The sequence below is a fragment of the Brucella thiophenivorans genome (genome assembly GCF_002252445.1).
GTDB lineage: Bacteria > Pseudomonadota > Alphaproteobacteria > Rhizobiales > Rhizobiaceae > Brucella > Brucella thiophenivorans.
The window spans coordinates 115,343-172,839 of record NZ_NNRJ01000051.1 but is presented as its reverse complement, the minus strand read 5'-3'; the positions used below and the strand labels follow the sequence as shown (position 1 = coordinate 172,839).

Sequence of the window (57,497 nt, the reverse complement as noted above, 5' to 3'; positions counted from 1 at the left end):
GGCTGCAAAAATAGACCTTGGCGATGCGGAACAGCGCGGCAATTTTCGCGAGGATCTTTATTATCGGCTGAATGTCGTAACCCTCACCATTCCACCTCTACGCGAGCGACGCGAAGATATTCCACTGCTGTTCGCGCATTTTCTCGCGCGCGCTACCCGACGTTTCAATCGGGATGCGCCTGATCTGGATGCAACGACATATCGTCATCTTATGAAGCATAACTGGCCGGGTAATGTGCGCGAACTTTTGCATTTTGCCGAACGATTTGCGCTTGGCGTCACAACGCACTCGCGTGCACCCGTTCGCCACGACGATCATGAACCTTTGCCGAAACGTCTGGAGCGTTTTGAAGCCTCACTGATCCGTGAAACGCTGGCAGCGCATAATGGTAATGTTCAAAATACGCTGGAAGCGCTGGGAATCCCGCGCAAGACGTTTTACGACAAAATGCAGCGGCATGGCATCAACAGGGCAGATTATAAGTCTGAAAGCTGAGTTAAAAAATTACGCAACACAACCGCCTGATTATGCTGCTCGTCTTTTGCGCCGTAGAGCAATGTAACATGATTGCTTGTGGTTTGCTGTAAAAGCACATTTACAGCCACTGAATTAGCCTTCAATTCAGCAATATATCTTTGTTGAAACTCCTGCCATTTGGCCGGATCATGCCCGAACCATTTGCGTAGCTCGGTTGTTGGCGCAATATTTTTATCCCAGAGATCAATCGCAGCCTTTTCCTTGGTCATACCACGCGGCCATACGCGATCAACAAGCACGCGAAAGCCGTCACTAGGTTCCGATGCGTCATAAACCCTCTTAATATTAATATCCACCATTCTCTCTTCCGCGCATGCTATGCAAATAAGATAGGCAATCAGAACATCGGAGTAACGTTAAGCGGATAGCATACCATCTATTGATGCAGATTGTGCTGTGTGAAGGCGCTTATAACGACCATCCTTTACGGAAAGCAGCTCTTGATGACTGCCGTGTTCTATGATCTCGCCACCTTCGACAACAAGAATACGATCGGAATTGATAATCGTTGCAAGCCGATGCGCGATCACAAGCGTCGTGCGCCCGATTGATAGATCAGCAAGAGATTGCTGGATAGCCCGTTCGGTTTCTGTGTCCAAGGCAGAAGTTGCTTCATCCAGAATAAGGATCGGCGGGTTCTTGAGGAAAATACGCGCAATCGCCAGACGTTGCTTTTGTCCACCAGACAGTTTCACGCCGCGCTCGCCAATGACCGTCTCGTAGCCATCGGGAAGATTTGCAATCACGCCATCAAGCCGCGCACGGCGCGCAGCATCAATAATCTCTTCATCGCTGGCATCAAGACGACCATAAGCAATGTTCTCGCGGATGGTGCCTGCAAAGAGAAATACGTCCTGACTGACGATACCTATATTTGAGCGCAGCGACTTCAATGTCATGTTGCGAATATCGATGCCATCAACGAGGATTTCACCCTTTGTAACATCGTAGAAACGCGGCAGCATGGAGCAGATAGTGGTCTTTCCTGCACCTGAAGAACCGACAAACGCGATTGTTTCACCGGCTTTGATAGACAAATTGAGGGAACTCAAAATCGGGCGGGCATCACTATAGCCAAAGCTCACATCGCGATATTCAATATCGCCCTTAAGTCGTTCGACTGATTTTGCGTCTGCACGATCTGCAATATCCGGTCGCGTATCGAGAAACTCACAATAGCGCTGAAAACCGGCGATACCCTTGGGGTACGTTTCAATGACCGAATTAATCTTATCGATGGGACGGAAGAAGACATTGACCAGCAAAAGGAAGCCAACAAAGCCGCCAGCCGTCAGTTCGCCATGCACGACAAACCATGCGCCGGCCAGCATGACCACAACCTGCACAAACCGCATCGACAGATACGAAAGCGACATGGAAGCAGCCATAATCTTATAAGCGGCAAGTTTGGTGTTGAGATATTTTTCGTTGCTTTCGGCAAACAGCTTGCGCTCATGATCTTCATTGGTGAAGGCCTGAACAACGCGAATACCACCGACATTTTCTTCAATACGCGCATTGAAGTCGCCAACGCGTCGATAAAGTGCATGCCAATTCGTCGTCATACGCCCACCATAACGCATGGTGACATAGGCACATAGCGGGACGATTAGTGCTGTAATCAGTGCCAATGGCACATGAACCCACATCATAAGCGCAAAAGCACCAATCAGCGTCATGATAGCGATGAATAAATCTTCGGGGCCGTGGTGAGCCACTTCTCCAATTTCTTCCAGATCCTTGGTCAGCCTTGCTACGAGGTGTCCGGTTTTCTGATTATCAAAGAAGCCGAAAGATAGTTTTTGAAGGTGGTCGAAAGCCTTGCGCCGCATCTCGGTTTCAATTTTGATACCGAGCATATGCCCCCAATAGGTCACAACAACCTGCAAAATTGCATTCAATACATAGATCGCTAACAAGCCGATGGCTGCAAATGAAATGATGCCAAGCTCCCCGGTTGGTAGGAGACGATCGATAAAAATCGTAACCGCAATCGGAAATGCAAGTTCTAGAAGTCCTGCTGCCACAGCGCTTGAAAAGTCCAGCATGAACAGGCGGCGATGCGGCCTGTAATAGCTCGAAAAACGTTTCAACAAGTCAGCCATGGCGCGGCTCCTTCAATAGCAATTTGTAGGGTGCCTAACTTATTATGCTCACAAGTGAAAGGATAAAGAGCCAATCTGTTTGAACAAAATCAGCGCTTTAAAACTCAGATATTTCGCTTTTTATTTAGCCAGCCATGAAGCCTGTAGCATCCTTGTGCCAATAGCCTGCAACGAGCGTTTCCTCCCGGCTTTTGCCGAGCGTTTGACGCCAATGCTGGCGGATGACTTTCGCCTGATCTGCCTCGCCGGCAAACCAGCCGAAGCTGTCGGGGCCTTCAGGCCATTCGGCTTCACATAAAACCTCTGTCAGCGTTTCAGCAGCTCGTTTCTGATCGGCATCAATAATCCAATCTACGGAAAACCCTTCCGGATGAACAAGTGGCTGCACATCCTTTTCGCTGTCGACCGCAATCACCACCCTGCCCGTCACGTCAGCCGAAAACTCTTCAAGCATCCGTCCGATTGCCGGCAGACCTGTTGCATCAGCCCCCATAAGATAGCGGCTTGCGTGGCGCAGAGGCCGACCGACTGGCCCCATCAAACCAACCTGATCACCGGGCTTAACGTCTTTTGCCCATTTACAGGCAAGCCCCTCGACTTCGTGAAGATAGAAATCGATCTCCAGCCAACCGACTTCAATATTGAGGTTGCGGATAGTATAAGCGCGGGATGCGGGTTTGCGTGTTTCATCCGGCCAGAATGGCAAGCCATTTGGCCCCATAATGGGCCAGACAGGCTGCGGTACTTGTTCGGTTGGCAAGAGCAGACGTATATGCATGGCACCGAACAGTGCAAAACGCTTGAGGTCTTCACCCGCAAGACGCAACCGCAACATGCGCGGCGTGAACATACTGGACGAAATCACCTGCATCAGACGGAACTGCGGAAGAACCTGCTCTCCTGCCCTGTCTCCCTGCCAAACAATTTCCGGTGCTTCTTCCTTTGTATAAAGTTTGATGGCGACGGCCGCGAGATCTTTAAGGCGATGCAAGCCTGTATCGTCGTCGGCGTGCAGCGCAACACGGTAGCCATGCGTTTTACTATCGATCTCGATACGTCCGAATGAAAAGTCAAATACATGATTGTCGCCGATCGTATCATATTGCGCTTGATAAGAGTTCAGACGATCAACGATGTTGGGTAGATAGATGTCGCCATTTTGCAGGCGAATGCTTGCGTGGCTCAACAATGCGCGGGAAGTTTCAGGAGATGGCTGTGACACGGGCTTTCTCGATCAGTTCTATTTAATTAGGGGATGAAAGCATTGCCGCCTTCATCCCGGAACATTAGCCGCCAATGCGACCAGTGATGGCGATCTTGAAGGTTCTCCCCTTCGCCTGATCAATATCGGCGCTCGTGGCCCAGCCGGTTTGCGCGTCTGTGTAGGCCTTGTCGAAAAGATTATCGACACCAAAATCAAGCTTCACATTATCGTTGACCTGCCAGTTGGCAAATACATTCACGAGGTCAACACGCGGATATACTTTCACGGCACCCGTCGTCAGTGCACGATTGACCTTGCCGACGCTTTCATATTCCACGCCATAGACCAGCTTTTCTTCAAAAGCTTTCAGACCCAGCGTAGCACTGAAATTGTCGAGGGGCGTATTGCTGAGACTATCCCCCTTATAGATGCCGTCCTTCATTTCGGCGTCCGTGTAAGACGCGGCAAGATTGACGTATCCCCACCAGTTGTCATAGGTGCCTTCAAATTCAACGCCGCGCAGACGTGCTGTACCGACATTTTCAGAAGTTGTTACATTGCCGTTTTTCACAGTATTGATATAATCTTTTACATCTGTGTGGAAGAAATTGAGCTTGGCTCGAACCTGATCGCCCGCATCCAGAATACCATCTTGGCTGAGATTCACACCTGCTTCAAACGAGGTGGCTACTTCCGGCTTCAGCAGAAGATTTGGCTCATATCCAGCATTATGTGCACCGTTCTGACGGAACATATCCTGCATATGCGGCACACGATAACCCTGCGAATACAGGCCGTAAAACTGTACGCCGTCCCATGGCGTTACACCGACGCTCAAGCGCGGCGAGACGCGATGGCCGTCAACATTGACGTCTTCCGAAGGCAATAGATTGGTTGCTTTTGTCGTTCCATCAAGCTGGTAGCCATCATAACGCAGTGCACCGATCAGTTCGAGCCACTTCTGGTAGTCGCCCTGCCATTGAAGCACGCCGCCATAGGCCTGCTGATCACCATTACCAAAGTTATCGGTGTCGGATTCGCCGCGCATCTTATAATAATCAAAACCATAAGTGATGGTATGGATCATCGCATCGGTTTCAATTCGCGAGCTATTATAAGCACGGAACCCAGCCGTTGAAACATCATAGAAACGGGTTTTGCCAATATTGGCTTTCGGCCAGATCTGATACTGGTCATTATCCGTATCAGTGTAATAAGCGTTGACAGACAGGTTCCAGAACGGGTTATCTTCCGGCTTATAGGTATAATTGCCCGTATAAGTGCTGACGATCGTATCGGCATCGTAACGCGACAAAGTGCTAGACGTTGAGCCACTGCTGCCTGTCATCACGTCGCTGTACTTCTGGCGCGAATAGCCAAACTTCAACTCATGACCTTCAGCGGGACGTATTGTCACTTTACCCAGACCACTGACGACGCGTTCACCGGTCCAGCGGACCACATCGCCGTCACCATTCTTATAGGCATCACTATCACGGTAATTGAGGTTGCCAATCACATCAAAATTTTCATGGAAGCGATAAGCGCCCACCGTGCTGGTCATCCAGCCTTTGCCGTTGCTTTCATAACGTAGCTTTTCGCTCAAAGCCCATGTTTCGCTGTCGCGTAGGAAATCGCCTGCGTCCTTGGTTTCAAATGCAACCAGACCGCCAATACCGCCGGAGCCATAAGCATTAGAAACAGGGCCACGAATGGCGGTTACCTGCTTAAGCATTTCAGGCTCGATATAGAACGAACCTGAGCCGTGGCCCACGCGCCAATAATCCTGACGCGCACCATCCAGCGTTACAGCGACGCGGCCATATTCCTGTAGACCGCGAATATTGATGGAGGTTGCCGGATCGTCACCATTCAAAGACGCGTGAACCCCGGGCGTCGCTCGAAATAGGTCGGCGGCAGTCGTTGCCTGAATGCGATCAATATCGCGCTGTGTAATGACACTCGTCGATGCCATAGCGTTGATGGCAGCCGCATTTTGGATCGTTGGTGAAATCGTAATCGTGTCGAGCTGTAACGTTTTCTCTTTGCGTTTCGCCTGTTCTTCCGTTTCTTGCGCGCTGACTGGCTGTGTAAGAGCGGAACTCGCTCCAAATAATGTCAAACCAACAATTCCGCCAAGAATTGTCGTCCCCATCAGATACCCCGTACGCCCATGTCTGAATAACATTCCAAACCCCATTCCGCAGTTTATGGCATAATTAAGACGACAAAAAGACTCATATTAATTGAGGCTATATTAATCTTGATATTAAGAGTCAACTTTATCGGCGTGGGGTTGAGGTGTTTTATAATTTTTTAACTCGTGTTTTAAGGGATAATAATCGATTTAAATCGAAGTATGATGCTAAGAAAAACGACGTGGAGTGTTCTTAAGCGACGTATTGGTTAACGCTATACCCGATCTCATCCAATAAATTGAATGCCTGATCATGGCCGCAACTTGCTTATCGCCTTATCACATACTGCTAATCCGACAACACCATCCAATAATTTCAGTAATTTCTGAAAGTTCACTGTAAACATTCGGGGGTTGCTTTTTAAAAATGACTGGTTATTTTCTGCTTCACTTGGAGGAGTGAAGAGCCGCCCCAGCGCGTTTATCGCTGCGGGGCGGTTTCTTTTTTAGCTATTCAAAAATGCATATCTGCATTGCAGCATAGCCTCTTGTAAGTGGAGGGCATCAAACCTATTTTCAAATTGTTCGGTTTCACTCCTCCTCCCAGAAACTGGACACCAAGCGCGGCACTCCTCCTCCCAGTCGCGCTTACCAGATCAGCCCGTTGCACACTCCTCCTCCCAGTGCAGCGGGCGTTCTTGTTTTTAACCCACGATTTTTTGCTTAATCGGTGATTTTGCCGGCAGTAAGCTGCTTGCTCTGTTCCTGAGCGAGAAGCGACCACGCTGCAATAAACATGGCAGCAATCATTGGGCCGACAACGAACCCATTGATTCCAACGAGAGAAATCCCGCCAATCGTTGAAATTAGCACAACGAAGTCTGGCATACGGGTGCCCTTGCCCACCAGTGGTGGACGCAGCAGATTATCAATCAATCCAATCACCAGAACGCCGACAAAAACCAGCGTAATGGTTTGAAGCCACATACCGTTTACGGCAAACCAGATTGCAGCGGGCCCCCAGACGAGAGACGCGCCGACAACGGGCAGCAGCGAAAAGATCGTCATTAGCACGCCCCAGAGCAATGCCGCTTCAATGCCAATCAACCAGAATGTGACGCCACCAATCGTGCCCTGAATAAGCGCAATGATAATATTGCCCTTCACTGTCGCCCGAATGACTGCAGCAAACTTTTCAACAAACTGATTCTTATAATCTTCGCTCAAAGGAATGGCCTGCCGAATCTTTTCGCCAAGTTCCTCGCCATCACGAAACAGGAAGAAAAGCAGATAAATCATAATGCCAAAGCTTATGATGAACTGAAGTGTATTCTGACCAAAGCTGAGCAGACGACTTGCAAAAATCTGACTGCCTTGCAAGATCCCTCCGGTAATACGCGCACGCCATTCGGCAAAAGTCCCCAACTCAAAGCGGATCATCCATTCTTCCAGCGTATCGGGCAAAGCCGCGAGAATGCGGGTAAGATAGTTGTTGAGATCGAATTCGCGCGTGATTAGACGCTGATAGAGCGTATTCCCTTCCTGTGCGAGCAATCCAAAAATGAACAGCGCTGGTAAGATGACCAAACAGAGGCACATCAGCACTGAAAGGAAAGCAGCAAGGTTTTTACGTCCACCCAATAAACGTACGAGTCGTTGCTGGACTGGATAAAAAATCAACGCAAGAATGATGCCCCAGAGTACTGCCGAATAGTACGGTATCAACAGCCAGGCAAAGGCAACCGTCACCAGTGCCAATAGAATATAGAAACTTGCGCGCTGGACAGACATGATCGCTCATCGGTTATTGCAACAGCTGAAAGCTGCCCTGATTTTCGTTGAATTTCAATAGCTCAAGGACACTCTCTCATCAAGCATACAGCATCGGCATGTCATTAATTCACTGGTCGATAAATTAACTCATCCATGATTGTTTACCAAAAAATTAATATTGTTGACAATCCGAGGTATCTGGCGTTCTATCCTTGCACGCTTCTCCCCACAAAACGAGGGAGTGGTGACGAAACAAGGGGAATAGATATGTTTAACAGACGCGCAGTTATCAAGACTGCGGCGCTCGGCGCCGTTTCACTTTTCGCGCTTATTTCCGCAAATGCCTCCCAAGCTGCTGACAAAGAACTCAAGATCGGATTTGTCGGTGTTACGAGTGGTCCAGCGGCTGCATGGGGCACATCAAATGTTCGTTCTATGCAGGTTCGTGCCGACTGGCTTAATGAACTTGGCGGCGTAAAAATTGGCGACGACAATTACAAGATCAAAGTCGTAACCTTCGATGATCAGAAAGATCCCAAGCGCGCCATTGCGGGTATGGAAAAGATGGCTCAGGAAGGCGTCCACTATGTCGTGGGGCCTAATGTGGATGACGGTGCGGCAGCCGTGCGTCCAGTCGCAGAAGCCAAAGGGATCATCTATTTCCCTTATTCCTTCCCAAAAGAGCTTTACACCCCACCCGCATCCAATGCCATTCTTGGCATGATTGCCAATTATCAGTCGGGTCCGGCAATCTATAAATATCTGAAAGAAAACAAGGGCGTTAAAACCGTTGCCTTCGTTGCGGCCAATGAATCCGACCCGTTGAGCCAGCGTGATAGCGGCATCGAAGCTGCTAAGGCGCTTGGCCTTGAAGTGGTTTCCACGAGCGATGCTTATCAGAACGATACGCGTGACTTCACTCCAGTTTTGACTCCAATCATTATGCAAAAGCCGGACCTTCTGGTTCTTTCAGGCGTTGCACCGGGCAATGCACCGCTTTTGATCCGTGCAGCACGTGAACTTGGTTATGAAGGCTTCATTTCCACCGAAACAGCTCAGGATGCCAAGGTTCTCGAAGAAGGCGCCGGAGAGCTCGCAAATGGCTTTATTTCTGTCGGCGGTGCATCCACGCCAGAGATCGCATCAGACGTTATGAAGGAGTTTGTCGATCGTTATACCAAGGCCTATGGCGAATATAATGATGAATCAAACACCAAGGTCTATGCTCTTGAGTACATTATCGAAACGCTGAAAGCTAATCCGGCTGCGGTTGATAATGTTGAAGAGTTCAAGAAGACCGTTGATACATTCTCAGCGCCCAACCCTTATGTGAAGGGCGACGATTCCAAGCTTACATATGTTGGCAACACGTCCTTCACACAGAAGCGCCAGCTTGGCATTCCTATGGTTGTTACTGAATATAAGGACGGCAAGTTCGAAACGCTGTTCGTCGGTCAGGTCGACTAAGCACGAAACTTTGAGAAGCGGGTGCGCGAAACGCCCGCTTCTTCCTCCCAATCGTCATATATCGCCACGGAGACTTTGGCAGGCGCCTCTCTCCGCAGGAGGGAGTTTGCCTTCATGGAACAAGTCATAGTCAACGGGCTGTATCTTGGGTCACAATATGCATTGATTGCGTTGGGTCTTACGCTGATCTTTGCACTCATGAACGTTCTTAATTTTGCGCATGGTCAGATGTATGTGCTCGGCGGATTTGTCACTTACACGATCTACGGCCAGCTTGGCCTGCCTTTTGTTGTCGCACTGTTTGCATCTGCGGCCACGTTGATGATCGTCGGCGCGCTCATTGAAAAGTTTTTATTCAGACCCGTTATCAAGCGAAGTTTGCGCGATGAGAGTACGATGCTGCTCGCAGCTGCGATCGCGTTCTTTCTCGATGCAGTGATTTTGTTGCTTTTTGGCGAAAAACAACGCGGTGTACCGAAGATCATCAATGGCGTCTTTGTCTCAGATTGGCTAATCATCCCTTATGATCGAATTCTGATCGGTGTATTGGCTGTTGTTTTCATTGCAGCTTTTGTTCTTTTCATGCAATTCACCAAACCCGGTCGCGCGATGCGAGCACTTGCGCAGGACCGCGTCGCGGCGCAGTTGATGGGTGTGAATGTTGACCGATATTCTATGATCGGCTTCGCAATGGGGGCGATGCTCGCAGGTTTGGTTGGCGGCTTGTTGGTTGCGATTACCGGAGTTAATTCCGGCATAGGCGGCGCAATCTCGATCAAGGCCTTCATGATGGTGATGATCGGCGGCGCAGGCGTTGTGAGCGGCGCGATAGCTGGCGGTTTCATTCTCGGAATGCTGGAATCTGTCGGTCTCACCGTGCTGCGGCCCTATGGTGACATCACCTACCTCGTAATCTTCGCTGGACTGATGGTCTTCTTAAGCCTGCGTCCGAATGGACTGATGGGTAAACCCTGGGGTTGATGGGAGCAATCATGACAAAGACAACAAAACTTCTCGGCGTCGTTGCTTTCCTCGCTCTGGTTTTCATCGGCATTCCATTGCTGATCAGCATAACAGGACGTAACGATCTCTATTACACACTGACTTCCGTCGCGTTGCTGTCTATCGTCAGTGCAGGCGTCTGGCTCACCTTCTATATAGGCCGCATCAATATCGGTCAGGGTGCTTACGCACTCATGGGCGGCTATGTGTCGGCCATTCTCATGGTCAAATATGGTGTGTCTTTCTGGCTGACATTGCCGCTGGCAGGACTGTTCTGTGCATTTGCCAGCGTTCTGATAGGGATACCAATCCTTCGCCTTCGCGGGGTCTATTTTGCGATGGTGACGCTGGTTCTGACAGAAGTCGCACGCCTGCTCGCTATGGCATTGCCGATCACCAATGGCGCGAAAGGCATGGTGAACATTCCTCCGCCGGGCGGAATTTCGATCTTCGGCCTCACTATTCTGCCGGATTTCGCCACCTTACAGAACCCACGCGCTGCATTCTATTTTGTCTCAGTCTTTCTGATGGTCCTGTGCTTTGCAGCGCTTTACAGGCTCATTCATTCACGCATCGGCGGTTTGTGCCAGTCGCTGCAACAAAATGAAGAACTCGCCTCCTCCATAGGTGTGAACATCACAAATCTGCGTGTTCTTGCCTATGCGATTTCCTCCTTCCTTGGAGGACTGGGCGGCGCGATGTTTGTAGCAATTTCGCAATCAATCTACCCATCGAGCTTCACCGTGACGGACTCCGTCAACTTCATGCTCAACTGCTTCCTTGGCGGCCTTGGTTATGTTTTCGGCCCTATCATCGGCACGTTTGTTCTCTATTTTGGCTGGGACTTCTTGTTTCAAACCGGCAAATTTCAGCTTCTCATTTTCTCGAGCCTGCTGATCATCCTGATGCTGTTCCTGCCTAATGGTCTGCTCAGCCTGCGACTGACAAACAAGAAAGGAACGCGGTTATGAGTGCGCTTCTTGAAGTCAAAGGCGTCACCAAGCGCTTCGGCGGGTTGGTCGCAGTCAATGATGTCTCGTTTTCGGTCAAGGAAAAAGAAATCCTTTCAGTGATCGGCCCCAATGGTGCTGGAAAATCCACGTTGTTCAAACTGATTGCCTCTTTCCTTAATCCGACGACAGGTGAAGTCCTGTTCAACGGCGCGCGCATATCCGGCCTTGCTCCGCATATCGTAGCCCGCAAAGGTGTGGTCCGAACCTTCCAAGAAACGACGATCTTCAAAGGTATGACAGTGCGAGAAAATGTCATTGTCGCGCATCACCTGCGTGCAAAAGCAAGTTTTCTCGGTTGTTATATCGGTACGGGGCTTGCCCGGGAGGACCGGCAGGAATTTGAACGCTCGGCGGATGAAATCCTTGATTTTCTTGGTCTGGGGCCACAGCGAAATGAAATCGCACAAACTCTGCCACATGGTCACTTGCGTGCGCTTGGTATTGCCATTGGTCTGGCCACACAACCCAAGGTTCTTCTGCTGGATGAACCCTTCGCGGGTATGAACCATGACGAGACCGTTAAGGCAGTGGAGATGGTGCGCGCTGTTCGCGAACGCGGTATCACGGTGCTTTTGGTCGAACATGACATGCCTGCGGTGATGAATATTTCCGACCGGATCGTCGTGATTAATTTCGGCCAGAAAATCGCAGAAGGCACACCAAAGGAAATTCAGGAGAACGAAAAAGTCATCGAAGCCTATCTCGGCGCAGAAGATGAAACGATTGGATACTGAGATGACAGAGCTTCTGAAAGTTACCGATGCCGAACTCTATTATGATCACGTCTATGCGTTGAAGGGCGTATCGCTCAGCGTCAATCAAGGAGAAACCGTTGCGCTGATTGGGGCTAATGGTGCTGGCAAATCCTCGATTCTTCGGGCGATTACCGGCCTTAACAAATTGCGCAAGGGCGAAATCTATTTCGAGGGAAGCCGTCTGGACGGCACACGCTCTGATCGGATTGTCGAAATGGGCATTGCAATGGTGCCGGAAGGACGGCGGGTCTTTCCTTATATGAGCGTGCGCGATAATCTTTTGATGGGAGCATTCACGCGCTCGGCAAAGGCAGAAATCGCTAACACGCTGGAAATGGTTCTGGGGCGTTTTCCGCGCCTCAAAGAGCGCTATTCTCAGGCCGCAGGCACGATGAGCGGTGGCGAGCAACAGATGCTCGTCATTGGGCGCGCACTGATGGCAAAACCCAAGCTGCTTTTGCTTGATGAGCCGTCGCTTGGCGTGGCGCCAAAGCTTGTGCAGGACATTGCGCGCTCCATCGTTGCCATTAACCGCGATGAAAAGGTCAGCGTGCTTCTGGTCGAGCAAAATTCGCGCATGGCTCTGCGTATCTCGCAACGCGCCTATGCGCTGACAACGGGAAAGATCGTTCTTTCAGGGAATTCCGAGGAACTTGTTTCGGATGACCGTATCAAGAAGCTTTATCTCGGCGGAGAAATCTGATTTCAGGGCGCGCTCAAGTGCCCTGAATCATCCCACAACGATAAAAAACAATCGATGGTTTGAGGAAATGGACATACTTGTCATAAACCCGAATACAACCGCGTCCATGACGCTCAAAATTGGTGAAGCGGCGCGCAGCGTGGCGCTTGCCGAAACCAATATCATTGCCGTGAACCCCAAAGATGGACCACCAAGCATTGAAGGCTATTTCGATGAGGTTTTTGCAATTCCCGGCATGATCGGGCAAATGCAGAAACATCCCAGTGCAGATGCGTGTGTCATTGCCTGTTTTGACGACACTGGGCTGGACGCCGCACGATGCGCAAGCACCATGCCGGTAATCGGCATCGGCGAAGCGGCTTTTCATATGGCGAGCCTGATTGCGGGCAAATTCAGCGTAGTGACCACCCTCTCCCGTTCGGTTCCAGCCATTGAGCACAATCTTGCGCGTTATGGCTTGGCGACACGCTGTGCGCGCGTCAGAGCTAGTGATGTGGCGGTGCTTGATCTCGAAATTCCGGGTTCGGATGCGCGGCGTAGAATTTCAGAAGAAATAGCACGCGCCATGCGCGACGATCACGCCGAGGCAATCGTTTTGGGCTGCGCAGGTATGGCTGATCTTGCTTCATCCCTATCGAAGGAGCATGGCATTCCGGTCATCGACGGCGTGACTGCAGCAGTGAAGCTCTGCGAGAGTCTCGTTGCACTTGGCCTCAGAACCTCCAAACTCGGCGGTTATCAGGCACCGAGACTGAAAGAATTTCAGGGAATATTTGCACCTTTCTCACCAGCAGCTTGAACAATGCTCATCATAAGCTGATTGGTATTTCGTGAACCATACTGGCAATATTGTTGACAATGAACATTGACGCTTCGATATGTAGATGAGTTGAAACTCAAAAACATACGACACGGACATAACCCTGCATCGTTTGTATCTGGATGAAAATGAACTTTCTGGACACGCAAACAACTGACAACAACGAAAATGGTGGCAATAACGGGTCGATGCGCTGGCATCCCGTCTATGAGGGGCTGCGTGATGCAGTCGTGAGCCACCAATTGTTGCCTGGAACCAAATTACCCGAAGACGAACTGGCTTCGATCTATTCGGTTAGTCGCGCAGTTGTGCGCTCTGCATTGCAGGCGCTTGCGCATGATCGTCTGGTACGTTTGGAGCCGAACCGCGGCGCATTCGTGGCCGAGCCATCACAGGAAGAAGCACGCGAAGTCTTTGAAGCGCGGTTGCTAATTGAGCCGGAAGTAGCGGCACTCGCCGCAAAAGCGGCGAGTGCAGACGATGTTAGAAAACTTCGGGATCATCTGGATAAAGAGCATGAAGCCCTTCATGCCGGACGCGACAGCGAGGCCATTCGTTTGTCTGCACGCTTTCATCTTGAGCTTGCAGGCATTGCGGGTCATTCAATTCTAGCAGGATTTGTCGCAGATCTTCTGCCGCGCTCCTCCTTAATTATCGCACTTTATTGGCGGCGTCGTGAAACCACCTGCGAAAGCCATGCGCACAACGCCCTGGTTGATGCCATTGAACAGCATAGGACCAGTGAAGCCGCAGAGCTGATGAAAACACATATTCTTGATCTGCTTGCCGGTCTTAATCTCAAGCGTGCCGAGAAAGAACAAAAGCGTCTCTCCGATATTTTGAAATAAAGAGGTCGATCAAAGATCGACCTCTTTATTAGTTTTAGCGCGGAAACCTTTGATTTTCTTCAAGAATGTTCAAATCCATGTGATTGCGCATATAACGTTCAGATGCTTTTTGTAGTGGCTGATAATCCCATGGGTAATAGGAGCCATTCCGCAATGCCGGATAAACGACATGGCGACGTGCCTGACTGGCCCGCACTTGCGCGTCATAGCGCTCAAGGTCCCAACGCTCACTCGCTTTTCGCACTAGCCCCTCCAGAGTCTGGCGGTACTCAGGCTTTGGGGCCAGATTGTCAAGTTCATCGGGATCAGTGGAAAGATTGAAAAGCTGCGGCGGATCGGCCCGGCAAAGATTAAGTTTCCAGTCCCCTTCACGCAATGAGACCATTGGCGCGATGGTACCCTCCGCCGAATACTCAATGGGAACCGCACCGCGGGACATGGCACCCGATACGACATCAATGAGCGACACACCATCTGTCCAGGGCATGATACCGTTGAGATCAATGCTTGCCAGATCAGACAATGTCGGGAGGACATCAAGTGTAGATACCGGCATATCCACACGGCCGACTTTGAGTTGTGGCGCTGCAATCATCAGCGGCACACGGGCGGAGCCTTCAAAGAAGTTCATCTTGAACCATAGTCCGCGTTCGCCCAGCATATCGCCATGATCTGAGGTGAACACAATCAGCGTATCGTCGCTCATACCGCAACGTTCAATTACGTCGAGGAGATTGCCGATCTTTTCATCCACGTAGGAAATATTGGCAAAATAAGCCTGTCGTGCGGTTCTGATTTGTTCATGCGTCAGATCATAATCTTCCGCCTTGGAGGCGCGTAAAAGACGCTCGCTATGCGGGTCAATCTCTTTTTCCGTCAAAGGACCGGTTTTGGGCTCCAGTTCCGGAACATCGGCATAGAGATCAAAGAAGCGTTTGCGGGCCACATAGGGGTCGTGCGGATGCGTAAAGCTAACTGTCAGGCACCATGGTCGCTCGTCATGTCCACGTGCCAGATCATAAAGCTTGGCTTCGGCCTGATAGGCGACCTCATCATCATATTCGAGCTGGTTTGTAATCTCCGCCGAGCCTGATCCAGTGATCGATCCAAGATTATGATACCACCAGTCAATGCGCTCGCCGGGCTTGCGATAATCAGGCGTCCATCCAAAATCAGCCGGATAAATATCTGTCGTAAGGCGCTGTTCAAAACCATGAAGCTGATCAGGACCGACAAAATGCATCTTTCCAGATAGTGCAGTGTAATAGCCAGCGTTGCGCAAATGATGCGCATAGGTCGGAATCTCAGACGAAAATTCCGCAGCATTGTCATAGACCCCGGTCCGCGATGGCAATTGCCCGGACATGAATGAGGCGCGCGCCGGTGCACACAGCGGGCTCGCGGTATAACAATTCGCAAAACGGGCTGAACGCTGAGCAAGTTTGCGAAGATGTGGAACATGCAAAAATTCGGCAGGACCATCCGGGAAGAACGTTCCATTCAACTGATCAACCATCAGGACGAGAATATTGGGCTTTTTCATTGGCTAAACCATCATGTCAGCAGACGCAAAGAAGCGGGCGTCAAAACGCCCGCCGAAAATGAATTCTCGTAATTTTAAAGTCCAAGCTTGGCTTTTACAGCGGCTGCACCTGGCTCTCCCTTGAATGTTGTAACGCCTTCAAGCCACTTATCAATTTGCTCCGGATTGGATTTAAGCCATTCGGCTGCAGCCGCTGGCCCCTCCACTCCATCATTGAGAATTTTACCCATCAAGGCATTTTCAATATCCACGGTGAAGACAAGGTTATTGAAGAATTTTGCAGCATTCGGGCATTCAGCAGACCATCCGGTGCGACCAAGCGTATAGACTTCCGCTGCACCAAAATTCGCTCCGAAGTAATCATCGCCGCCAGAGAGATACTGAATCTTGAGCTTGTTGTTCATTGGATGCGGCTCCCATGCGAGAAACACGACCCACTGCTTATCACGATTTCGGCGGTCAACCTGTGCAAGCATAGCCTGCTCACTCGATTCCACTAAACTCCATCCATCAAGCTTGAACTTTTGGTCGCCAATAATCTTTTCAATATTCTGATTGGCCGGTGCGCCAGGTTCAATACCATAAATTTCCTTGCCGAACTTATCGCCATGAGCGGCAAGGTCAGCGAAGCCCTTAACCCCTTCTGCAGCAACATAATCTGGAACAGCCAGTGTGAAGCGGATACCTTCAAGGTTTTTCACCAGTACTTCGGCGGCTTTTGCGCTATCCAAATCATCTCTGAATTTCTGCTGCGCTGGCATCCAGTTACCCAAAAATACATCCAGATTTCCAGTTTTAAGCGCTTCATAGCCAATCGGCACAGACATGGTTTTCACATCTGCTTTGTAACCAAGGCCATCAAGAAGCACGCTGGCGATTGAGTTCGTAGAGGTAATATCTGTCCAACCGGGATCCGAAAGCCGAATAGTTTCGCAAGCGGCGGGATCGGCAGCGGAAGCTACACCCGTAAGGCCTGTGAACGCCGCCAGTGCCAGTGTAGTAATCTTGATGGTACGCATTATTTTCCCCTGTTCGGCTTATAATGAAACGATTTTTTCAATCAAATTTCGTTATGACTTGCATTCGATGTTTAAAGAAAACATCTTTATCCATAAGGGAAAAGACATTCATTTTTTATCGAAGACATAAAGGTTGTTTATGGTTCCTCCGACATGGGATATTGGCAGTCTCGGCGTTTTTGAAGCAGTGGGTCGATTGGAAAATCTGACCCTTGCAGCCCGAGAACTCGGCATGACACAACCTGCGGTCAGCTATCAAATAAAGCGCATGGAGGACCGCCTCGGTGTTGCGTTGTTTGCCAGACGCGCGCGCGGCGTGGAAATTTTGCCGGAAGGGCGCATGCTTTATGAAGCTGTTCGACTAGGTCTTGATGGAATTGATGAAGCCATACAGCAAATCAGGCGCAAGCAACGAACACCAGGCCTTCGCATTACGACGGATTATGGCTTTGCCGCATTCTGGCTTATGCCACGTGTCGCTAAATTTCGCCCAAAACATCCTGACGTAGATGTACGCATTACCGCATCTTCTATGCTCCAGCCGCTGGATCAAAGAGAGGCTGATATTGCGATCCTGTTCGGATCGTGCGATGATTTTCCAAAAGACGCTGTCCGCTTTATTGGCGAGGCAGTCATGCCTGTTTGTTCGCCAGGGTTTCTTGAGCGTCACGGTCCTTTTCCTGATGGAAAAGACTTGGGTAAAGCGGCTTTGCTTCACCTCGATACGTTACAGGGGGATCGCTGGTTCACATGGCAGACATGGCTTGATCAAATCCATGAAGATATTGATGATCATAATTACGGGTTGGTGTTCAACACCTATAATCTGGTGCTTGAAGCAGCTATTGCAGACCAAGGCGTGGCATTGGGCTGGGCTGGGCTGGTCGATGGTGCATTGCAACGCGGACAGCTCGTGCGCGCGTGTGAGCTGACTTTTAAGAGCGACAAGGGTTATTGGCTGGTTTTCAACCCCGATATTTCAGAAACTGCGCGCGCGCTTGGCGCTGAACTGATTGGCTCAGAACCGAAATTATAGAAACTTGAAAGCAAGCCCCGAAATCAACGCCTTGACGTAACGCTGCTTCTGAAAATTTCCGTTCAAGGATATGCGTCTGATTGCGGTTGGATGCATCGCATCGTTGCAGTGCAATACGCCCGACCGTGTTGTAACAGCAACATCATAACCCGCCTCAATAACTGCATTTATTTCGCGAGGTCCAACCGCGGAACACCAGCCATAAGGATAAGAAAAGGATTTGGGCCGATAGCCGACATAACTCTCGATTGCTTCGGTGGAGCCTTCAATCTCGTGGCGTAATCGCTCATCGTCCACGCGGCGCAGATTTACATGACTCAGTGTATGCCCGCCAATGCGAACGAGTGGATCAGCGGCGAACGCGCGAAGCTCTGCTACGCTTAGAACTACCCGCTCTACAATTTCCGATGGATCGACGGCACATTGGCTGATGGCAAGTTTATCGATGCGCCGAACCGCCTCATCCTCATCGCAATGGCGCACATATTTGCCAAGCCGTTCGAAGGTTTCGTATTTCTCGGCAGCACTTGCTGTTTTGACTGTTTCAATTCCTCGGCCGAAATCAAACCTGATTTGCGCGGTGTTCTTGAGCAGTGCTTCAGCAGTCTCCCACCAGATCGTGCGGCTGCGATCAATAAAACCAATCGCCGGAAACACGGTAAATGGCACACCAAATCGTCGCAAAACCGGAGCCGCAAGCTGCGCATTGTTGCGATAGCCATCATCGAAGGTGAAAGCAACAAACTTTCGATTGTCCGATTTATCTGACAGCAGTTGCGGCAAATCATGCAAATGTACTGGCGTCAAACCAGCGTCCAGCACGGTCTCGATTGTCTGCTGTAAAAACTCAGGCGTTACAGACAAAATGGCATTAGGCTGAAAATCATCTGCCCGATCCGGCCCCACATGGTGCAACGTAAAAATCACCCCACGCCCGGCGGCTGATGGCAACAATCGGTTGAGACCCGAAAAAGCAATCGCATTCAATCCGACCCGAAAAGCCGAATATCGCAGATTCTTTCTGATGGAATTTAATCGTAACATATCCGCAAGGTCCCCGCGCATTGACATACGCTATGACGAGGCGAATGCAAGTCTTTGAGGACGATAAACAGTCATCACGGCCTTGCGGCACTCCAAAGCGGCGACACGATCTTCATCATGAAAAGCACAATTAGCGAGCCAAGCACAAAACCAAAAATACCATCTGCCAAGGCTGTGGCAGCCCAATCAATAAAACCTGAAAGATTTGTTGTCACCTGCCCTGCAATGCCAGCTGCGGTCTCTGTGATCCAGGCGAATGGCTGATGAACACCCAGCCCATGTAAACCATGAATGAAAATATTGCCACCAACCCACAACATTGCTGCGGTGCCCACGACCGTTAGTACCAGAAGCAGTTTTGGGACTGTGCGCACCGTCCATCGCCCCAATGTACGTGTTGCTGAGAGCCGACCTTTACGGGCCATCAACACACCAAAATCATCAAGCTTTACGATTACCGCTACAACGCCATATACAAGAACCGTGATCATGATCCCCACGACAGCAAGCGTTGCAATCTCGATCCAGATTGAATTGGTTTCAATCATTGAGAGCGCAAGCGTCATAATCTCGGCTGAGAGAATCAAATCCGTCTTGATGGCGCCAGCAACACGCTTTTCCTCAAGCGCAGTTGCATCCTTACCATTTTCAGTATCATCTTCAGCATGCTCTTCGGCTGGAAAGAGTTTGTGCCACACCTTCTCGGCACCTTCAAAGCAAAGATAGGCTCCACCAATCATCAACAATGCAGTGATTGCGACAGGCAAAAAATAATCAAGCACAAGTAGGGCAGGGATAAGCAGCGCCTTGTTTTTGAGACTGCCCATCGCGATTTTGCCAATCATCGGCAGTTCACGTGCAGCGGTAATACCGACAACATATTTCGGCGTGACGGCTGCATCGTCAATCAGCACGCCAATTGTCTTTGTTCCAGCTTTTGCGGCGTTGGCGGATATATCGTCCACTGACGCCGCAGCAATTTTGGCAATCGCCGCAACGTCATCGAGAAGTGCCAGAAAGCCACTCATGCATGAAACTCCGCTTTCAGCGCAAATACGAATTGTGACACATTGCAGATGTAAAGGGACATCGGCAAGCATTTCAAAGAGAAGCCGGCGTGAATAACCTCACACGCGCATAACAGGAAACGCAAAGATGATGCAAACAGCGAACTGTCTGCATCATTAAAAATTTCGAATAAACTAGTCTAGCTTTAACGAGCCGCCAGAATGCCTGCGATAAGGCCAGTTGCAGCTGTGATAAGCAGATACTGGTTATCGACCTTCACCCAATGTTGACCGCGACCGGGCTTACGAAGACCATAACGCTTGTAATCACGGATTTCCTGATGGCGACGCCAATCACCATAACGCTCTCCACGCTGCCAGCGCTTGTGATCGCGGTCACGACGGTCATGACGCTTAAAATCCTTGCCATATGAGGGACGCTGAGGCTCAGCATGACTATAGCCCTGCTTGCGCGGCTGATTATAGTTCTGCGCCTGAGCGAGAGGAGCACCAATAAACGACAGTGCAATGGCGGCGAGTACGGCTTTCTTAATCATGGGATACTCCTTTGTTCTGGCTTCAGCATATTGGAAAACAGGTGAACGCAATATGAATGAATCCGAAGCAAAACATTAAATAAAATCAATGTTATCACTTCATTTTTCTCTCAAGAAAGACCTTTAGCCACCTTATGAAATTAAATGAAATAATGTCATTCTAATCACACATAAAAAACGCCTGACTTCGAAAGAATATCAGGCGTTTCAAAAATGGGATCTGGCTCTGACGCTGACATGAAAAGCATTCTTCAACGACTTAACCAAGAAGCAGCATCAAAGGAATGACGACCAAAAATGCTGCCGTAACTAAGGTCTCAATTCGTGAGTATAAAAGCATTGTTGCCTCCGATCATGGTTAATGACCTGTAAACAACGCAGCTGAACAGATTTGGTTCACCATTTTTCTGGAATTGCTAAAATTCAAAGATTTTTAGAATGAGACAATAAATCAATTTACTCGCATTGCGCAGCGCCAGAGAAGCCAAACAAAACTTGCCGCAAACTTATTGGTGTCATTGTTCGTCAATCGAGTTGAGTGAATTGATCGCGAATTAGCCGACGACTACCACTTAACTATCGGGCAAATGGTCAAAATAATCTCCGAGCCAAGCGTTCGCGCGCGGCGCACTCGTTCAGGCAAAGCGATTTAATGGAGATAAGACGTAAGTTAAATAATTATTTAGTCTTCTGGAAAACATGCTATCTCAATCACTTAACGAAAAGAGATGGCTCCCCGGGCCGGATTCGAACCAGCGACCAACCGGTTAACAGCCGGTTGCTCTACCACTGAGCTACCGGGGAAGAGGTGCTCGTTGTGTCAGCGAGGTGGCGTATAGCAGGAGGATTTCTGATTTGCCAAGCCCTATTTTTATTTTTTTCCAACTTTTTGCATTCAGTTCACGAAACCCTATATTATCTGGTATATTTCTACGAACGAATTAGAGAACTCAAACACCGCGAGAATGACAGAGTGATCGAAGAAGACGGCCTGAAACCACCAAAACGCAAAATCGTGATTCTTGGGAAGCGAATCCCTATGCCCCAATCAATTGCAATGCGCAGAACGCTGGGTGGATCGCTCGTGGTTGGCGGCGCACTTGGTTTCTTGCCGATCCTTGGATTCTGGATGCTCCCGCTTGGCCTAATCGTTCTTTCAAACGATTCTCACCGCGTTAGGCGCTGGCGTCGCAAGAGTGAAGTTCACATCTGGCGCAAATGGCTTAAGCGCGGCTCTACACCGACAGCAACTTAGGGTTCGCCAAAATGAAGTGCATCAATGTTGCACTCCTCCAGAATCTCGTCGTTTCCCACGACGCCTCACCTCTCCTGGGGTTAGCTCACGATACTTTTTCAGTGCGGTGGTTAGATGACTCTGACTTGAGAATTTAAGGAGTGCCGCAATTTTGCTAATCGACATGTCGGTTTCCATAAGCCAGTTTTCCGCCTCATCTAACCGTAATCTTATCAAATACTGATACGGCGTCAGGCCAAAGCTTTCGCGAAAACACATCGAAAAATGTCCCGCCGACATATTAAGCATCGCAGCCATCTCCGGCACAGTTAACTGACTACGAAAATTCTCTTTCAGGTAACTCTCAATTTGTCGGCAAGCATAACTACTTAATCCAGCCTGCGCGCTACTGAAACTACGGGCTGACATTGCATTATGGGCGAACAAATAGAGAATTATAGAATAAAGCAATTTGAGATAGCGTTCACCCGCGCTTGCGTCCTCCTGCAACTCGTCAAAAATTAACTCACTGACATTTAGAAATTGCTTGCTCGAAAACATCAAAATTCCGCCCGCCACATCGCCGATCCGTGATGCGATTTCCAGTGCATCTTGCCCAAAATCTTCATCCTGACTGATTGATACTTTCAATATGTGAGACTCTTTCGGCCAAGTTATAATTGTCGTCTTAGATGCTGGCATTATTAAAACGGTTCCTGAAGCGCAGCTTAGCAATATTTCATCATGGCCATCCGTATTCCACCTTAGGTTGCGAATTGGATTAAGGAGGATTATAGCCAGTATATGCTTTGGAACGTAGGTACTCGCACCAATTCTGGTGCGTGTATAAGTGAAGGCATCTCTCGAAATTTCATAGCCCCCTCCCTGAATCTCGTATCTAATAACTCCAGATTTACTTCTATATCCTTGTTTTTCCTTATTTTCATTTTCACTCATTATTATTCCCCGTCATTAAATCAAAAGCAAAAAATGAATGCGAAAATCTATTGTCCCGCCATACGGTTAATTCTGTTTTTTGAATCGATTGCTGCCACCGGAAATGGTGAATGAGCCCAGTTCCTGCAGAACGAAAAGTTGCACAATAACAAAAATAATACAATTTATAAGTGTAATTTTAAAAAAATTATTCTGATAAAAATTGACAACTCTCGTTATTTGCAAATGATTTGCAAAAGCACTTGAAAATTAGTTTTAATTGCTTTATGCAAATGCATATTATTCGCATTAATGAAAATCCTCATAGCTATTCTGACGTTTAAAGATTTCTTTCGTAGGAGAAAGCAATGCATCGACCGATCAAACGTGGCTTGGTTGCAAGTCTGGCAGCTGTCTTTTTGATGTTAATTGCATCAGGCGACGCTTTTGCCGCTGATAAATTCAAGGCAGTCACGACATTTACAGTCATAGCCGATATTGCACGCAATGTTGCGGGAGATGCAGCAACAGTTGAATCGATTACCAAGCCGGGCGCTGAAATTCACGAATATCAGCCGACACCGGGCGATCTTATCAAGGCGCAGGGCGCGGACCTCATTCTCTGGAACGGTCTTGATCTGGAGCTGTGGTTTGAAAAATTCTTCTCGCGTCTTAAGAATGTTCCGAGTTCGGTGGTGAGCGACGGTGTTGAGCCGATGGGCATCACAGAGGGGCCATATAGTGGTAAACCCAATCCGCATGCATGGATGTCACCGACGTCCGCTCTTATCTATGTCGATAACATCCGCGATGCATTTGTCAAATATGACCCGAACAATGCAGAAACCTACAAAGCCAATGCTGAAAATTACAAAGCGAAGATAAAAGCGACCATTGATCCGATTAAGGCGGAATTCAAGATGATTCCGGCAGACAAGCGTTGGCTTGTAACCAGTGAAGGCGCATTCTCGTATCTTGCTCGCGACTTCGACCTCAAAGAGCTTTATCTCTGGCCTATCAATGCCGACCAGCAAGGAACACCTCAGCAAGTGCGCAAAGTGATTGATGCTGTGCGCGCGAATAATATTACTGCGGTGTTCTCGGAAAGCACCGTTTCGGCAGCGCCAGCTAAACAGGTGGCGCGGGAAACGGGCGCCAAATATGGTGGCATACTCTATGTCGATTCTCTCTCAGAGGCAGATGGTCCGGTTCCGACCTATATCGACCTACTGAAAGTCACATCGGGTACGATTGCCAAAGGCCTCAAACAATGAATGTTCCGATAGATCATCATCATTATGCAAAGGCCGCGCTTGAACAAAGCGCGGCTGACGGCTTGAGAGTCAAAGATGCAACCGTCACCTATCGCAACGGTCATACGGCGCTTCGCAATGCGAATTTCGAAATTCCAACCGGCACGATTACAGCGCTTGTCGGTGTGAACGGCTCTGGTAAGTCCACGCTATTCAAGGCGATTATGGGATTTGTGCGGCTGGCTAGAGGCGAGATTTCCATTCTCGGCCAGCCTGTAAAACAGGCGCTGAAACAGAACCTCGTTGCATATGTGCCGCAAAGCGAAGAAGTCGACTGGAACTTCCCGGTTCTGGTCGAAGATGTGGTGATGATGGGCCGCTATGGTCATATGGGTATGATGCGTATTCCGCGTCGTGCCGATCATGAGGCGGTAGAAAACGCATTGAACCGCGTCAACATGCTCGAATTCCGCAAGCGGCAAATCGGAGAACTCTCCGGTGGTCAGAAAAAGCGTGTGTTTCTTGCGCGTGCGCTTGCGCAGGACGCAAAGGTTATTCTTCTCGATGAGCCATTTACCGGCGTCGATGTAAAAACCGAGGAAGCAATTGTAACGCTTCTGCGCGGGCTTCGCGATGAAGGTAGTGTGATGCTGGTATCCACGCATAATCTTGGTAGTGTTCCGGAATTCTGCGATCGAACGGTTCTCGTCAAGAACACGGTTCTCGCCTACGGACCGACGGAAGAAATCTTTACGCAGGCCAACCTTGAAAAGACTTTTGGCGGCGTGCTGCGCCATCTCATTCTGGATGAAAAGACCAAACAAAACCGTTCAGCCATTGGTGTGATTACCGATGATGAACGGCCTTTTGTGCTATATGAAAACAAGCAGGAAACGCAGGAATGATGGCCCTGCTGCTTGAACCGTTCAGCTATGGTTATATGCTCAACGCCATGTGGGTTTCAGCCCTTGTCGGTGGTGTTTGCGCATTTCTATCCGCCTATCTGATGCTCAAAGGCTGGTCGTTGATTGGCGACGCTCTATCACACTCCATCGTTCCGGGCGTTGCAGGCGCCTATATGCTGGGCCTGCCCTTCTCTATCGGTGCATTCTTTTCCGGCGGACTTGCAGCGGCAGCGATGCTATTTCTCAATCAGCGCACAAAGCTTAAAGAAGATGCGATTATCGGGCTGATTTTCACGGCGTTTTTCGGCCTTGGTCTTTTCATGATTTCACTGAGACCGACTTCGATCAGTATCCAGACTATCGTACTTGGCAATATTCTGGCGATCACACCCGGCGATATTCTGCAGTTAGCGATCATCGGCTTCGTTTCGCTCGCTTTGCTTTTGTTGAAATGGAAAGACCTTATGGTCGTCTTTTTCGATGAAAGCCATGCACGCTCGATTGGTCTTAAAACAACTGCATTGAAAATCATGTTCTTTACGCTGCTTTCTGCATCCACAGTGGCCGCGATGCAGACTGTGGGCGCGTTTCTGGTGATCTGCATGGTCGTGACCCCGGGGGCGACCGCTTACCTCCTGACAGATCGCTTTTCACGGCTTTTATGGATTGCAGTGATCATTGGATCGCTCACCAGCTTTATCGGGGCTTATGTCAGCTATTTCATGGACGGCGCTACGGGCGGCATTATCGTTGTATTGCAAACGCTTGTGTTCCTCACGGTTTTCTTTCTGGCACCCAAGCACGGCATGTTAGCTGCGCGCAGACGAGCCGCTAAGGCATTGCAGGAGGTTGCGCCATGAGCTTTTTCGAGATGCTGCTGATGCCGTTTCAGTTCGATTTCATGGTCTATGCGCTAATCGCCTCGGTGCTGATCGCAATTCCAACCGCCCTTCTCTCCTGTTTTCTGGTGCTCAAGGGCTGGTCCTTGATGGGTGATGCCATCAGCCATGCCGTACTGCCCGGTGTTGTCATTGCCTATATGGTCGGCCTGCCATTCGGGATCGGCGCATTTATTGCAGGCATGGTCTGCGCTCTCGCCACCGGTTTTCTGAAAGAAAACAGCCGCATCAAGCAGGATACGGTGATGGGAATCGTATTCTCCGGTATGTTCGGGCTCGGATTGGTTCTCTATGTGTCAGTACGCGCCAATGTGCATCTCGATCATATCCTGTTTGGCGATATTCTGGGCATCAATACCAGCGATCTTATTGAAACTGCGATCATCGCCGCTGTGACTGCCGGTGTTCTAATCGTTAAATGGCGGGATTTTCTGCTCCATGCATTTGATCCGGCACAAGCGCGCGCAGTCGGATTACCCGTAAGGCTTCTGCATTATGGACTTTTATGCCTGATTTCACTGACCATCGTTGGGGTTCTAAAGGCAGTCGGCATTATTCTTGCCATAGCCCTGCTAATTGCTCCCGGTGCAATCGCGTTTCTGCTGACACGACGTTTCAGCAGCATGATGATAGTCGCGGTAATCGTCGCAGTTATTTCGTCGTTCTTGGGCGTTTATCTGTCCTTTTTCATCGACAGTGCACCAGCACCAACCATCGTTCTGCTGATGACCTTGATTTTCATTGGAGCTTTCTTGTTCTCATCATGGCGCACAGCCCGAACAGAAGCGCGCCATGAGACGGAAACAGCCTGAATGCATATCTTGTAAGCTGTCCTTTCATGTCGGAACAGCTTGCGTGCAGCGTGGACAGCTTTGCGAAGCTGTCCACGTTTTTTGCACAGCTGCGCAGAACCAGTCATATGACTGTTATAAATCCTCGTTAGATAGCCATATCAAAGAACAGTGCAAAAGCGTTGCTCACGATTTTCCAGCGTAATTAAATTTGCGGCTTGTCGAGGTAAAATAAAAATGCTTCAATCTCGATTGCACGGCTGTGCAGAAAAAATAATACCGGCCGTCAATCCTGGGGAGGATATACATATGCCTGCGTTTTTGGAGGTAGCGGATGCACGCGTCCGTTATGGCAATAATGAGATTCTTAAAGGCGTAGACCTATCGGTCAAAAAGGGTGAATTCGTAGCACTGCTCGGCTCATCTGGCTGCGGCAAGACCACTTTGCTGCGTTCAATAGCAGGCTTTAACACACCAACCAACGGCGCAATCCGCGTTGGCGGCAAAGATGTCACCCGCCTGCCACCCGATAAGCGCGGCATGGCTCTGGTGTTTCAGTCCTATGCACTCTGGCCACATATGACAGTTGCGCAGAACATCGGATACGGCTTGCGCATTCGCGGCACAGCCAAAGAAAAAGTCCGGCAGAAAGTTGAAGAAGTGGCGCGGCTTTTAGGTCTTGCAGCCCTTCTTGATCGTAAGCCAGCAGCCTTGTCAGGCGGCCAGCGCCAGCGTGTTGCACTAGGTCGTGCGCTGGCGATCGAGCCTGATATTCTGCTGCTTGACGAGCCGCTTTCCAATCTCGATGCACGCATTCGCTTATCAGTTCGTCACGAGATCAGCGCTTTGCAGCGTCGTCTTGGGATCACGGCGGTGCATGTAACGCATGATCGCGAGGAAGCCATGGTCATGGCCGACCGAATCGTGATTCTCAACAATGGCGAAGTGGCACAAGCAGGCGCTCCTGAAGAAGTCTATAATCATCCATCGTCCGATTTCGTCGCAGCCTTCATGGGCGCTGAAAACCTAATCGAACTTCCCGTTAGTGTCAGCGCTGATCGCATTGAGATCGCATCTGGTGCTCACAATAAGGCAAGTGTAATCCCGGCAAGCCGACGCAATCTATCAGACGGCATCGCTTCGACACGTTTTCGCAGCGAAGCAGCCTATCTGACAGCCCCCAACACTCCCGCCAAAAGCTCCACCCCCGAACTCGTCTTGTCTGGCATTGTGGATCAGACAAGCTATCCGGGCGGATTATGGCGTCACATGATCCATGTTGGCGACAGGCATATTCTGATCGATACACCTGAGAGCCATCAACCCGGCTCTCACGTTGAGATCCACATTCCCGAACAAGCGTTATTTCTGTTCGATAAGTAAATCCGGCACCTGAAATTAGGTGCACAGGTGTGCATACCGTAAGCGTTAAACAGCGGAATTACGGGATTTAAACTCTCCGCAGCAGCCCAACATTCCCGATCACAACTCACCGGATACTCAATATCCAACCGTCTCAATCATCCGCAAAGCGGATGCAGAAACAGGAACTATTCGATGAAAACGATCCTGAAAACCGTTCTGGCTTTAGGCATTACGGCGTCACCTGCGGCAGCGCAGGAACTGACAGTTCTGACTGCAGGCGACCAGAACATGGTCGACTACGTCAATGAATATCTCGGACCGTTGTTTGAGAAAGAAAATCCCGGCGCGAAAGTGCGTGTGGTCGGCACCGGTCCAGGCGATGCGGGTTCACAAAAAATTCTCGAACGCTTTGAAGCCCAGTCGAAGGCTGGCGTAGAAAAGTGGGACGCCGACGTTGCCGTCGTTCATGAGAAATTCGCTGGCCCTATGGTCGAAAAGAAGTTTCTCGAAAACTATCGCGGCAAGATCGACAGCGGTAAGCTCGTCACCCGCGACAATGCCAAGATGGCACTTGGTTCCAATGTTGACGGCTATGTCATGCCAATGTTCAACAGCCAGACAGCCCTCGCCTATAATCCCGCACTCGTTGCCAACCCGCCAAAGAGCTATGACGAACTGGTGACTTGGGCCAAGGAAAACCCAAAGCAGTTCGGCTACAACGGCATCAAGGGCGGCGCCTCGGGCGTGAGCTTCGTAATGGGCTGGATTTATGCCTATGGTGGTGGTGATGCAGAAAAGCTCATGAAAGGACCGTTTGAAGATGGCGAAGCCAAGAACTGGGACAAGGCTTTCACTTCGCTCAAAGACTTCACCACCAATGCAACGTTAACTCCCGGCAATGCTGGCACTCTTGACATGCTCAGCCGTGGCGAAATCGCCATTGGGCCTGTCTGGGTCGACATGTTCTATTCGTGGAAAGCCAATGGTCAGCTTCCGCCAGAAATGAAGCTTGTTCTGCCAGAGCCCGGCATGCCTGGCCAGCCAATGCATTACGTCATTCCTGAAAAGAGCGCCAATAAGGAACTGGCTGAAAAATTTGTTGCACTCGCAACCAGCCCGAAAGTTCAGGCCGAAGGCATTGTCGAGCGTTTCAACTGGTATCCGGGCATTGATGCCGATCACGTCAAAGCTGAACTTGATGCCGATACGTGGAACAAGCTTTTCACCGATATTTCGCCTGAAGACCTCGCCAAATACGGCAAGCCTTTCCCGATTGCCCCATACAACAAGGCAATTCTGGAAGCTTACGAGCGTCACGTCGCCAATTGATGAAAGCATAAGCCGGGCGAGTTAACGCGCGCCCGGTTCATACTTCACACGTTCGGGGAATCTCCATGTCACAGAGAATGACAGGTTTTTTGCTGGTAGCGCCAGCCCTTGCCATTGTGCTGTTCCTGTTTATCGTTCCGCTTTTCGGCGCGATTACAGGTGCATTTCATGTCGGCGAAGTCTGGGGCTTTGGCAATTTCACAAAAGCGTTTGAGCTTTACTCAAACGATATGCTTTTTACCTTTGTGATCGTCACTCTGTCCTCTGCGCTCATCGCTATACTTGCAATCGCGATTGGCGGCTATCTGACGCTCGGTTCCAATCAACGCGCGGTGACTGTGCTTCGCTGGCTCTATCGCTGGCCGCTGTTCATTCCGTTTATTGTTGTCGGCCAGATCTTGCGGACATTTCTCGCCAAAAATGGTCTGATGAACAGCTTGCTCATTGAAAGCGGAGTATTAACACCGTTACAAGCCATGAGCTTTCTCGATTGGCGCGGCATCGTCATCGCTTTTGTCTGGAAACAAACCCCATTCGTTACATTGCTGCTTGCAGGTGCCATGGCATCGATTGATCGCAGCACGATTGAATCTGCCCGCAATCTCGGTGCCGGACGCCTGCGTATTCTGATCGAAATCATATTGCCGCAAGTTCGCCCGACCTTGCTCGTCGGCCTGATTTTGAGCTTCGTCACCATGATGTCGGTGCTTTCCGTGCCATTGATGATCAACGCGCAATCGCCAACCATGATCACCGCCAATATGGCCTTCCGTATCAATGCCTATGGCGATTATGGCGTTGCCAATGCGCTTGGCACCATTTCGCTCCTGATGACCAGTCTGGTTGCCTGGATCTATCTGCGCCAAACCATGAAGGAGCATGGCTGATGAGCACCGCAATTGATTGGCGCTGGATACCGCGTGGCTTTTTGCTTGGCTTGCTGGCCTTGGCAATCTTCGGTCCGCTCGCAAATCTGCTTTTATGGGCTGTAGCAGAACGCTGGTATTTCCCGCATACTCTGCCGTTGCAATATGGCTTTTCTTTCTGGGCGAATGTATTTTCGGAACGCGGCAATGCGCTCTCATCGCTCACAACTAGCGTGATTATCGCTAGTTTGACAGTGGTGGTTTCCCTTGGACTGGCTATTCCGGCAGGCTATGCACTTGCGCGCCTCAAACTGCCGTTTCGCGGTCTGATCCTGCTCACATTGCTGATCCCGCAAGCTTTTCCGAACCTGCCTGTCTATGTGAATATCGCGCAGATGTTTTATTCATTGAGGCTTAACGGCACGATTACCGGGGTTGTCCTTGTACATGTCACGCATGGCCTCGTGTATGCGGTTTGGATTGCAACTGCGGCTTTTTCTGCCATTGACCGCGAGCTGGAAGAAGCGGCACGCTCCATGGGGGCATCCGCGCTAAAAACGTTCTTCCATATTACGCTGCCAATCGCCGCTCCCGGCCTGCTTGCCAGTGCGATCTTCGTTTTCCTTGAATCACTTGATGAATTCACGGGTACATATTTTGTGGGCGCGCCGGATATTACAACCTTGCCTCTGATGCTCTATACAGCAAGCTCAGGCGGCAATTATCAGATTGCATCAATCAGCGCATTGATCCTTCTGGTGCCGTCTATTGCGTTTATGTTTGTTGTCGAGCGCTTCTTGCGTGCAGACGTCCTCTCGAAAGTAGGTCGATAATTATGGCCGACAAAGATCGTTTTCAGGAAGAGCTTCCCGAAAACCAACCGCGCTTTATCAGCGCACATGAAGTCGCAGTCGAGGCTGGCGTATCTCGCTCGGCGGTCTCGCGCACCTTCACTCCCGGCGCGAGCGTTTCGCCCAACACCCGCGAAAAGGTGCTGAAAGCTGCGGAAAAGCTCGGCTATCAGGTTAATGATCTTGCGCGTGGATTGCTTGCGAAACGCAGTCATATTGTCGGCATGATTGCCGCAGATCCGGCAAGTCCATTTCGCTCGCGTCAGATCGCAGCGCTCTCGCGACGTTTGACTGCACGCGGCAGTGTGCCAGTGCTCATCCCGACAGGACAGCATGGCGAAAACCTCGCTGCTGCTCACCAGACGCTGCTACGCTATCGTGCAGAGGCAACGGTCGTACTTTCCGGCATGCCGTCATCGTCCTTTGTTGAACTTGCGCAACGTAACGGACATACGTTGATTGTTGTTGGTCGCAATGAAGACGGCCCCGATCATATCCGCATCAATAACCGACAAGCTGCCGAAACGGCTATTGATGTTTTTGCTGCACGCGGCATGAAAAGGCTCGGGCTTGTCACATCGAATGTCCGCAGTCCCAATCTTCTTGAACGCGAAGAAGCCTATATTGCGCGCGCCCAGAGCCTTGGTCTGGATGTCAGCATGCAACGCGGCGAACTTACCGATTACGATGGCGGATTTGCTGCGGCATCCCTTCTGCTTAGCGAGCGTGACCGGGTTGAAGCCGTATTCTGCGTCAATGACCTCATGGCTTTTGGCTTGATTGATTGCGCGCGTGAAGTCTTCAACCTGTCGATACCGGATGACCTGTCCGTCATCGGCTTCGACAATGTGACGGAAGCACGCTGGGGTGCCTATAGGCTTACAACTTTCGATCAGAATGCAGAACGCCTGTCAGCCGAAATTATACGCATGCTTGATGAGCGACAAAGCGTTCCCAATTCACCACCGCAAATGGTGATGATCGACACACCACTGATTTTGCGTGGCAGCGTGCGCGCGCTCTAAATACACCGCAACCGAAAGAAAATCGTGAATGTCTGATCATTCCATATGGCTGCGCCCTGCGCGCGATGATCTCGAATTTCTAAGTAAAATTGTTGCTGATTTAAGCCAATGTTTTGGCTCACCGGTGTTTGAACCGCATGCAACGCTCGTGCCGGATATGAAGCTTTCTGCGGAAGAACTTCTACCACAAGTGGCAAGCCTTGCAATCGGGCGCAAGCCGATCGAAGTTGCGATTAAAGATGTGGCAGCAAGCGAAGCTTATTTCCGCTCATTTTACGCAGAGCTCGAAAAAGTCCCGGAATTAATGCGTTTGAAGCGGGACTCGCTTGAGATTTCCGATGCAGCGAGCTTTGAAAGCTTTATGCCGCATGTCTCGCTCGCCTATGGCGTGGAGAATACGGAACGCAAACAGGTGGAGATAAAGCGTCTTGCCAATTCACTGATAGGACGCAAACTGCGCTTCGATCGACTGGTAATTGTCAGCTCCTCAAGTGACACGCCAATCGGTGACTGGCATGTCAAACATGAGATTTATTTCAAGGGATAGCTATATTTTAAATTGGACGCGGAAAAGTGCGGTAGGTCTTTTCAATATCTGCCAGCACTTGATCAGAAAGCTTAAGATCACTTGCCTCTATGTCGGTTTTGAGCTGCTCTACCGTTGTCGCACCGACAATAACAGATGTCATGAATGGGCGCGACAGCGAGAAAGCAATTCCCATCTGCGCAATATCAAGGCCATGTTTACGCGCAATATCGATATAAGCACGCACAACGGGTTCCGAATAGGAATTATCGCGCCACATGCCACCGTCCATGACTGACGCACGCGAACCGGCAGGCACATTGCCGTCAAGATATTTGCCCGTCAGCACACCGGCGGCAAGCGTGGAATAGGCTAACAAACCTACGTCTTCAAAAAGCGATACTTCGGCCATATCGAGGTCGAACTGGCGCTGTAAAAGGCCGTATTCGTTCTGGACAGAGGCCATGCGCGGCAGGCCATGATCTTCGGCAATTTTGAGCCATTGCATGGTGCCCCACGCAGTTTCGTTGGAAAGGCCGACGTGACGGATCTTTCCATCCCGCACCACATCTTCAAGTCCCAGCAAAACATCGTGGATTTGCTCACGCTCTGCCTTGGCTTCCGTCTTTGAAGGATCAAAATCCCACCCCTGACCGAAGTGATAATGCGAGCGCGAAGGCCAATGTATCTGGTAAAGATCGATATAATCGGTCTGAAGACGCTTCAGACTTGCTTCAACGGCTTCACGAACGCTGGCGCGATTTGGCTTATCGCCATTACGAATCCATTCCTGTCGACCACCACCTGCAATCTTGCTGGCGAGGATTACTCGGTCGCGTTTTCCGGATTTTTTGAACCAGCTACCAATGTAGCTTTCCGTCTTGCCGTAGGTTTTGGCGCTCATAGGAACAGCATAACCTTCGGCGGTGTCAATAAAATTGACACCTGCATCGACAGCGAAATCGAGCTGCTCATGCGCATCATTTTCGGTATTCTGAACGCCCCAAGTCATGGTTCCGAGGCAAATTTCAGTTACATTAAGGCCCGTACGGCCCAAAGGTTTCATTTTCACGAGATTTTCCGGATCGGTTTGGCCGCTGAACGCGGATTGAATGGGGGAGGAATTGATACCCCTGCTTGGCCGCGTCTGACAAGACCCTCACTAAATTTTGAGAAGCGTTACAAAAACCGTTTTGCTGAATAAGGAGCTGGGTCAGTGAATGTTTTCTCACCCGTCATCATTTCGCCAAGAAGGCGTCCACTCGCAGGACCGAGCGTCAAGCCATGATGTGCATGTCCGAAATCAAACCACAGACCTTTATGACGCGGTGCCGGTCCGATCACTGGACGCATATCAGGCAAACACGGACGCAGACCAAGCCACGGTTTGGTTTCAACTGCATTGCCCAGCTGCGGTAAAAGACGCCGTGCAACCTTCTCTGCGCGCTTAAGCTGAATAAAATTGGCTGGTGCATCAGGGGAAGCGAACTCTATGCCTGTTGAAAGCCGTACGCCTTGCACCATAGGGGCGAGCACATAGCCTGCTTCTTCATCGACAACCGTATGACCAAGCCGTGCGCCGTCCTGCATTTCGAAATGCATATGATGACCGCGCTTGATACCAAGCGGAATTGGATAGCCAAATTTGTGGAAAACCAAACCTGATTGCGGCCCGAGCGCCACAACAACCTCACGCGCGTTGATTACGCCAAGTTCAGTTGTCACTTGCCAGCTATCGCCGTTTTGAACCAGCGAAACAGCATCGCCCTTAAGAATAGTTCCGCCATTGTTGCTGAAGAGATCAGCATAAGCCTGCACAAGACCAGCGGGATTGACGACCGTTTTCGGATCAAGCCAGTGTACGCCACCAGCCACATCACCCAACGTCGTCTCGCGCTGCTTGAGCGCGTTCGCATCCAACACATCATGAGCAAGATTATAAGATTGTAACTTCTGTAGACGTTGAACAGCGGCTTCGAATGCTGGCACATTGCGAAAAACCTCAATCCAACCCTGTGAACGAACCAGTCTTTCACAACCAGCCTGCGCAATCAGCGCATCATGTTCTTGCACACTGGCTTCAATAAGCGGCAGCATCGCTTGGGTTGCAACCTTCAGGCGCTCTGGCGAAGATTCACGCCAATAATGAAACAGCCATCGTGCCATGCGCGAAACATAAAACGGATCATAACGCACATCTGAACGGCGATTTAAGCCATAGCGCAAAAGCGTGCCAAATCCTTGCGGAAACGAATATGGAATGACGCTTGATCGTTCAATAAGCCCGGCATTGCCAAAACTTGTGCCCTGCCCGGGTTCGCCGCGATCAACCAGCGCGACCGACCGTCCCCGCGCCTGTAGGTGGAGCGCAGCCGAAACACCGACAATACCCGCGCCCAGAACGATGACATCTTGTTGCTGCATGGTATCTCCGCCAGTTCATAAAATGAAGAGCGCGCCAACATTTTGCGAGCGCGCCCTTGCTTACATCAAAGAGTGAGGATTTTTACAAAAAACTTATCTACGCTCAATAAATATCGAAATCGAAGTATTTCTTCACGATGGTGGCATAAGTGCCATCGTCGCGGATTTTTTTGATTGCGACATTGAATTGCTCACGTAAATCATTGTCATCTGTGCGAACAGCAATAGCGGTGTCTGTCTGCGTCCCTGGCACATCGCCGATCAGCTTGCAGCAATCAGCACCATCGGCTTTGATCCAGTCAGAAATCGGAAACTTGTCGGAAACAACCGCATCAAGACGACCGCTTTTAAGATCAGCATTGGCCTCATCTGCGGTCGGGTAGAGTTTCACCTCTGCTCCAGACTTACCATAAACATCCTCGGCATATGTGCCTTGGGTGGTCGATCCCTGTGCCCCGACAGTCTTGCCTTTGAACGCCTCAGCATCAAGCGAAGTGATTGCGCTGTCTTTGGGAACAGCGACAGACAAAGGCGTAGAATAATATTTATCGGTGAAGGATACCTGCTTCTGGCGTTCTTCGGTCACGCTCATCGAAGCAATGACGGCATCAAACTTATTGGTCTGGAGACCAGGAATCATGCCATCCCAATCATTGGCAATAATCGTGCACTTGGCATCCATTGCTTTGCAAAGCGCGTTAGCAATATCAACATCAAGTCCCTGCAAAGAACCATCTGCAGCAACAAAATTGAATGGCGGATAAGCGCCTTCGGTCGCGATCTTGATTTCTTTCCATTCTTTGGCTTGCGCCGGGAGTGCCGCGATAATGGAGGCTACGCTCGCGAACAGAATAGCTTTCAACATGATATTCCCCTTGACCTTTGCTATGGTTCTGTTTTGCAGGTTTCCCGCCCGCAATATTATGCATTGAATGAAGCACTGAGCGCCGCCAGTTTCAAGTTAAACATTTGGCGGCGCTCATAAATTCTATCAATAAATATCGAAGTCGAAATATTTCTTGCGGATTGTCTCGTAAGTGCCGTTGTCACGGATCTTTTTAATCGCTGCATTGAACTGTTCACGCAGATCGTCATCGCCTTGACGCAGAGCAACCGAAATCTTGGTTTCAGAGCCAGGAATATCGCCCAAGAACTTGCAGCAATCTGCGCCCTGCTTGTTCAGCCAATCCGCTGCAAGAAACTTATCCGCAGCAATAGCGTCAAGACGTCCACTTTCAAGGTCGGCGTTGGCTTCGTCGGCAGTCGGATAAAGCCTCACATCGGCACCGGCCTTGCCATAAACATCATCGGCATAATTGCCCTGCGTTGTGCCTGCCTGTGCGCCAACGGTTTTGCCATCGAATGCCGAAGGCTCAAGCGAGCTAATCTCGGAATCCTTTGGAACCACAACAGCGAGCGGCGTAGTGTAATAACGTTCGGAGAAAGCGACCTGCTGCTCACGCTCCGGCGTAATCGCCATGGACGCGATGACGGCGTCAAACTTGTTGGCCTGAAGGCCGGGGATCATCCCATCCCAATCATTGGCAACGATTTCGCACTTGGCTTCCATCGCTTCACAGACAGCATTGGCAATATCAATATCGAAGCCGACGAGCTTGCCGTCTGGCGACATGTAGTTGAAAGGCGGATAAGCGCCTTCACTGGCGATGCGGATTTCTTTCCATTCCTTGGCCTGCACAGGCATTGCAAGAACGATGGAGGCCAGACCGGCCAGCAAAATTGTCTTAAACATTGCTTTCCCTATTTCACTTGTTCTTCTTGGGCTTATTAAATTTAAATCCGGTTTGCCCACAAGACCGAACAAACTCAGTTGAAACTTTGATGTCACTGACTGAACGCAAATAACCCGGCGCATGTTAACGCACCGGGTTAGCTCAATCGTTAGCGGTGCTTTCAGGCAACTAGACGCGTCGAATGATCATCCTGCGCATAGGCTTTGCCGAATCGGTTGGCGAGGAACGCATCAAGCGTAATGTCTTCCTGACGAACGAAACCCTTCTGTGCGATTTCGCCCTTGGCAAGCATGTCGAGGACTGCGCAAATCGCCGAAGCTGTCGTGATCTGGATGCCCGAACGAACGATCTTTCCAACCTGATTGGCATAAACCTTGTTCGCATAGGTTTCCTGAACCAGACGACCATTCTTGGTGCCGGAAACAGTAACAAAAATCACGATGACGTCCTGAAGCGTGCTTGGCAGGGCATTTTCAAAAATGTCCTTGAGTACTTCGCGGCGGTGACGCAGGCCAAGATCATTCAGCAGCGCCTTCATGAGCGCAACATGACCCGGATAACGGATCGTGCGGTAATTGAGCGTGCGAACCTTGCCTTCAAGCGTGTCGCAAAGTGTGCCGAGGCCGCCCGAAGTATTGAAGGCTTCATAGGTGACGCCATCAAGGGAGAACTCTTCGCGTTCTTCGAGTGCAGGAACCTTGGTCAGTAGACCGTTTACGATGGCTTCGCATGGTTCGATATACTCGTTGATCAGGCCATCGGTGCTCCAGGTCAGATTGTAGTTAAGAGCATTCGATGGGAATTCTGGCAGAGCGCCAACGCGCATACGCACATTTTCAAGCGTGTCGAAACGCTTTGCGAGATCATAGGCAACGATAGAAATAAAGCCCGGAGCCAGACCGCACTGTGGAATGAATGCGGTTTTTGCATCTTGCGCCAATTCCATGACGCGCTTGGTGCTGGCAACATCTTCGGTCAGGTCGAGATAGTGTACGCCGGTCTTGGCAGCAGCTTCTGCAATCAGCGTGGTCAACTGGAAAGGAGCAGCACTCAATACGGCGAATTTGCCAGCAAGAATGGCTTCAAGCGCCTTCGCATCGGCAATATCGAGCGCCTTCGTCTTGACTTCAGCGCCAGTGTCCAGCGCATCAAGCTGGTCCTGCGAACGGTCAATAACCGTTACAGCATAGTCACCGGTCGAAGCCAGAAGATCCGCAATGGTCGCGCCGATTTTGCCCGCGCCTACAACAACGATCTCTTTCATGTGGTTCCCCTTTGGGTAATGCAATTTCAATACTTAAAGAATCTCATAAATTTCGGCGAATAGAAGTATTTAAACTGACGATTTCACGTTGTTTGTTTGTGCAATTTGACGTATCTAATATGCATTATGACGACAAATGCCGATCTGACCCTCATTGCGCTGCTGCGCGAAAATGCCCGTGCCTCCACTGCCGACCTTGCAAGAAAGCTTGGCGTGTCGCGCACGACCGTGCAAAGCAGGCTGGAAAAGCTGGAAAAGCGCGGTGTCATTGAGGGCTATACGGTTCGAATCGCTCCGGAATTTGAACGTGATCTAGTGCGCGCGCATGTGCTGGTAACCGCCCTACCCAAGTTTGCACCAAAGGTTGAAACCGCATTGCGCAGCATCATGGCCGTTCGGACACTTCATTCCGTCAGCGGCCATTTCGATATGATTGTGGTGGTGGAAGCGCCTTCAATTCAGGAGTTGGACATTGTTCTCGACAAAATCGGTGCGCTCGAAGGCGTTGAGCGCACCATGTCTTCGATCATTCTCTCGACGCGGATTGATCGCTAACTCGGATTAGTTTCCGACAAACTCGAATTTATCGACATCGACCAAACCGCGATCTGTAATCTTAAGATGCGGAATAACCGGAAGCGCGACAAAAGCCAGTTGCAGGAATGGTTCTTCCAGAACCGATCCAAGTTGTTCCGCCGCATGACGCAAATCGCGCAATTGCTCACGAACAGTCTCATAAGGCTCAACGCTCATTAGTCCGGCAATGGGCAATGGCATTTCGGCCAGCACTTTGCCATCGCGCACCACGACAAAGCCACCCTCTATTTCGCCAAGGCGATTTGCAGCGGCTGCAATGTCTTCATCCGAAACACCGACCACGCAGATGTTGTGGCTGTCATGGCTTACTGTCGAAGCAATAGCTCCGGCTTTCAGACCAAAGCCATGCACAAAGCCGGTTGCGATATTGCCGTTTTTGCCGTGGCGCTCAACAACTGCGATTTTCACCACATCACGCTCAAGATCAGGCTCGACGCCATGCGGACCAACTTTGAGTTCAAACTCCAAGCTTTCGGTAATGATCTTGCCGGGGATAATGCCGATTGCCCGCGTCTTGCCGCTGTTGGATTGCGATCTGAAACTCGAAGCACTGACTTTCGGCGCTTTAACGCTGTTGCGGCCCACTTCCGCAACCGGTTTGCGGGTTGAGAACAATTCCTCGGAAACAACACGGCCCGCCGAAATCACGATTTCTGCATGGCAACCTTCCAAATTATCAACGATTACAAGATCGGCACGCTGGCCAGGCGCAACAAGACCACGATCAAACAAACCAAAGGCCCGCGCAGCGGAAATGCTTGCAGCACGATAGATCGCAAGCGGCTCCACCCCGCCCGCAATCGCTGTGCGGATGAGATAATCAAGATGGCCATGATCGGCAATATCGAGAGGATTACGGTCGTCCGTGCAAAGCGCCAGAAACTGCGAATGGCGCTCTGTGATAATCGGCATCAAAGCATGCAGGTCTTTGGAAACCGAGCCTTCGCGGACAAGCACATGCATGCCCTTGCGCATTTTTTCCAGCGCTTCCTCGGCACTTGTCGCCTCATGCTCGGTGCGGATACCGGCTGCAATATAGCCATTCAGTTCTAGCCCACGCAAAAGCGGCGCATGACCATCAATATGGCGTCCCTGAAAAGCTTTAAGCTTCGCCATACATTCGGGGTCTTTGGCAAGAACGCCGGGAAAATTCATGAACTCCGCCAGACCAATCACCTTCGGATGATCGGCAAATGGCAGAAGGTCGTCGATCAGAAGCTCGGCACCCGACGTTTCCATATGGGTTGCAGGCACGCAGCTTGAGAGCTGCACGCGAATATCCATAATGGTTTCAAGCGCACTGTCGAGAAAATATTGCAGACCTTCAACGCCAAGCACATTGGCGATCTCATGCGGATCACAAATGACGGTTGTTACACCTTGCGGCAGCACGCAGCGATCAAATTCATGCGGGGTCACATTGGAGGATTCAATATGCAGGTGCGTATCGATAAAACCCGGTACTACGATGCGACCGGAAATATCAATCTCCTGCTTTCCCTCATAGGTGCCGAACGTCCCAACAATACGATCACCACAGATCGCAATATCGCTTTCAACGAGTTCACCCGTTACGAGGTCGAAGAAGTGGCCATTTTTGAGCACAATATCAGCGGATTCACGACCGGCACCCTGATCTATCATTTGTTCAAGCAATGGCTCACTCCATTCAAATTATTTTCGGAATCAATATCAGAAAATAACACATTGGTGCGCGTTCAACGCTGATATTCAATCATGCGGCTGCGGTTTAAAACCAGTTCAACCCGGTTTTCACCGATCAAATGAACGCAGATGCGTTTGCTCCATGGTCCATCCCGCAACGTAAACAGCGCCCGTCCATCGCCCAAATCTTCCAATGGCATGAGCTGCCTTGTTGGCCCGACACCCATCACAATATGCCCATTATCAATGCTAAACGAAGCGCCATAAAGAGGCGCGCTCCACTGGCCGTCCAACTCGTGACCCGCAGGTCTTGCTAGAACGGGTTTGAACACACGCCTTACATAACCGACCTCGCCTTCCAGCATCTCACCCGTCCAGCGAAGCTTTATGGGAGATGAAGGCGAAAGAGACGAAGCCCAACCATCGCCAATATCATAGAGGCGGTCTTCGGCGCCGAGATAATTGGCAACGCCATCGCGCATTTCAATCCAAAACGGTCCGCTATGGGCTACATATAAGCCATCCGGAATGGTGGAACAGGTTTCGGGCAAGGAGAGCTGATAGAGTGCCGCCATGCCATCGCGGGCAATTATGTAAGTGTCGGCATCTTCGCGATTTGAAACGACAATCATGCCGGTTTTGCCTGCAGGATCGAGAAGAAAATAGCTTTTATATCCGGGATGTGATCCCCCGTGCCCGACGAGGCGCTTACCATCAATTTCGTTCCAGCGCAGACCAAGACCATAGCCAGTCGGTCGGCCATCGCTCAAAAAATGTTCGGCAGAGAGGGTGGAAAGCAATCCGCTAAATGCTCCCTCACCTGAAAGCAAAGCCTGCGCCCATCGGGTCAGCGCCATGCCGCTACCTGTCACACTTCCCGATGCGGATAGTTGCAGCCCAGCATGGCTCTGCTGCCATTTCTCGCCCGATTTCCAATAACCCGGTACAAGCCCTTTAACGGGGTCTGCCCACGCATCCGGCGCATCCATGTTGATCCCCAGCAGCTGGCTGATTTCCGAACGTATAAAGTCGCTGAAATGAAGACCCTTGCGTGCAAAAGCCTCTTCCACAAGCCGATAGCCCGTATTGGAATAGGAGATTTCGCTGCCCGACGCGAAATTCAATCGTGTCATGGATGACATAAACTCTATAAGATTTTCGGCACTTGTATGCGTATCAACTGACAGCCCTAACAATGTCAGACACTCGCGAACATCCGGCAAACCCGATGTCATATCCAATGCGCGCGAAATGGAAACATCGCTCAAGGGGCTTTGCAGTTCCGGAAGATGATCGCCCAGCCTGTCATTGAGACCAATCAAATCTGCATGGCGCAGAACCATGGCACAAAACATATGTTTTGTAATCGATGCGTAGCGGACAATGGTGTTTGCGGTAAATGGAACGCCTGTCGCGAGACTTTCCAGTCCTCCGGCATAGGCGAATTTAACGCCATTCGGGTCAAACCCGATAATGACACCGCCCGGCTCATTTTTGCCCCATGTTCTGGAATAAATCTTTGCAGACAAAGAGGCTGCATTCCAGTCAGCTTTGATGGACATAAAAACTCCGCCTGCGAATTCCGGGAACGCGAAACGTTCCAATGCACTTTTCATAAATCAGCGTGCATCTGCGCCGCTGCAATGCACATAATATGGGATAAAACTTACAAAATAATGCATAGATATTTAGCGCTATCTAAGGCACGAAGATTTCATCCTGAAGCCGCATAGACACCAAGGCACCATTGGCCAACAGCGAAAAAAGATGAATCTATCCACATCTTCTCCCCAATATTATCAATTCGTTTTCGTTTTTTTTCCTTTCAACAATTAAAATTTTCGGATTTATTCTGTTTCCGGGAGTTAAAAGTTGTTCAATGAAAATTGAAGTCATATAAGTGTAATAACGATAATGCAGGTTCCGGAACCATGAGGGCGGATCGAATCCGTTCTTGATGTTCACCAAACCTCATTTCCTGAGGAGGAAATATGTTTACCCGTTTGATTACGACTTCGGCGCTGACTGGCGCTCTTGCCCTCACCATTGGCTCGCAAGCTTTTGCCCAGACGGAACTGTCATGGTGGCATGGCATGACCGGTGCAAACAACGAAATGATCAATGAACTTACAAAAGAGTTCAATGAAAGCCAGAACGATTACAAGATCGTCCCAGTCTATAAGGGAAGCTACCCTGAAACGTTGAATGCAGGCATTGCTGCGTTTCGTTCCAAGCAGCCACCGGCAATCATTCAGGTTTTCGATGCTGGTAGCGGCGTGATGATGGCCGCTGAAGGCGCTATGGTTCCTGCCGCTGAAGTACTCGAAAAAGGCGGTTTCAAGTTCGATAAGTCGCAATATCTGCCAGGCATCGCAGCATATTATTCGAAGCCAGATGGCACTATGCTGTCCTTCCCGTATAATTCTTCTTCGCCGATCCTTTATTACAACAAGGACACTTTCAAAAAAGCTGGCCTCGACGAAAACAATCCTCCAAAGACCTGGCCTGAAGTTTTCGAAGCAGCCAAGAAAATCAAAGCCAGCGGCGCTTCGCCTTGCGGCTTCACATCGACATGGCTGACATGGATTCAAACCGAAAACTTTGCTGCATGGAACAATGTTTCCTATGGCACCAATGAAAATGGCCTCGGCGGCACCGACGTCGAACTGAAAATCAACGAGCCACTTTTCGTCGAACACTTCCAAGCCATTGCTGATCTCGCCAAGGATGGCACCTTCCGTTACGGTGGCCGCACCTCTGAAGCAAAGCAGCTCTTTACATCTGGCGAATGTGGGATCCTGACCGAATCGTCGGGTGGCCTCGGCGACATCGTTAAATCAGGCATGAATTACGGCATCGGTCAGTTGCCGTATTATGAAGGTCATGGCCCACAGAACACCATTCCAGGCGGCGCAAGCCTCTGGGTTTTCGCTGGAATGAGCGACGACCAGTACAAGGGCATCGCACAGTTCTTCAACTTCCTGTCAAAGACCGAAATTCAGCAGAAGCTGCATGAAAAGTCTGGCTATCTGCCTGTGACGATGGCTGCTTACGAAGCAACGAAGAACTCAGATTTCTATGAAAAGAATCCGGGCCGCGAAACGCCAATCCTTCAGATGATGGGCAAGGCACCAACGGAAAATTCCAAGGGTGTTCGTCTCGTAAACCTGCCGCAGGTTCGCGATATTCTCAATGAAGAATTCGAAGCTATGCTGGGTGGCAAGCAGGATGCGAAAACGGCTCTCGATAACGCAGTCAAACGCGGAAACGCAGCGATTGCAGCAGCACAATAATCTGATGAAATAGAGCATACCGCCATCCCAAAAGGGTTGGCGGTATTGCTATCCGCAAGGAAATTTCCCGTGCAAAATGTCACGTTTCCAAATAAAATCTTACCCTATTTGCTGCTGGCCCCGCAGATCATATTGACTGTGATCTTCTTTTTCTGGCCAGCAAGCCAAGCTATTTATCAGTCATTTATGCGTGAAGACGCATTCGGGTTGAAATCGACTTTTGTCGGGATGGCCAATTTCACAAATGTGCTATCCGATCCGAATTACCTACACTCCGTACAAGTGACAATCGTCTTTAATCTGCTGACCGCATTTGTTGCCATGGGCGCAGCCTTGTTGCTCGCAACGGCTGCCGACCGGGTCATTCGCGGCAAGACATTCTACCGTACTCTTCTGATCTGGCCTTATGCAGTAGCTCCCGCAGTTGCAGGTATGTTGTGGCTGTTCATGTTTAACCCTGCCATGGGAACGCTTGCTTATTTGCTACGCAGCGCGGGCTTTGCATGGGACCCGCTGCTTAATGGCAATCAGGCGATGGCCATGATTGTCGGCGCGGCAGCATGGAAGCAGATTTCCTATAATTTCCTTTTCTTTGTTGCAGGACTGCAGGCTATCCCGAAATCGCTGATTGAAGCGGCTGCCATTGATGGCGCGCGCGGCGTGCGCCGTTTTTGGTCAATCGTGTTCCCGCTTCTGGCACCGACCACATTCTTCCTGCTGGTGGTCAACACGGTTTACGCCTTCTTCGACACCTTTGGTATTATTCACGCCGTAACCGGCGGCGGTCCTGCCAAAGCAACCGAAACTCTGGTCTACAAGGTTTATAACGACGGCTTCGTCAATCTTAACCTTGGCTCTTCATCGGCGCAGTCAGTTATTCTGATGATCATCGTGATCGCCCTTACCGCATTCCAGTTCCGCTTCATTGAGAAGCGCGTGCATTATTCGTGAGTGAGGCGAACATGATTGAAAAACGCCCAGTCTCCAATCTGATTGGCCACCTGATCCTGATCATCGGGATTATCGTTGTTGCCTTTCCGATTTATTACACCTTCATCGCCTCAACGATGACATCCGGCCAAATTATTCGTCCGCCAATTCCACTCGTGCCCGGTGGGCATATGCTGGAAAACTACAACGAAGCCATTTTCGGCGGCGTCGAGCGTGTAGTCGGTGTCAGTCTTGAACGGCTTTTGTGGAATTCGTTCGTTGTTGCGATGCTTATTGCTGTCGGCAAGATCATCATTTCCTTCATGTCGGCTTTTGCGATTGTGTTCTTTCGCTTTCCGTTCCGCATGTTCTTCTTCTGGATGATCTTCGTCACACTGATGCTGCCAGTCGAAGTGCGTATCTTGCCGACCTATAAGGTCATCGTCGATCTTGGCATGATCGACACCTATGCAGGTCTGACACTACCACTTATGGCATCGGCGACAGCAACGTTCCTCTTCCGTCAGTTCTTCCTCACCATTCCCGGTGAGTTGGTTGAAGCTGCGCGCATTGATAATGCAGGACCGTTCCGCTTCATGCGTGACATTCTGCTGCCGCTGTCGAAGACGAATATTGCTGCACTCTTCGTCATTCTCTTCATTTATGGTTGGACCCAGTATCTGTGGCCGCTGCTCGTCACCAATGACGCGAAGATGAATACGATCATTATCGGTCTACGCCGTATGGTCGATTTCGCTGATGCTTCCACACCGTGGAACTATGTCATGGTTACGGCCATTCTGGCTATTATACCGCCGATCCTCGTTGTTGTTCTCATGCAGCGTTGGTTCGTCAAAGGTCTCGTGGAAACGGAAAAATAATGAGCAAGATAAATCTTGATAATGTCCGCAAGAGCTATGGCGGCGGTGTCGAAGTCATCAAAGGTGTTTCGCTTGACATTCAGGACGGCGAATTCGTCGTCCTCGTTGGTCCGTCGGGCTGCGGCAAGTCCACACTGCTACGTATGATTGCTGGACTTGAAGGCATTACAGGTGGCACGATTTCTATCGGTGACCGTGTTGTTAACGATGTGGAACCAGCCGAGCGCGACATCGCAATGGTGTTTCAGAACTATGCGCTTTATCCGCATATGTCCGTACGCGATAACCTCGCCTATGGTCTGAAAAACCGCAAAACACCAAAGGATGAAATCGAACGCCGTATCGCCAAAGCTGCGAAGGCGCTTGAAATCGAGCAGTTCCTTGATCGTAAGCCGCGCCAGCTTTCCGGTGGTCAGCGCCAGCGTGTTGCAATGGGTCGCGCGATTGTCCGTGAACCATCCGCATTCCTTTTCGATGAGCCGCTGTCGAACCTCGACGCAAAACTGCGCGTGCAGATGCGCGTTGAAATCAAACGCCTCCAGCGCTCACTTGGTACAACCAGCGTTTACGTGACACACGACCAGATGGAAGCCATGACCATGGCGGATCGCCTTGTGGTGTTGAATGCCGGTAATATCGAGCAAGTCGGCACACCAATCGAGCTTTACGAAAAGCCAGCTTCGACCTTCGTTGCGACCTTCATCGGCTCACCATCGATGAACTTGCTGGAAAGCGGAGAGAACAATGTCTGGCAGCCGGGCAAGGCTGTAACGCTTCCTTCGGACAAATATACCTTCGGTGTACGCCCAGAAGATATTCGCATCATCGAGAATGGCGAAGCAGAAGCTGATGGCTTCAATACTGAAGTGCGCATTGACGCGATCGAACTCGTTGGCGCTGAAAGCTATATCCATAGCTCGCTTACCGACGGCAAGCCGCTGATCTTCCGCGTTCAGGGTCGCTCGGAACACACAATTGATGAAGTTGTGAAGATTGGCGCGTCGGCAAAAGACGTTCATATTTTTGGTGCCGACGGTCGTCGCGCAAGCAATTAAATTTAAATTGGGGCGCTGGATGTTTCGTGCGCCCCAAGTGCAGATGCTCTGAAATTAATTTGATGTCTCTGCCGCAACCTTAATCCAGTGCAAGCTATCTGCGACGATTTTGCAAATCGGATCGGCTATATCGGCGCGAAAAACCAGTGGCTCACCCATAGGGCTTTCCAGCGTTGCAATCTGACTTTCCAGCATTGCGACCGGCATAAAATGTCCAGTACGCTGTTTCATGTGTGCATGCAGAACATCGAAGCTGCCATTGAGGAAAATGAACATCAACGGCTCATTAGAAGCTTTTCGAAGCCTCTCACGGTAGCTCTTCTTAAGAGCAGAGCAGGATATGACTACACCTTGTTCAGCGCCAGCAAGATGTTCTCCAATGAGATCAAGCCAAGGCCAGCGATCCACATCCTGCAAAGGAATACCAGATGCCATTTTATCGACACTGGCCTTTGGATGCAGACTGTCGCGTTCCAGAAAAGTTAAACCAAGCGCTTGCGCCAGTTTCTCCCCAACCGTCGATTTACCAGAGCCTGAAACACCCATAACGATTATACGCAAAGCAGACATGTTTAGAATGTCTCAAGCTCAAGATTAACGCGGCTTGCTGCACCCATGACATGGGTTCGCATGACCTCACGCGCCTTTAAAGGATCGCGGCGGGCAATAGAATCGCGGATCGCCCGATGTTCATGAATGGTGATTTCGACAATCTCCTCAAGAACCGCACGCGCGCGCGCAGCGCGGATAGCCTGACTGATACGCTCCGCAATAAAGCCGAGAACTAACGGAAAATACTCATTATGCGTGGCACTCGCCAATGCGCGATGAAAAGCAAGATCAGCATCTATGCCTTCATCCGCCCATTTCTCGTGGCCGCTCATCCCTGCCAAAGCTTCATCGATTTTGCGCATATCATCAGCATCATGATGCACCGCAGCCAACCCTGCCGCTTCAATCTCAAGCGCCATGCGCAGCTGAAACAAGCTGCGGAAATGATCGCGGTCAGCCAGCGTTTCCGGCTCGATGCGGATCGCGTGACGCCGGTCCGGTTCGGTGACGAATGCGCCAATCCCCTGCCGCGTTTCGATCAGGCCCTCATTACGCAATTGCGCGATGGCCTCGCGGATCACCGAACGGCTGACGCCGAAAATTTGGGCCAGACTATGCTCTGTCGGTAATTTATGCCCCGGCTGCCAACTTCCTTCGGTTATCTGGCGCACGATCTCCGACGCAATACGGGCGGGAAGCTGTTCGTTTCGTCTGATTTCTCCAAACAAGGTCACTTCCCCACGGACTTATGAAACTGAACTGGTATTCCAGTCATTGATATTGGACCTGCTATGGTTCTGCAATGTGAAAACATATTTCATTTTTGCAAAGCATTTGACGCAAAAAACTGTTTCCAAAGCCAAGATATAAAGTTATCAGACAACCAGACAATATCTCGGGAGGACTATCCGTGCAAGACAAGCAAATTCTGAAATCATCAACCATCCTGCCTGAAGACAGCGCTTCAGCCGTGCTCATCGGTCGGGTGTGGTCAAAGGCTGAAAATGGTCCTTGCCCCGTTCTTGTTGCCAATGGTCATGTGCATGATCTCTCGAGTCTTTCCGCAACCGTGTCCGGCTTGCTGGAACGTAGCGCACTGGTCGATGAACTCCAAGACATCAGCTGCTTTGCCGATCTTGGCACCCTTGATGACTATCTTTCCGGTGAAAAAGGCGAATTGCTGGCACCAATCGATTTGCAATCGATCAAAGCCGCAGGTGTGACCTTCGCCGACAGCATGCTTGAACGCGTGATTGAAGAACAGGCAAAAGGAGATCCGACACGCGCACGCGAAGTCCGCGAGCGTCTTGCACCTGTGATTGGCGACAGCTTGCGCGGAGTTGCCGCCGGTTCCGAGAAGGCCGCACAGGTCAAGGCACTGCTTCAGGAAATGGGCCTCTGGTCACAATATCTCGAAGTCGGCATTGGTCCTGACGCGGAAATCTTCACCAAATCGCAGCCAATGTCTGCGGTTGGCTGTGGTGCCACCGTTGGCATCCTTCCGATCTCGCAATGGAATAATCCTGAACCGGAAGTGGTTCTGGCGGTGGCTTCCGATGGACGCATCGTCGGCGCAACGCTTGGTAATGACGTCAATCTGCGTGATGTGGAAGGTCGCTCGGCACTCCTTCTCGGCAAAGCCAAGGACAACAATGCATCCTGTGCAATTGGACCGTTCATTCGTCTTTTCGATGGCAATTTCACGATGGACGTACTTCGCAAGCTCAAGCTTTCGTTGAAAGTAAACGGCACTGATGGCTTTGAAATGACCGGCGAAAGTCCAATGGAAGCGATCAGCCGCGACCCGGAAAATCTTGCCGGACAAATGTTGAACCGCAATCATCAATATCCAGATGGTGCTGTTCTTTTCCTTGGAACCATGTTTGCACCTGTCAAAGATCGTCGTGGCGCTGGTCAGGGCTTCACGCACGAAATCGGCGACAAGGTGGAGATTTCCACACCTAAGCTCGGACGTCTGGTCAATTGGGTCGACCGTACCGATAATTGCGACGAATGGACATTTGGCATTCGCGCCCTGATCCACAACCTTCAGAAGCGCAATCTGCTTGATAAGATTTAAGACATTAAAGGCCGCATATCAGCTCTGATATGCGGCCTTTGAATTAGCTTAGAGGAATGGCATTTCCGTCTTTTGATGACTGGTATTGGCCAGACATTTGGTCATATTTTGCGCGAATGGCATCAAGCCGCTTTTCAAACCGTGAACGATCCGGCTCCGGCAATGAAGCCACCATTTTGGGGATCGAATGGCTGTGCCAGAAGCTGTTATCGCGATTATAGCCGCCCGGCTCCAGTGTGAAGACTTCCTTGAGAATTTTCAGATCGTGGGGGATCGAAAAAGCGTCGCGTGAATCTTCGTGACTGAATAAGTAATAGAAATTATCGAAGCCGCTCCACGTAATAGCCGAAAGGCACATTGAGCATGGTTCATGCGTTGACAGAAAAACCATATTTTTCGTGTCAGGACGCCCCTGCTCCGGCATTTCATAAAAGCGTTTGAGTGTATGAACTTCACCGTGCCAGAGCGGATTCTCAGTTTCATTGTTGGTTTCAGCCAGTACAAGCGACAAATCGGACTTGCGCAAAAGTGCTGCGCCAAAGACCTTATTACCCTCAGCAACCCCCTGTTCAGTCAGGGGAATGATGTCTTGCTCGATCACATCAAACAGCTTTTCGAGCAGTTTCAATTCATCAGGCTTCATGATTTAAGCTCCCAAGTAACGCACAAAGAAAAACGCCGGGGAGTTGCCCCGGCGTTTGTTGTTATTCTGGGAAGAATGCGAAGCGGATCACAAACAATGCCGCTACGATCCATGTCGCCAGATGCACCTCGCGAGCTTTACCGGTGACTGCTTTGAGCACGACATAGCTGATGAAGCCAAAAGCAAGACCATTGGCAATCGAGTAGGTGAACGGAATAGACAATGCGGTCAGAGCGGCAGGTGCCGCTTCCGTGATTTCATCCCACTTGATTTCCGACAATTCGCGCATCATCAGGCACGCAACGTAAACAAGCGCTGGTGCTGTTGCATAGGCAGGCACCGAACCTGCCAGCGGCGAAATGAAGAGTGCGGCAAGGAACAGCACAGCAACAACGAGTGCTGTCAAACCTGTGCGGCCACCAGCCTGAACGCCGGATGCGCTTTCCACATAAGCGGTCGTCGAAGACGTGCCGAGCAGTGAACCGCCAAGGATTGCAGTGCTGTCTGCAAACAAAGCCTTGCCAAGACGGTTTGGCTTACCGGGTTCAATCAGGCCACCGCGCTTTGCAACGCCAATCAGCGTGCCGGTCGCGTCAAAGACTTCAACGAGCACAAAGACCAGGATCACATGTAGAATGCCGGTGTGCAGTGCGCCCATAATATCGAGCTGCATGAATGTTGGCATCAGGCTTGGAGGTGTATCGAAAACGCCATTAAACTGCGTGATGCCCAGCGAAATCGATGCGATTGTGACAACAAGGATACCGATCAGGATCGCGCCGCGAATCTTGAGAGCATCAAGAGCAGCGATGATGAAAAAGCCTGCAATCGCCAGAAGCGGACCGGCTTCATGTAAATTGCCAAGACCAACCAATGTCGCTGGATTATCAACAACAACCCCTGCATTCTTGAGACCGATCAGCGCCAAAAACATGCCGATACCGGCTGCAATCGCGCTGCGCAATGATTGTGGAATGCCCTCAACCAGCCAGCGGCGAATACCCGTGACGGTCAAAATCAGAAAGATCACGCCGGAGATAAAGACTGCGCCGAGCGCCTGCTGCCATGAAAAACCCATAGCGCCAACAACTGTGAAGGCGAAGAAGGCATTCAGGCCCATACCCGGAGCCATGCCGATTGGCCAATTGGCAACGAGTGCCATGACAATCGAACCCAATGCTGCCGCAAGACAGGTTGCAACGAAAACCGCGTTGCGATCCATGCCCGTGGTGGACAGAATATCAGGATTGACGAAGATAATGTAAGACATGGTCAGGAAGGTCGTCAAACCGGCGATAACTTCTGTTCTCACCGATGTGCCGTGTTCCTGCAATTTGAACAGCTTTTCCAGCATGATCCCTCCAGGGCAAAAGCTCGCTTTACAAGGCACCAACGAATGGCCGAACGCGGATGGTTGCGCTCAGCTGATTTTTATCGGTGCAATCTATTGCGATTGCCGTATTTGTTAGCCGCAGCCGCCTATTAGCGAGCGGATTTGTTCCCCATACACCCAAAGCGATCAAAAACACAGTTCTGCCGCAAGAATGCCTGTTTATTAACGTGATTTAGTTTGGACCGAGTTTGAGGTCTGCGCCAGCCATCAATTGGGGCTTAAATTTTTGAAAGAGCTTCAAAAATGGTAGCCATCAAAGTAATAGCTACCAAGATTATGACGCTGTTTATAAAGCGGTTTTTAACAAAATTGCAGTGCCATACATCCCAAGCGCAAAAAATGTATGTGCGACCAGATTAAGAATTCTAACGGTGCGCGCATTTGGCAGTCGCGATGCCGCCCAACCGATTCCCAATCCCGGCTGTAGCAAAAACCAGCCCGCTGCAACGGTCAGAATACCGAATATCCATGCGGGAAGAAAAGCCGGATTCGCAAACCATTCTGCACCACCATAAAGCGCAAAAATGACACCATAGAGAATACCTACCGCGTAATGTCCGATCCAACCCAGGGCAACTTCATGAACATAGGGTTTGGATGCAGCAATATCGTCGTGAAATATCTGCCCGCCGCGCAAATGCCAGAACCAGCGGCCAACAAGTCCCCAATTTGGACGCGACTGACCGGGAAAACGCGCAAGCACGAGAGCCCAAATGTCCATGACAATGGTCGCACCAATGCCGATTATAATTCCGCTAAGGATGAGATTAAACATGAGAAGGCCTTGGATCGCGATTTACTAATTAACTTGCCAAGCTCTACGTGGAAAATCATATAGCCTTAGGAGCGAAACCGAATGTGAAGTAAACTCCATTGAGATTTCGCGACGACAAGATGGGCCACTTTCACCATATTCTTACAGCATGCAATGGGTTTTAGCGCCAAATTTGTCGAATATCCTTTGCGCAGGAAAATTTTCAATTCGACTGTTCTTATTCATCAAAAGCAAAATTTAACTTGCGCCGCTTGTAAGTTAAACAGCAAAACACGACCGAACAACACCGGGCAGCCACATAAATTTGTGACTGCCCGGTGAACTAGAATTTAGATTTAGGTTAGAGAAACTTTCTCGCAATACATTCCAATTACTATAATGTCTTATAGAGTGGGACAGTATACAATTACGGAATGAAACCCTGTCTTAGTTTTTCGGTGACGAAGTATGATGCCGTGGCATCGTTGCATCAAAAAGGCAAATTTCATCACCAGCCCCCACACAGACAGGTTACAAGAGTGCGCTCCGCAAACAAGCGGCAGACGTCTCAATTTATTGGGGGTTTTGTCTCAAAATGATAAAATGCTGGCAGTAGCGCATCAGCTTAATCAAAATGCTTTAACAGTAAAAACTACAATAAACTATTCTTAAAACAAAAGCGCCGGGACTGGAGCACCGACGCTTTGTTACATTACTTCAGTTTCACTTAACGGGCGATCAATTATGAGCCGCGCCATCCGTGATTACTTACCGAAAACTGCGGTCTGGATCTGCGAACGCGATACACCGATGTCGGCAAGAAGATGGTCGTCCATTGCACCGAGTTCACGCATTGCACGACGACGGGATACATACTGCTGGAATTTCTGACGAATGTTCATTTTCTATCTCCTCTTTGGATGCCTCATAAATAGTCTTTTGCACAAAATTCCACCACGGATATGATTGCAAATGAGGCATGCATTTTCGGTGGGGCTCGCCTTCTTGAAAATGCCGCTATCGCCTACGCTATAGTGGACAGAGCGCGGGTGATTTTTAAAGATTCTAACTAAATTCCCTTTTGCCAAATGAGCTGTAATCGACTAATCCGATCTGCGGAGGAGACCACCCTGGCCTATTTTGGAATTCACAATGCTTTATGGTATTTTCCTCGCATTCGCTTCCTATGCTGCATTTGCTATAAGCGACGCCTGCGTCAAGTTTTTGGATGGCACGCTATCCCCTTATGAAATCGCCTTCTTTGGAGCAGTTCTGGGAATACTTGCGATTCCTTTTACCAAAAAGCCTGATGACCAATGGCTCGACATGTTCAGGACAACCAATCTCAAGCTTTGGCTGTTACGCACGCTGACTGCTGCAATGGGCGTGATTGGCAGCGTTGTCGCCTTCACCCATCTTTCCATGGCAGAAGCATTTGCGCTTATCTTTCTTCTGCCCGCTTTCGTTACAATACTTTCGGTTATATTTCTTAAAGAGCAAGTTGGCTGGCGCCGATGGTCAGCTGTGGTGATTGGTTTCATTGGTGTTCTGGTTGTTCTTCGTCCCGGTTTCCGTGAATTATCAATCGGTCATCTTGGCGCGCTTGGCGGTGGTCTCGGTGGCGCATTCAGCATCATAATTTTCCGCGCCATGGGCAAAAAGGAAAAGCGCATTTCGCTCTACACTGCCGGCCTGATCGGACCAATTCTGATTTGCGGGGCACTGATGGTTCCAAGCTATCAAACACCGTCAGCTACTCAATGGACCTATCTTGCAGGTTATGGGCTTCTTGCAGCACTTGCCAATATTTTGCTTATGCTTGCAGCACAACGTGCACCCGCAAGTGCAATTGCGTCGCCGCAATATAGTCAGATGCTCTGGGCCATTTTGTTCGGCTATTTCGTCTTTCACGATCACATTGATTTGCCAATGCTTATCGGCATTGTTCTGATCACCATCTCTGGCCTGTTTACCTTCGTGCGTGAACGTCAGCGCGGCGTTGAAGGTCCGGCAGCTGTTGCAACATCGGACCCCTCGCCGGCTTTGGCCGAAGAGAAATAACTGTCCACGCGTCCCAGATAGCTGATAATGGTCAGTTAGAATCCATTGCAGAAATTACATAGCGGTTGCTGTCCGAATGCTTGAACATACGCCTTTGTTTATGACAGTTGCCATCATTGCGGCATTTCTCGTAGGATTATCGAAAGGCGGATTGCCGTCAGTTGGAACATTATCGGTACCACTAATGGCGTTGGTCATCTCGCCAGTAACCGCCGCAGCACTCCTCTTGCCGATTTATGTCGTCAGCGACATGTTTGGCCTTTATCTTTACCGCCACCATTTTTCAGCGCGTAATCTCGCCATCCTTACCCCCGCAGCCATTCTCGGCATTGGTTTGGGCTGGCTGTTCAGCTCACATCTTTCAAGCACTTTCATCGGCATGCTTGTTGGATTGGTGGGCTTGTTCTTCTGTTTCAACGTCTGGGTGGGCGCAAAATATCGGCGTCAAGCGCGCAAAGCCGATATTCCGGGCGGCGCTTTTTGGGGTATTCTGACCGGCCTCACCAGCTTTGTCTCGCATTCTGGCGCGCCGCCATTTCAGATGTATGTGCTTCCACAACATCTCGAAAAGCTGGTTTTCGCAGGCACGTCGACCATCCTTTTTGCAATCGTCAATGCGGTTAAGCTGATCCCATACTGGCAGTTGCAGCAGTTCGCCAATCTCGATTGGTCGCTGGGACTGTGGCTGTTGCCAGCAGCAATCATAGGCACATTTATCGGCGCAAAGCTCACACGCATCATGCCGGATGGCCCATTTTTCCTGCTGGTACAAATCACGCTTTTCGGCCTGTCAATAAAATTGATTGCCGATTGGGTTTTGCCATTCTTCTCCATTTAGAGCACAATAGGGAACCAGACCTATCGCACCGCGTTCGGTAAATAACAAAGCGGATAACGGAGGCAAATCGTGGTCGAACTTGTCAATAATATTGAAAATATCGAATTCATCATCGCCAAGGCGCGCGAATATGATGTTCAGGTGCCTGCGGTTGACGAAAATTCAGGCTCTAATGCATCGGACGATGGCGACGTCGACATCCTTGACGCCTCAACTGGCAATCCAACCCGCAAAGAACTTATTGCAGCTATTAGATCGCTGAATGAAGACGAACGTATTGAATTGCTGGCACTGGTTTGGGTCGGTCGTGGCGATTTCAGCGCAGAGGAATGGGACGATGCTCTTTCCACCGCAGCAGATCGTCACAACGGACGCGAAGCCAAATATCTGCTCGGCATACCACTCTTAGGCGATTACATCGAAGAGGGTCTGGAAACGCTTGGCATCGAATTTGAAGCCTACGCTGATGAATAAGAAAAATTGATGCTCCCATTACCTCTTCTGTTTTGACGCCATCATTGATGGGGAGTAGTCTCCGCGCAAATCAGGGAATGGGCGGCATATAGACCCTTAAATAGCATTTATGGAGGACTTCATCATGCTTCAGAAGAATCTGGATCAGAATACGGATTTTTACATTAACGGCGTCTGGCAGGCACCGCTGGAAGCAAAGACAATTGAGGTCATCAATCCAGCAACGGAGAAGCCTTATGCGGTGATTTCTTCGGGTTCGGCAGCCGACATTGATTTGGCTGTTGCGGCTGCACGCAAAGCCTTCCTATCGTGGAGCGAAACGCCCGCAGAAGAACGTATTGGTTATCTCCGCCGCATCGTTGAAATCTACGAACGCCGGCTTGAAGAAATGGCACAGGCAATTTCAAAGGAAATGGGCGCTCCTATCAAGCTTGCGCGCGAATCTCAGGCTGCCGCTGGTCTGTCACATACCAAGGCATTCATTGCCGCTTTCGAAAACTTCGAGTTCGAAGAAATTCTTTCGCCCAAGCATCCCAATCAGGCCATCGTGCATGAACCGATTGGCGTATGTGGTTTGATCACGCCTTGGAACTGGCCGATGAACCAGATTTCGCTGAAGGTTATTCCAGCTCTTGCCGTGGGCTGCACAGTTATACTCAAACCGTCTGAAATCGCGCCTATGTCGGCTATGCTTTTTGCGGAGTTTGTCGATGAAGCCGGCCTGCCAAAGGGCGTATTCAACCTCGTCAATGGCGAAGGCCCGGTCGTGGGCGAAGCAATGTCACAACATCCGAACATCGATATGATGTCCTTCACTGGCTCAACGCGCGCAGGCACTGCCGTTTCTCGCGCCGCCGCTGCAACCGTCAAGCGTGTGTCACTGGAACTGGGCGGCAAATCGCCGAATATCGTATTTGCGGACAGCGATCTCGAAAAGGCGATTGAGCGTGGCGTCAACCACTGCTTTGAAAACACCGGCCAATCCTGCAATGCGCCAACGCGAATGCTGGTTGAGCGCTCCGTTTATGAAAAAGCTGTCGAATTTGCGAAACAAGCAGCCGTGAATACGAAGGTTGATGATCCTGCAAAGGATGGCGACCATATCGGCCCGCTTTCCTCCTCGATCCAGTTTGAGAAAGTTCAGGCTATGATCCAGAAGGGCATTGATGAAGGTGCGCGTCTGGTTGCTGGCGGCACAGGTCGCCCGGACGGAATTTCGGAAGGCGACTTCGTTAAGCCGACAATTTTTGCTGATGTAAACAACGACATGAGTATCGCGCGCGAAGAGATCTTCGGCCCGGTTCTGGCGATGATCCCTTTCGACACCGAAGAAGAAGCCATCGCAGTTGCCAATGATACGCCTTATGGCCTTGCAGCCTATATTCAGACTGGCAATGCTGATCGTGCAAAACGCGTTGCGCGTAAGCTCCGCGCTGGCATGGTTCAGATCAATGGCACGTCGCGCGTGGCTGGAAGCCCGTTTGGCGGCTACAAACAATCCGGCAATGGCCGCGAAGGCGGGAAATGGGGTCTGGAAGACTTCATGGAAGTGAAGCTGATCAGCGGCTGACATACACCAACATAATAAGAGAAAAGCGCCGGAAAACCGGCGCTTTTTATCTGCGATTTTTGCCAGCTATAATAAACGGCGCAAAGGGCAGATAATATATAAGTACCCCCGAACCTGTTCCTTGACGAACTACAAATAGCATTCAACCGTCAAGGAACAGGTTTATTAGGCCGTAGACTCATAACGATCTGATCCAAATTCTTGCTGCTGCCAATTTGACGGCGGCGAGAAAGTTCATCGGGTCTTTATCGTAACGGGTGGCGATGCCTCTGAACTGTTTGAGTTTGCTAAAGAAGCGCTCAACGAGATTGCGTTGTCTGTAAACCCACTGGCTGAAAGGGTAGCTTCCCTTCCGATTGCTCTTGGCCGGAATATTGGCCCATGCCTGCCGTTGCTTTGCAAATGCTCGTATAGCGTTGGTATCGTAGGCCTTGTCCGCCAGCAGGATCGAACCCTTGGAGAGTGTCTGTAACAATGGTTCCGCCATTCGGCCATCATGGGCTTGGCCGGCGGTGAGTGCGAGACAGATCGGTCGACCATCGGCATCGACAACTGCATGGATTTTGGTGGTCAGGCCGCCACGGGAACGTCCCATGCAGCCATCGTCTTGATCCCCCTTTTTCCCGTCGCCGCATGTTGATGAACACGGATACAGGAGCTGTCGATCATGACGATATCGCCATCGAAAGCTTTAGAAATCTCGCCCAGAACATGATCC

55 protein-coding genes and 1 tRNA gene (2 of these 56 running past the window's edge) are annotated in these 57,497 nt (G+C 50.2%); 30 read left to right on the top strand and 26 right to left on the bottom strand.

Annotation, left to right across the window (positions count from 1 at the left end; all coding sequences use genetic code 11):
• Nucleotides 1–496, top strand: partial view of a sigma-54-dependent transcriptional regulator gene (locus tag CEV31_RS14870; protein WP_094507889.1) — the end only. 845 nt of this gene lie to the left of the window's left edge; only the last 496 of its 1,341 coding nucleotides appear in the window; the start codon falls outside the window, past its left edge; the stop codon is at nt 494–496.
• On the opposite strand, the gene CEV31_RS14865 is transcribed toward CEV31_RS14870, so the two are convergent.
• The 5 genes from CEV31_RS14865 to CEV31_RS14845 all read right to left on the bottom strand — a co-directional run bounded on the left by CEV31_RS14865 (nt 478) and on the right by CEV31_RS14845 (nt 7,775).
• On the bottom strand, nt 478–837 hold the full coding sequence (locus tag CEV31_RS14865) for a DUF488 domain-containing protein (protein ID WP_094507887.1): 360 nt from the start codon (nt 835–837) through the stop codon (nt 478–480). The genes CEV31_RS14870 and CEV31_RS14865 overlap by 19 nt on opposite strands.
• Before the next feature lie 57 nt (nt 838–894).
• Nucleotides 895–2,643: an ABC transporter ATP-binding protein gene (locus CEV31_RS14860; RefSeq protein WP_094507885.1), complete on the bottom strand. Its 1,749-nt coding sequence runs from the start codon at nt 2,641–2,643 to the stop codon at nt 895–897.
• Nucleotides 2,644–2,767: 124 nt separating this feature from the next.
• The gene (locus CEV31_RS14855; RefSeq protein ID WP_143850955.1) at nt 2,768–3,865 is read right to left on the bottom strand and encodes a siderophore-interacting protein; all 1,098 of its coding nucleotides are present in this window, start codon (nt 3,863–3,865) and stop codon (nt 2,768–2,770) included.
• 64 nt (nt 3,866–3,929) lie between these two features.
• A complete protein-coding gene (locus CEV31_RS14850) occupies nt 3,930–6,002 on the bottom strand; it encodes a TonB-dependent receptor domain-containing protein (protein ID WP_235818119.1) in 2,073 nt (690 codons plus the stop codon).
• Nucleotides 6,003–6,707: 705 nt separating this feature from the next.
• Nucleotides 6,708–7,775: an AI-2E family transporter gene (locus CEV31_RS14845; protein ID WP_094507879.1), complete on the bottom strand. Its 1,068-nt coding sequence runs from the start codon at nt 7,773–7,775 to the stop codon at nt 6,708–6,710.
• A gap of 249 nt (nt 7,776–8,024) precedes the next feature.
• Here CEV31_RS14845 and CEV31_RS14840 point away from each other — a divergent pair, with 249 nt between their 5' ends.
• From CEV31_RS14840 to CEV31_RS14810, 7 genes are all read left to right on the top strand, one after another.
• The gene (locus CEV31_RS14840; RefSeq protein ID WP_094508560.1) at nt 8,025–9,224 is read left to right on the top strand and encodes an ABC transporter substrate-binding protein; all 1,200 of its coding nucleotides are present in this window, start codon (nt 8,025–8,027) and stop codon (nt 9,222–9,224) included.
• A gap of 114 nt (nt 9,225–9,338) precedes the next feature.
• A complete protein-coding gene (locus CEV31_RS14835) occupies nt 9,339–10,205 on the top strand; it encodes a branched-chain amino acid ABC transporter permease (RefSeq protein ID WP_094507877.1) in 867 nt (288 codons plus the stop codon).
• An 11-nt stretch (nt 10,206–10,216) separates the two neighbouring features.
• Entirely contained in the window at nt 10,217–11,197 is a 981-nt protein-coding gene (locus CEV31_RS14830) for a branched-chain amino acid ABC transporter permease (RefSeq protein WP_094508558.1), read from the top strand.
• Nucleotides 11,194–11,973 carry an ABC transporter ATP-binding protein gene (locus tag CEV31_RS14825; protein WP_094507875.1) on the top strand — a complete coding sequence of 260 codons (780 nt, stop codon included), beginning with the start codon at nt 11,194–11,196 and terminating at the stop codon, nt 11,971–11,973. Before CEV31_RS14830 ends, CEV31_RS14825 begins: the two co-directional genes overlap by 4 nt.
• Nucleotide 11,974: 1 nt before the next feature.
• The gene (locus CEV31_RS14820) at nt 11,975–12,697 is read left to right on the top strand and encodes an ABC transporter ATP-binding protein (protein WP_094507873.1); all 723 of its coding nucleotides are present in this window, start codon (nt 11,975–11,977) and stop codon (nt 12,695–12,697) included.
• A gap of 67 nt (nt 12,698–12,764) precedes the next feature.
• Entirely contained in the window at nt 12,765–13,496 is a 732-nt protein-coding gene (locus CEV31_RS14815; RefSeq protein ID WP_094507871.1) for an aspartate/glutamate racemase family protein, read from the top strand.
• Nucleotides 13,497–13,705: 209 nt separating this feature from the next.
• Complete coding sequence (locus CEV31_RS14810) at nt 13,706–14,365, top strand: GntR family transcriptional regulator (protein ID WP_235818130.1); 660 nt, start codon at nt 13,706–13,708, stop codon at nt 14,363–14,365.
• A 34-nt stretch (nt 14,366–14,399) separates the two neighbouring features.
• Here CEV31_RS14810 and betC read toward each other — a convergent pair whose 3' ends face one another.
• Nucleotides 14,400–15,908 (bottom strand): choline-sulfatase, encoded by a 1,509-nt coding sequence (gene betC / locus CEV31_RS14805; protein ID WP_094507867.1) that lies wholly within the window; start codon nt 15,906–15,908, stop codon nt 14,400–14,402.
• A 74-nt stretch (nt 15,909–15,982) separates the two neighbouring features.
• A complete protein-coding gene (gene choX / locus CEV31_RS14800) occupies nt 15,983–16,927 on the bottom strand; it encodes a choline ABC transporter substrate-binding protein (protein ID WP_094507865.1) in 945 nt (314 codons plus the stop codon).
• Between the two features lie 139 nt (nt 16,928–17,066).
• On the opposite strand from choX, the gene CEV31_RS14795 reads away from it, so the two are divergent.
• A complete protein-coding gene (locus tag CEV31_RS14795) occupies nt 17,067–17,963 on the top strand; it encodes a LysR substrate-binding domain-containing protein (protein WP_094507863.1) in 897 nt (298 codons plus the stop codon).
• Here the strand turns inward: CEV31_RS14795 and CEV31_RS14790 are convergent.
• The 4 genes from CEV31_RS14790 to CEV31_RS14775 all read right to left on the bottom strand — a co-directional run bounded on the left by CEV31_RS14790 (nt 17,958) and on the right by CEV31_RS14775 (nt 21,375).
• Nucleotides 17,958–19,007, bottom strand: coding sequence for a polysaccharide deacetylase family protein (locus CEV31_RS14790; RefSeq protein ID WP_094508556.1), 1,050 nt, complete (start codon nt 19,005–19,007; stop codon nt 17,958–17,960). The two genes, CEV31_RS14795 and CEV31_RS14790, sit on opposite strands and share 6 nt — an antisense overlap.
• A gap of 74 nt (nt 19,008–19,081) precedes the next feature.
• Nucleotides 19,082–20,035, bottom strand: coding sequence for a DUF808 domain-containing protein (locus CEV31_RS14785; RefSeq protein WP_094507861.1), 954 nt, complete (start codon nt 20,033–20,035; stop codon nt 19,082–19,084).
• Between the two features lie 185 nt (nt 20,036–20,220).
• The gene (locus CEV31_RS14780; protein ID WP_094507859.1) at nt 20,221–20,571 is read right to left on the bottom strand and encodes an RcnB family protein; all 351 of its coding nucleotides are present in this window, start codon (nt 20,569–20,571) and stop codon (nt 20,221–20,223) included.
• Nucleotides 20,572–21,300: 729 nt separating this feature from the next.
• Nucleotides 21,301–21,375 (bottom strand) — tRNA-Asn (locus tag CEV31_RS14775).
• Between the two features lie 235 nt (nt 21,376–21,610).
• On the opposite strand from CEV31_RS14775, the gene CEV31_RS14770 reads away from it, so the two are divergent.
• On the top strand, nt 21,611–21,826 hold the full coding sequence (locus CEV31_RS14770; protein ID WP_235818118.1) for a hypothetical protein: 216 nt from the start codon (nt 21,611–21,613) through the stop codon (nt 21,824–21,826).
• A 21-nt stretch (nt 21,827–21,847) separates the two neighbouring features.
• Here CEV31_RS14770 and CEV31_RS14765 read toward each other — a convergent pair whose 3' ends face one another.
• Nucleotides 21,848–22,762, bottom strand: a complete 915-nt coding sequence (locus CEV31_RS14765) for a helix-turn-helix domain-containing protein (protein ID WP_094507855.1) — start codon at nt 22,760–22,762, stop codon at nt 21,848–21,850.
• 401 nt (nt 22,763–23,163) lie between these two features.
• Here CEV31_RS14765 and CEV31_RS14760 point away from each other — a divergent pair, with 401 nt between their 5' ends.
• The 10 genes from CEV31_RS14760 (at nt 23,164) to CEV31_RS14715 (ending at nt 32,572) form a co-directional block, all read left to right on the top strand.
• Nucleotides 23,164–24,015 carry a metal ABC transporter substrate-binding protein gene (locus CEV31_RS14760; protein ID WP_235818129.1) on the top strand — a complete coding sequence of 284 codons (852 nt, stop codon included), beginning with the start codon at nt 23,164–23,166 and terminating at the stop codon, nt 24,013–24,015.
• Nucleotides 24,012–24,899 carry a manganese/iron ABC transporter ATP-binding protein gene (locus CEV31_RS14755; RefSeq protein ID WP_235818117.1) on the top strand — a complete coding sequence of 296 codons (888 nt, stop codon included), beginning with the start codon at nt 24,012–24,014 and terminating at the stop codon, nt 24,897–24,899. The genes CEV31_RS14760 and CEV31_RS14755 overlap by 4 nt, the downstream gene beginning before the upstream one ends.
• Entirely contained in the window at nt 24,896–25,759 is an 864-nt protein-coding gene (locus CEV31_RS14750; RefSeq protein ID WP_328587691.1) for a metal ABC transporter permease, read from the top strand. The genes CEV31_RS14755 and CEV31_RS14750 overlap by 4 nt, the downstream gene beginning before the upstream one ends.
• On the top strand, nt 25,756–26,610 hold the full coding sequence (locus CEV31_RS14745) for a metal ABC transporter permease (RefSeq protein ID WP_094507851.1): 855 nt from the start codon (nt 25,756–25,758) through the stop codon (nt 26,608–26,610). Before CEV31_RS14750 ends, CEV31_RS14745 begins: the two co-directional genes overlap by 4 nt.
• Nucleotides 26,611–26,898: 288 nt before the next feature.
• The gene (locus tag CEV31_RS14740; RefSeq protein WP_094507850.1) at nt 26,899–27,972 is read left to right on the top strand and encodes an ABC transporter ATP-binding protein; all 1,074 of its coding nucleotides are present in this window, start codon (nt 26,899–26,901) and stop codon (nt 27,970–27,972) included.
• A 174-nt stretch (nt 27,973–28,146) separates the two neighbouring features.
• Nucleotides 28,147–29,283, top strand: coding sequence for an ABC transporter substrate-binding protein (locus CEV31_RS14735; RefSeq protein ID WP_169717371.1), 1,137 nt, complete (start codon nt 28,147–28,149; stop codon nt 29,281–29,283).
• A 65-nt stretch (nt 29,284–29,348) separates the two neighbouring features.
• Nucleotides 29,349–30,170 (top strand): ABC transporter permease, encoded by an 822-nt coding sequence (locus CEV31_RS14730; protein ID WP_094507848.1) that lies wholly within the window; start codon nt 29,349–29,351, stop codon nt 30,168–30,170.
• Nucleotides 30,170–30,982, top strand: coding sequence for an ABC transporter permease (locus CEV31_RS14725; RefSeq protein ID WP_094507846.1), 813 nt, complete (start codon nt 30,170–30,172; stop codon nt 30,980–30,982). Before CEV31_RS14730 ends, CEV31_RS14725 begins: the two co-directional genes overlap by 1 nt.
• Nucleotides 30,983–30,984: 2 nt before the next feature.
• Nucleotides 30,985–32,025 (top strand): LacI family DNA-binding transcriptional regulator, encoded by a 1,041-nt coding sequence (locus CEV31_RS14720; protein ID WP_094507843.1) that lies wholly within the window; start codon nt 30,985–30,987, stop codon nt 32,023–32,025.
• 28 nt (nt 32,026–32,053) lie between these two features.
• Nucleotides 32,054–32,572 carry a 2'-5' RNA ligase family protein gene (locus CEV31_RS14715; protein ID WP_094507841.1) on the top strand — a complete coding sequence of 173 codons (519 nt, stop codon included), beginning with the start codon at nt 32,054–32,056 and terminating at the stop codon, nt 32,570–32,572.
• A gap of 7 nt (nt 32,573–32,579) precedes the next feature.
• On the opposite strand, the gene CEV31_RS14710 is transcribed toward CEV31_RS14715, so the two are convergent.
• The 5 genes from CEV31_RS14710 to CEV31_RS14690 form a co-directional block, all read right to left on the bottom strand.
• Nucleotides 32,580–33,617 carry an aldo/keto reductase gene (locus CEV31_RS14710; protein ID WP_094507839.1) on the bottom strand — a complete coding sequence of 346 codons (1,038 nt, stop codon included), beginning with the start codon at nt 33,615–33,617 and terminating at the stop codon, nt 32,580–32,582.
• Between the two features lie 113 nt (nt 33,618–33,730).
• Nucleotides 33,731–34,975, bottom strand: a complete 1,245-nt coding sequence (locus CEV31_RS14705; protein WP_094507837.1) for an NAD(P)/FAD-dependent oxidoreductase — start codon at nt 34,973–34,975, stop codon at nt 33,731–33,733.
• A gap of 103 nt (nt 34,976–35,078) precedes the next feature.
• Nucleotides 35,079–35,840, bottom strand: coding sequence for an ABC transporter substrate-binding protein (locus tag CEV31_RS14700; protein ID WP_094507835.1), 762 nt, complete (start codon nt 35,838–35,840; stop codon nt 35,079–35,081).
• A gap of 126 nt (nt 35,841–35,966) precedes the next feature.
• Nucleotides 35,967–36,728, bottom strand: coding sequence for an ABC transporter substrate-binding protein (locus CEV31_RS14695; RefSeq protein WP_094507833.1), 762 nt, complete (start codon nt 36,726–36,728; stop codon nt 35,967–35,969).
• 161 nt (nt 36,729–36,889) lie between these two features.
• A complete protein-coding gene (locus CEV31_RS14690; protein ID WP_094507831.1) occupies nt 36,890–37,993 on the bottom strand; it encodes a saccharopine dehydrogenase family protein in 1,104 nt (367 codons plus the stop codon).
• Nucleotides 37,994–38,119: 126 nt separating this feature from the next.
• On the opposite strand from CEV31_RS14690, the gene CEV31_RS14685 reads away from it, so the two are divergent.
• A complete protein-coding gene (locus tag CEV31_RS14685) occupies nt 38,120–38,548 on the top strand; it encodes an Lrp/AsnC family transcriptional regulator (protein WP_169717370.1) in 429 nt (142 codons plus the stop codon).
• Between the two features lie 6 nt (nt 38,549–38,554).
• On the opposite strand, the gene ade is transcribed toward CEV31_RS14685, so the two are convergent.
• Nucleotides 38,555–40,234: an adenine deaminase gene (gene ade, locus CEV31_RS14680; RefSeq protein ID WP_169717378.1), complete on the bottom strand. Its 1,680-nt coding sequence runs from the start codon at nt 40,232–40,234 to the stop codon at nt 38,555–38,557.
• 74 nt (nt 40,235–40,308) lie between these two features.
• Nucleotides 40,309–41,817, bottom strand: coding sequence for a serine hydrolase domain-containing protein (locus CEV31_RS14675; RefSeq protein WP_094508547.1), 1,509 nt, complete (start codon nt 41,815–41,817; stop codon nt 40,309–40,311).
• A 429-nt stretch (nt 41,818–42,246) separates the two neighbouring features.
• On the opposite strand from CEV31_RS14675, the gene ugpB reads away from it, so the two are divergent.
• The 4 genes from ugpB (at nt 42,247) to CEV31_RS14655 (ending at nt 46,414) form a co-directional block, all read left to right on the top strand.
• On the top strand, nt 42,247–43,548 hold the full coding sequence (gene ugpB / locus CEV31_RS14670; protein WP_169717369.1) for a sn-glycerol-3-phosphate ABC transporter substrate-binding protein UgpB: 1,302 nt from the start codon (nt 42,247–42,249) through the stop codon (nt 43,546–43,548).
• Between the two features lie 69 nt (nt 43,549–43,617).
• Nucleotides 43,618–44,499 carry a sn-glycerol-3-phosphate ABC transporter permease UgpA gene (ugpA, locus tag CEV31_RS14665; RefSeq protein WP_094507825.1) on the top strand — a complete coding sequence of 294 codons (882 nt, stop codon included), beginning with the start codon at nt 43,618–43,620 and terminating at the stop codon, nt 44,497–44,499.
• A gap of 11 nt (nt 44,500–44,510) precedes the next feature.
• Nucleotides 44,511–45,359 (top strand): sn-glycerol-3-phosphate ABC transporter permease UgpE, encoded by an 849-nt coding sequence (gene ugpE, locus CEV31_RS14660; protein ID WP_094507823.1) that lies wholly within the window; start codon nt 44,511–44,513, stop codon nt 45,357–45,359.
• Nucleotides 45,359–46,414: a sn-glycerol-3-phosphate import ATP-binding protein UgpC gene (locus tag CEV31_RS14655; protein WP_094507821.1), complete on the top strand. Its 1,056-nt coding sequence runs from the start codon at nt 45,359–45,361 to the stop codon at nt 46,412–46,414. Before ugpE ends, CEV31_RS14655 begins: the two co-directional genes overlap by 1 nt.
• A gap of 54 nt (nt 46,415–46,468) precedes the next feature.
• Here CEV31_RS14655 and CEV31_RS14650 read toward each other — a convergent pair whose 3' ends face one another.
• Nucleotides 46,469–46,984, bottom strand: coding sequence for a gluconokinase (locus CEV31_RS14650; RefSeq protein ID WP_235818116.1), 516 nt, complete (start codon nt 46,982–46,984; stop codon nt 46,469–46,471).
• A 2-nt stretch (nt 46,985–46,986) separates the two neighbouring features.
• Nucleotides 46,987–47,694: a FadR/GntR family transcriptional regulator gene (locus CEV31_RS14645; RefSeq protein ID WP_094508541.1), complete on the bottom strand. Its 708-nt coding sequence runs from the start codon at nt 47,692–47,694 to the stop codon at nt 46,987–46,989.
• A 164-nt stretch (nt 47,695–47,858) separates the two neighbouring features.
• Between CEV31_RS14645 and CEV31_RS14640 the strand changes: the two genes are divergently transcribed.
• A complete protein-coding gene (locus CEV31_RS14640) occupies nt 47,859–49,046 on the top strand; it encodes a fumarylacetoacetate hydrolase family protein (RefSeq protein ID WP_210190937.1) in 1,188 nt (395 codons plus the stop codon).
• 43 nt (nt 49,047–49,089) lie between these two features.
• Here CEV31_RS14640 and CEV31_RS14635 read toward each other — a convergent pair whose 3' ends face one another.
• The 4 genes from CEV31_RS14635 to CEV31_RS14620 form a co-directional block, all read right to left on the bottom strand.
• On the bottom strand, nt 49,090–49,689 hold the full coding sequence (locus CEV31_RS14635; RefSeq protein ID WP_094507817.1) for a deaminase: 600 nt from the start codon (nt 49,687–49,689) through the stop codon (nt 49,090–49,092).
• A 61-nt stretch (nt 49,690–49,750) separates the two neighbouring features.
• Nucleotides 49,751–51,043: an NCS2 family permease gene (locus CEV31_RS14630; protein ID WP_094507815.1), complete on the bottom strand. Its 1,293-nt coding sequence runs from the start codon at nt 51,041–51,043 to the stop codon at nt 49,751–49,753.
• 325 nt (nt 51,044–51,368) lie between these two features.
• Complete coding sequence (locus CEV31_RS14625; RefSeq protein WP_094507813.1) at nt 51,369–51,857, bottom strand: DUF2938 domain-containing protein; 489 nt, start codon at nt 51,855–51,857, stop codon at nt 51,369–51,371.
• Nucleotides 51,858–52,600: 743 nt separating this feature from the next.
• A complete protein-coding gene (locus CEV31_RS14620; RefSeq protein WP_094507810.1) occupies nt 52,601–52,738 on the bottom strand; it encodes a DUF1127 domain-containing protein in 138 nt (45 codons plus the stop codon).
• 250 nt (nt 52,739–52,988) lie between these two features.
• Between CEV31_RS14620 and CEV31_RS14615 the strand changes: the two genes are divergently transcribed.
• From CEV31_RS14615 to CEV31_RS14600, 4 genes are all read left to right on the top strand, one after another.
• On the top strand, nt 52,989–53,897 hold the full coding sequence (locus tag CEV31_RS14615; RefSeq protein ID WP_094507808.1) for a DMT family transporter: 909 nt from the start codon (nt 52,989–52,991) through the stop codon (nt 53,895–53,897).
• 76 nt (nt 53,898–53,973) lie between these two features.
• Complete coding sequence (locus CEV31_RS14610) at nt 53,974–54,735, top strand: sulfite exporter TauE/SafE family protein (protein ID WP_094507806.1); 762 nt, start codon at nt 53,974–53,976, stop codon at nt 54,733–54,735.
• Nucleotides 54,736–54,804: 69 nt separating this feature from the next.
• Nucleotides 54,805–55,209 (top strand): DUF3775 domain-containing protein, encoded by a 405-nt coding sequence (locus CEV31_RS14605; protein ID WP_094507804.1) that lies wholly within the window; start codon nt 54,805–54,807, stop codon nt 55,207–55,209.
• A 124-nt stretch (nt 55,210–55,333) separates the two neighbouring features.
• Nucleotides 55,334–56,779: an aldehyde dehydrogenase family protein gene (locus tag CEV31_RS14600; protein WP_094508539.1), complete on the top strand. Its 1,446-nt coding sequence runs from the start codon at nt 55,334–55,336 to the stop codon at nt 56,777–56,779.
• A gap of 178 nt (nt 56,780–56,957) precedes the next feature.
• Here the strand turns inward: CEV31_RS14600 and CEV31_RS14595 are convergent.
• Nucleotides 56,958–57,497, bottom strand: a protein-coding gene (locus tag CEV31_RS14595) for an IS5 family transposase (RefSeq protein ID WP_094507802.1) whose coding sequence is annotated in 2 segments (ribosomal slippage) — nt 56,958–57,406 and nt 57,406–57,497 — 765 coding nt in all; it runs 224 nt beyond the window's last position. Because the reading frame shifts where the segments join, the coding sequence is not laid out codon by codon here.

Excerpts from the sequence above, each read along its gene's own strand:
- CEV31_RS14865 (WP_094507887.1), bottom strand. The coding sequence starts at position 837 with ATGGTGGATATTAATATTAAGAGGGTTTATGACGCATCGGAACCTAGT.
- CEV31_RS14860 (WP_094507885.1), bottom strand. The coding sequence starts at position 2,643 with ATGGCTGACTTGTTGAAACGTTTTTCGAGCTATTACAGGCCGCATCGC.
- CEV31_RS14850 (WP_235818119.1), bottom strand. The coding sequence starts at position 6,002 with ATGGGGACGACAATTCTTGGCGGAATTGTTGGTTTGACATTATTTGGA.
- CEV31_RS14845 (WP_094507879.1), bottom strand. The coding sequence starts at position 7,775 with ATGTCTGTCCAGCGCGCAAGTTTCTATATTCTATTGGCACTGGTGACG.
- CEV31_RS14840 (WP_094508560.1), top strand. The coding sequence starts at position 8,025 with ATGTTTAACAGACGCGCAGTTATCAAGACTGCGGCGCTCGGCGCCGTT.
- CEV31_RS14835 (WP_094507877.1), top strand. The coding sequence starts at position 9,339 with ATGGAACAAGTCATAGTCAACGGGCTGTATCTTGGGTCACAATATGCA.
- CEV31_RS14830 (WP_094508558.1), top strand. The coding sequence starts at position 10,217 with ATGACAAAGACAACAAAACTTCTCGGCGTCGTTGCTTTCCTCGCTCTG.
- CEV31_RS14825 (WP_094507875.1), top strand. The coding sequence starts at position 11,194 with ATGAGTGCGCTTCTTGAAGTCAAAGGCGTCACCAAGCGCTTCGGCGGG.
- CEV31_RS14820 (WP_094507873.1), top strand. The coding sequence starts at position 11,975 with ATGACAGAGCTTCTGAAAGTTACCGATGCCGAACTCTATTATGATCAC.
- CEV31_RS14815 (WP_094507871.1), top strand. The coding sequence starts at position 12,765 with ATGGACATACTTGTCATAAACCCGAATACAACCGCGTCCATGACGCTC.
- CEV31_RS14810 (WP_235818130.1), top strand. The coding sequence starts at position 13,706 with ATGCGCTGGCATCCCGTCTATGAGGGGCTGCGTGATGCAGTCGTGAGC.
- betC (WP_094507867.1), bottom strand. The coding sequence starts at position 15,908 with ATGAAAAAGCCCAATATTCTCGTCCTGATGGTTGATCAGTTGAATGGA.
- choX (WP_094507865.1), bottom strand. The coding sequence starts at position 16,927 with ATGCGTACCATCAAGATTACTACACTGGCACTGGCGGCGTTCACAGGC.
- CEV31_RS14795 (WP_094507863.1), top strand. The coding sequence starts at position 17,067 with ATGGTTCCTCCGACATGGGATATTGGCAGTCTCGGCGTTTTTGAAGCA.
- CEV31_RS14790 (WP_094508556.1), bottom strand. The coding sequence starts at position 19,007 with ATGTTACGATTAAATTCCATCAGAAAGAATCTGCGATATTCGGCTTTT.
- CEV31_RS14785 (WP_094507861.1), bottom strand. The coding sequence starts at position 20,035 with ATGAGTGGCTTTCTGGCACTTCTCGATGACGTTGCGGCGATTGCCAAA.
- CEV31_RS14780 (WP_094507859.1), bottom strand. The coding sequence starts at position 20,571 with ATGATTAAGAAAGCCGTACTCGCCGCCATTGCACTGTCGTTTATTGGT.
- CEV31_RS14770 (WP_235818118.1), top strand. The coding sequence starts at position 21,611 with ATGCCCCAATCAATTGCAATGCGCAGAACGCTGGGTGGATCGCTCGTG.
- CEV31_RS14765 (WP_094507855.1), bottom strand. The coding sequence starts at position 22,762 with ATGAGTGAAAATGAAAATAAGGAAAAACAAGGATATAGAAGTAAATCT.
- CEV31_RS14760 (WP_235818129.1), top strand. The coding sequence starts at position 23,164 with ATGTTAATTGCATCAGGCGACGCTTTTGCCGCTGATAAATTCAAGGCA.
- CEV31_RS14755 (WP_235818117.1), top strand. The coding sequence starts at position 24,012 with ATGAATGTTCCGATAGATCATCATCATTATGCAAAGGCCGCGCTTGAA.
- CEV31_RS14750 (WP_328587691.1), top strand. The coding sequence starts at position 24,896 with ATGATGGCCCTGCTGCTTGAACCGTTCAGCTATGGTTATATGCTCAAC.
- CEV31_RS14745 (WP_094507851.1), top strand. The coding sequence starts at position 25,756 with ATGAGCTTTTTCGAGATGCTGCTGATGCCGTTTCAGTTCGATTTCATG.
- CEV31_RS14740 (WP_094507850.1), top strand. The coding sequence starts at position 26,899 with ATGCCTGCGTTTTTGGAGGTAGCGGATGCACGCGTCCGTTATGGCAAT.
- CEV31_RS14735 (WP_169717371.1), top strand. The coding sequence starts at position 28,147 with ATGAAAACGATCCTGAAAACCGTTCTGGCTTTAGGCATTACGGCGTCA.
- CEV31_RS14730 (WP_094507848.1), top strand. The coding sequence starts at position 29,349 with ATGTCACAGAGAATGACAGGTTTTTTGCTGGTAGCGCCAGCCCTTGCC.
- CEV31_RS14725 (WP_094507846.1), top strand. The coding sequence starts at position 30,170 with ATGAGCACCGCAATTGATTGGCGCTGGATACCGCGTGGCTTTTTGCTT.
- CEV31_RS14720 (WP_094507843.1), top strand. The coding sequence starts at position 30,985 with ATGGCCGACAAAGATCGTTTTCAGGAAGAGCTTCCCGAAAACCAACCG.
- CEV31_RS14715 (WP_094507841.1), top strand. The coding sequence starts at position 32,054 with ATGTCTGATCATTCCATATGGCTGCGCCCTGCGCGCGATGATCTCGAA.
- CEV31_RS14710 (WP_094507839.1), bottom strand. The coding sequence starts at position 33,617 with ATGAAACCTTTGGGCCGTACGGGCCTTAATGTAACTGAAATTTGCCTC.
- CEV31_RS14705 (WP_094507837.1), bottom strand. The coding sequence starts at position 34,975 with ATGCAGCAACAAGATGTCATCGTTCTGGGCGCGGGTATTGTCGGTGTT.
- CEV31_RS14700 (WP_094507835.1), bottom strand. The coding sequence starts at position 35,840 with ATGTTGAAAGCTATTCTGTTCGCGAGCGTAGCCTCCATTATCGCGGCA.
- CEV31_RS14695 (WP_094507833.1), bottom strand. The coding sequence starts at position 36,728 with ATGTTTAAGACAATTTTGCTGGCCGGTCTGGCCTCCATCGTTCTTGCA.
- CEV31_RS14690 (WP_094507831.1), bottom strand. The coding sequence starts at position 37,993 with ATGAAAGAGATCGTTGTTGTAGGCGCGGGCAAAATCGGCGCGACCATT.
- CEV31_RS14685 (WP_169717370.1), top strand. The coding sequence starts at position 38,120 with ATGACGACAAATGCCGATCTGACCCTCATTGCGCTGCTGCGCGAAAAT.
- ade (WP_169717378.1), bottom strand. The coding sequence starts at position 40,234 with ATGATAGATCAGGGTGCCGGTCGTGAATCCGCTGATATTGTGCTCAAA.
- CEV31_RS14675 (WP_094508547.1), bottom strand. The coding sequence starts at position 41,817 with ATGTCCATCAAAGCTGACTGGAATGCAGCCTCTTTGTCTGCAAAGATT.
- ugpB (WP_169717369.1), top strand. The coding sequence starts at position 42,247 with ATGTTTACCCGTTTGATTACGACTTCGGCGCTGACTGGCGCTCTTGCC.
- ugpE (WP_094507823.1), top strand. The coding sequence starts at position 44,511 with ATGATTGAAAAACGCCCAGTCTCCAATCTGATTGGCCACCTGATCCTG.
- CEV31_RS14655 (WP_094507821.1), top strand. The coding sequence starts at position 45,359 with ATGAGCAAGATAAATCTTGATAATGTCCGCAAGAGCTATGGCGGCGGT.
- CEV31_RS14650 (WP_235818116.1), bottom strand. The coding sequence starts at position 46,984 with ATGTCTGCTTTGCGTATAATCGTTATGGGTGTTTCAGGCTCTGGTAAA.
- CEV31_RS14635 (WP_094507817.1), bottom strand. The coding sequence starts at position 49,689 with ATGAAGCCTGATGAATTGAAACTGCTCGAAAAGCTGTTTGATGTGATC.
- CEV31_RS14630 (WP_094507815.1), bottom strand. The coding sequence starts at position 51,043 with ATGCTGGAAAAGCTGTTCAAATTGCAGGAACACGGCACATCGGTGAGA.
- CEV31_RS14625 (WP_094507813.1), bottom strand. The coding sequence starts at position 51,857 with ATGTTTAATCTCATCCTTAGCGGAATTATAATCGGCATTGGTGCGACC.
- CEV31_RS14620 (WP_094507810.1), bottom strand. The coding sequence starts at position 52,738 with ATGAACATTCGTCAGAAATTCCAGCAGTATGTATCCCGTCGTCGTGCA.
- CEV31_RS14615 (WP_094507808.1), top strand. The coding sequence starts at position 52,989 with ATGCTTTATGGTATTTTCCTCGCATTCGCTTCCTATGCTGCATTTGCT.
- CEV31_RS14610 (WP_094507806.1), top strand. The coding sequence starts at position 53,974 with ATGCTTGAACATACGCCTTTGTTTATGACAGTTGCCATCATTGCGGCA.
- CEV31_RS14600 (WP_094508539.1), top strand. The coding sequence starts at position 55,334 with ATGCTTCAGAAGAATCTGGATCAGAATACGGATTTTTACATTAACGGC.